General features: G+C 57.9%; 53 protein-coding genes (1 of these 53 only partly in view). 16 read left to right on the top strand and 37 right to left on the bottom strand.

The features are described from left to right. Window positions 1-687: 687 nt before the first annotated feature. From V9G17_15770 to V9G17_15710, 13 genes are all read right to left on the bottom strand, one after another. Window positions 688-1,002 carry a hypothetical protein gene (locus V9G17_15770; GenBank protein ID MEI2754055.1) on the bottom strand — a complete coding sequence of 105 codons (315 nt, stop codon included), beginning with the start codon at window positions 1,000-1,002 and terminating at the stop codon, window positions 688-690. Between the two features lie 67 nt (window positions 1,003-1,069). Further along, complete coding sequence (gene purF, locus V9G17_15765) at window positions 1,070-2,500, bottom strand: amidophosphoribosyltransferase (protein MEI2754054.1); 1,431 nt, start codon at window positions 2,498-2,500, stop codon at window positions 1,070-1,072. Between the two features lie 12 nt (window positions 2,501-2,512). Further along, the gene (gene purL / locus V9G17_15760) at window positions 2,513-4,759 is read right to left on the bottom strand and encodes a phosphoribosylformylglycinamidine synthase subunit PurL (GenBank protein MEI2754053.1); all 2,247 of its coding nucleotides are present in this window, start codon (window positions 4,757-4,759) and stop codon (window positions 2,513-2,515) included. Between the two features lie 68 nt (window positions 4,760-4,827). Then, window positions 4,828-5,550, bottom strand: coding sequence for a phosphoribosylformylglycinamidine synthase subunit PurQ (purQ, locus tag V9G17_15755; protein ID MEI2754052.1), 723 nt, complete (start codon window positions 5,548-5,550; stop codon window positions 4,828-4,830). A gap of 101 nt (window positions 5,551-5,651) precedes the next feature. Next, window positions 5,652-5,891 (bottom strand): phosphoribosylformylglycinamidine synthase subunit PurS, encoded by a 240-nt coding sequence (gene purS, locus V9G17_15750; GenBank protein MEI2754051.1) that lies wholly within the window; start codon window positions 5,889-5,891, stop codon window positions 5,652-5,654. Next, window positions 5,888-6,115 (bottom strand): hypothetical protein, encoded by a 228-nt coding sequence (locus tag V9G17_15745; protein ID MEI2754050.1) that lies wholly within the window; start codon window positions 6,113-6,115, stop codon window positions 5,888-5,890. The genes purS and V9G17_15745 overlap by 4 nt, the downstream gene beginning before the upstream one ends. Window positions 6,116-6,122: 7 nt before the next feature. Beyond that, window positions 6,123-6,836, bottom strand: a complete 714-nt coding sequence (purC, locus tag V9G17_15740; protein MEI2754049.1) for a phosphoribosylaminoimidazolesuccinocarboxamide synthase — start codon at window positions 6,834-6,836, stop codon at window positions 6,123-6,125. Between the two features lie 15 nt (window positions 6,837-6,851). Beyond that, window positions 6,852-7,646, bottom strand: a complete 795-nt coding sequence (locus V9G17_15735; protein MEI2754048.1) for a chlorite dismutase family protein — start codon at window positions 7,644-7,646, stop codon at window positions 6,852-6,854. Continuing rightward, window positions 7,643-8,977: an adenylosuccinate lyase gene (purB, locus tag V9G17_15730; GenBank protein ID MEI2754047.1), complete on the bottom strand. Its 1,335-nt coding sequence runs from the start codon at window positions 8,975-8,977 to the stop codon at window positions 7,643-7,645. Before purB ends, V9G17_15735 begins: the two co-directional genes overlap by 4 nt. A 73-nt stretch (window positions 8,978-9,050) precedes the next feature. Continuing rightward, window positions 9,051-9,524 (bottom strand): transcription antitermination factor NusB, encoded by a 474-nt coding sequence (gene nusB, locus V9G17_15725; protein ID MEI2754046.1) that lies wholly within the window; start codon window positions 9,522-9,524, stop codon window positions 9,051-9,053. A gap of 13 nt (window positions 9,525-9,537) precedes the next feature. After that, the gene (gene ribH / locus V9G17_15720; GenBank protein MEI2754045.1) at window positions 9,538-10,080 is read right to left on the bottom strand and encodes a 6,7-dimethyl-8-ribityllumazine synthase; all 543 of its coding nucleotides are present in this window, start codon (window positions 10,078-10,080) and stop codon (window positions 9,538-9,540) included. 159 nt (window positions 10,081-10,239) lie between these two features. Further along, complete coding sequence (locus V9G17_15715) at window positions 10,240-11,448, bottom strand: bifunctional 3,4-dihydroxy-2-butanone-4-phosphate synthase/GTP cyclohydrolase II (GenBank protein MEI2754044.1); 1,209 nt, start codon at window positions 11,446-11,448, stop codon at window positions 10,240-10,242. Between the two features lie 65 nt (window positions 11,449-11,513). Next, window positions 11,514-12,752, bottom strand: coding sequence for an MFS transporter (locus V9G17_15710; GenBank protein ID MEI2754043.1), 1,239 nt, complete (start codon window positions 12,750-12,752; stop codon window positions 11,514-11,516). A 203-nt stretch (window positions 12,753-12,955) separates the two neighbouring features. On the opposite strand from V9G17_15710, the gene V9G17_15705 reads away from it, so the two are divergent. The 4 genes from V9G17_15705 (at window position 12,956) to groL (ending at window position 17,832) form a co-directional block, all read left to right on the top strand. After that, window positions 12,956-13,978, top strand: a complete 1,023-nt coding sequence (locus V9G17_15705) for an RNA polymerase factor sigma-32 (GenBank protein ID MEI2754042.1) — start codon at window positions 12,956-12,958, stop codon at window positions 13,976-13,978. Continuing rightward, a complete protein-coding gene (locus tag V9G17_15700; GenBank protein MEI2754041.1) occupies window positions 13,959-15,518 on the top strand; it encodes a N,N-dimethylformamidase beta subunit family domain-containing protein in 1,560 nt (519 codons plus the stop codon). Before V9G17_15705 ends, V9G17_15700 begins: the two co-directional genes overlap by 20 nt. Before the next feature lie 311 nt (window positions 15,519-15,829). Further along, window positions 15,830-16,132, top strand: a complete 303-nt coding sequence (locus V9G17_15695; protein ID MEI2754040.1) for a co-chaperone GroES — start codon at window positions 15,830-15,832, stop codon at window positions 16,130-16,132. Between the two features lie 59 nt (window positions 16,133-16,191). Beyond that, entirely contained in the window at window positions 16,192-17,832 is a 1,641-nt protein-coding gene (groL, locus tag V9G17_15690) for a chaperonin GroEL (protein ID MEI2754039.1), read from the top strand. Here groL and V9G17_15685 read toward each other — a convergent pair. After that, window positions 17,829-19,643, bottom strand: coding sequence for a hypothetical protein (locus tag V9G17_15685; GenBank protein ID MEI2754038.1), 1,815 nt, complete (start codon window positions 19,641-19,643; stop codon window positions 17,829-17,831). The two genes, groL and V9G17_15685, sit on opposite strands and share 4 nt — an antisense overlap. Before the next feature lie 70 nt (window positions 19,644-19,713). Between V9G17_15685 and V9G17_15680 the strand changes: the two genes are divergently transcribed. The 11 genes from V9G17_15680 (at window position 19,714) to V9G17_15630 (ending at window position 31,615) form a co-directional block, all read left to right on the top strand. Beyond that, window positions 19,714-21,987 (top strand): hypothetical protein, encoded by a 2,274-nt coding sequence (locus V9G17_15680; GenBank protein MEI2754037.1) that lies wholly within the window; start codon window positions 19,714-19,716, stop codon window positions 21,985-21,987. A gap of 113 nt (window positions 21,988-22,100) precedes the next feature. After that, window positions 22,101-23,201, top strand: coding sequence for a Fic family protein (locus tag V9G17_15675; protein MEI2754036.1), 1,101 nt, complete (start codon window positions 22,101-22,103; stop codon window positions 23,199-23,201). Window positions 23,202-23,249: 48 nt separating this feature from the next. Continuing rightward, window positions 23,250-23,438, top strand: a complete 189-nt coding sequence (locus tag V9G17_15670) for a hypothetical protein (GenBank protein ID MEI2754035.1) — start codon at window positions 23,250-23,252, stop codon at window positions 23,436-23,438. Between the two features lie 154 nt (window positions 23,439-23,592). Beyond that, window positions 23,593-24,621 (top strand): SIR2 family protein, encoded by a 1,029-nt coding sequence (locus V9G17_15665; GenBank protein MEI2754034.1) that lies wholly within the window; start codon window positions 23,593-23,595, stop codon window positions 24,619-24,621. Continuing rightward, a complete protein-coding gene (locus tag V9G17_15660) occupies window positions 24,618-26,405 on the top strand; it encodes an ATP-binding protein (GenBank protein MEI2754033.1) in 1,788 nt (595 codons plus the stop codon). Before V9G17_15665 ends, V9G17_15660 begins: the two co-directional genes overlap by 4 nt. A 90-nt stretch (window positions 26,406-26,495) precedes the next feature. Then, on the top strand, window positions 26,496-27,137 hold the full coding sequence (locus V9G17_15655) for a hypothetical protein (GenBank protein MEI2754032.1): 642 nt from the start codon (window positions 26,496-26,498) through the stop codon (window positions 27,135-27,137). 222 nt (window positions 27,138-27,359) lie between these two features. After that, the gene (locus V9G17_15650) at window positions 27,360-27,683 is read left to right on the top strand and encodes a type II toxin-antitoxin system Phd/YefM family antitoxin (GenBank protein MEI2754031.1); all 324 of its coding nucleotides are present in this window, start codon (window positions 27,360-27,362) and stop codon (window positions 27,681-27,683) included. Next, window positions 27,664-28,095, top strand: coding sequence for a hypothetical protein (locus V9G17_15645; protein ID MEI2754030.1), 432 nt, complete (start codon window positions 27,664-27,666; stop codon window positions 28,093-28,095). Before V9G17_15650 ends, V9G17_15645 begins: the two co-directional genes overlap by 20 nt. 262 nt (window positions 28,096-28,357) lie before the next feature. Next, window positions 28,358-29,464, top strand: a complete 1,107-nt coding sequence (locus V9G17_15640; GenBank protein ID MEI2754029.1) for an FAD-dependent oxidoreductase — start codon at window positions 28,358-28,360, stop codon at window positions 29,462-29,464. Between the two features lie 89 nt (window positions 29,465-29,553). Beyond that, window positions 29,554-30,204: an START domain-containing protein gene (locus V9G17_15635; protein MEI2754028.1), complete on the top strand. Its 651-nt coding sequence runs from the start codon at window positions 29,554-29,556 to the stop codon at window positions 30,202-30,204. 337 nt (window positions 30,205-30,541) lie between these two features. Continuing rightward, entirely contained in the window at window positions 30,542-31,615 is a 1,074-nt protein-coding gene (locus tag V9G17_15630; GenBank protein ID MEI2754027.1) for an alkene reductase, read from the top strand. Window positions 31,616-31,788: 173 nt separating this feature from the next. Here the strand turns inward: V9G17_15630 and V9G17_15625 are convergent, their stop codons facing one another. From V9G17_15625 to V9G17_15570, 12 genes are all read right to left on the bottom strand, one after another. Continuing rightward, on the bottom strand, window positions 31,789-32,958 hold the full coding sequence (locus tag V9G17_15625) for a glycoside hydrolase (protein ID MEI2754026.1): 1,170 nt from the start codon (window positions 32,956-32,958) through the stop codon (window positions 31,789-31,791). 329 nt (window positions 32,959-33,287) lie between these two features. Continuing rightward, entirely contained in the window at window positions 33,288-34,064 is a 777-nt protein-coding gene (locus tag V9G17_15620) for a CBS domain-containing protein (protein ID MEI2754025.1), read from the bottom strand. A 61-nt stretch (window positions 34,065-34,125) separates the two neighbouring features. Then, window positions 34,126-35,733 (bottom strand): ferredoxin--nitrite reductase, encoded by a 1,608-nt coding sequence (locus tag V9G17_15615; protein ID MEI2754024.1) that lies wholly within the window; start codon window positions 35,731-35,733, stop codon window positions 34,126-34,128. Further along, a complete protein-coding gene (locus V9G17_15610; GenBank protein ID MEI2754023.1) occupies window positions 35,733-35,927 on the bottom strand; it encodes a hypothetical protein in 195 nt (64 codons plus the stop codon). The genes V9G17_15615 and V9G17_15610 overlap by 1 nt, the downstream gene beginning before the upstream one ends. A gap of 51 nt (window positions 35,928-35,978) precedes the next feature. Next, a complete protein-coding gene (gene cynS / locus V9G17_15605; GenBank protein MEI2754022.1) occupies window positions 35,979-36,419 on the bottom strand; it encodes a cyanase in 441 nt (146 codons plus the stop codon). 53 nt (window positions 36,420-36,472) lie between these two features. Then, a complete protein-coding gene (locus V9G17_15600) occupies window positions 36,473-37,303 on the bottom strand; it encodes a formate/nitrite transporter family protein (GenBank protein MEI2754021.1) in 831 nt (276 codons plus the stop codon). 316 nt (window positions 37,304-37,619) lie between these two features. Further along, window positions 37,620-39,029, bottom strand: a complete 1,410-nt coding sequence (glnA, locus tag V9G17_15595) for a type I glutamate--ammonia ligase (GenBank protein ID MEI2754020.1) — start codon at window positions 39,027-39,029, stop codon at window positions 37,620-37,622. Window positions 39,030-39,079: 50 nt separating this feature from the next. Then, window positions 39,080-41,722: a [protein-PII] uridylyltransferase gene (gene glnD, locus V9G17_15590; protein ID MEI2754019.1), complete on the bottom strand. Its 2,643-nt coding sequence runs from the start codon at window positions 41,720-41,722 to the stop codon at window positions 39,080-39,082. A 44-nt stretch (window positions 41,723-41,766) separates the two neighbouring features. Beyond that, the gene (locus V9G17_15585) at window positions 41,767-42,105 is read right to left on the bottom strand and encodes a P-II family nitrogen regulator (GenBank protein ID MEI2754018.1); all 339 of its coding nucleotides are present in this window, start codon (window positions 42,103-42,105) and stop codon (window positions 41,767-41,769) included. A gap of 111 nt (window positions 42,106-42,216) precedes the next feature. Further along, entirely contained in the window at window positions 42,217-43,548 is a 1,332-nt protein-coding gene (locus V9G17_15580; protein ID MEI2754017.1) for an ammonium transporter, read from the bottom strand. A 75-nt stretch (window positions 43,549-43,623) separates the two neighbouring features. Further along, window positions 43,624-44,502 (bottom strand): DUF6733 family protein, encoded by an 879-nt coding sequence (locus tag V9G17_15575; GenBank protein ID MEI2754016.1) that lies wholly within the window; start codon window positions 44,500-44,502, stop codon window positions 43,624-43,626. 134 nt (window positions 44,503-44,636) lie between these two features. Next, the gene (locus V9G17_15570) at window positions 44,637-46,409 is read right to left on the bottom strand and encodes an NAD+ synthase (protein MEI2754015.1); all 1,773 of its coding nucleotides are present in this window, start codon (window positions 46,407-46,409) and stop codon (window positions 44,637-44,639) included. 382 nt (window positions 46,410-46,791) lie between these two features. Between V9G17_15570 and V9G17_15565 the strand changes: the two genes are divergently transcribed. Beyond that, complete coding sequence (locus V9G17_15565; protein ID MEI2754014.1) at window positions 46,792-47,655, top strand: hypothetical protein; 864 nt, start codon at window positions 46,792-46,794, stop codon at window positions 47,653-47,655. 89 nt (window positions 47,656-47,744) lie between these two features. Here V9G17_15565 and V9G17_15560 read toward each other — a convergent pair whose 3' ends face one another. The 11 genes from V9G17_15560 to raiA all read right to left on the bottom strand — a co-directional run. Then, on the bottom strand, window positions 47,745-48,122 hold the full coding sequence (locus tag V9G17_15560) for a hypothetical protein (GenBank protein ID MEI2754013.1): 378 nt from the start codon (window positions 48,120-48,122) through the stop codon (window positions 47,745-47,747). A gap of 299 nt (window positions 48,123-48,421) precedes the next feature. Then, window positions 48,422-49,681 (bottom strand): GAF and ANTAR domain-containing protein, encoded by a 1,260-nt coding sequence (locus V9G17_15555; protein ID MEI2754012.1) that lies wholly within the window; start codon window positions 49,679-49,681, stop codon window positions 48,422-48,424. A 7-nt stretch (window positions 49,682-49,688) separates the two neighbouring features. Beyond that, window positions 49,689-50,846 carry a 3-dehydroquinate synthase gene (aroB, locus tag V9G17_15550; GenBank protein ID MEI2754011.1) on the bottom strand — a complete coding sequence of 386 codons (1,158 nt, stop codon included), beginning with the start codon at window positions 50,844-50,846 and terminating at the stop codon, window positions 49,689-49,691. A 269-nt stretch (window positions 50,847-51,115) separates the two neighbouring features. Continuing rightward, window positions 51,116-53,089: a type IV pilus secretin PilQ gene (gene pilQ / locus V9G17_15545; protein MEI2754010.1), complete on the bottom strand. Its 1,974-nt coding sequence runs from the start codon at window positions 53,087-53,089 to the stop codon at window positions 51,116-51,118. After that, window positions 53,086-53,661 (bottom strand): pilus assembly protein PilP, encoded by a 576-nt coding sequence (locus tag V9G17_15540; GenBank protein ID MEI2754009.1) that lies wholly within the window; start codon window positions 53,659-53,661, stop codon window positions 53,086-53,088. The genes pilQ and V9G17_15540 overlap by 4 nt, the downstream gene beginning before the upstream one ends. 80 nt (window positions 53,662-53,741) lie before the next feature. Next, window positions 53,742-54,365 (bottom strand): type 4a pilus biogenesis protein PilO, encoded by a 624-nt coding sequence (gene pilO, locus V9G17_15535; GenBank protein MEI2754008.1) that lies wholly within the window; start codon window positions 54,363-54,365, stop codon window positions 53,742-53,744. A 1-nt stretch (window position 54,366) separates the two neighbouring features. Further along, on the bottom strand, window positions 54,367-54,921 hold the full coding sequence (locus V9G17_15530) for a PilN domain-containing protein (protein MEI2754007.1): 555 nt from the start codon (window positions 54,919-54,921) through the stop codon (window positions 54,367-54,369). Next, complete coding sequence (gene pilM, locus V9G17_15525; GenBank protein MEI2754006.1) at window positions 54,918-56,015, bottom strand: type IV pilus assembly protein PilM; 1,098 nt, start codon at window positions 56,013-56,015, stop codon at window positions 54,918-54,920. Before pilM ends, V9G17_15530 begins: the two co-directional genes overlap by 4 nt. A gap of 13 nt (window positions 56,016-56,028) precedes the next feature. After that, window positions 56,029-56,244, bottom strand: a complete 216-nt coding sequence (locus V9G17_15520; protein ID MEI2754005.1) for a MerR family transcriptional regulator — start codon at window positions 56,242-56,244, stop codon at window positions 56,029-56,031. Window positions 56,245-56,380: 136 nt separating this feature from the next. Next, window positions 56,381-57,247, bottom strand: coding sequence for an RNase adapter RapZ (gene rapZ, locus V9G17_15515; GenBank protein ID MEI2754004.1), 867 nt, complete (start codon window positions 57,245-57,247; stop codon window positions 56,381-56,383). Next, window positions 57,234-57,671, bottom strand: the 3' portion of a protein-coding gene (gene raiA, locus V9G17_15510) for a ribosome-associated translation inhibitor RaiA (GenBank protein MEI2754003.1). It continues 114 nt past the right edge of the window; only the last 438 of its 552 coding nucleotides appear in the window; the start codon falls outside the window, past its right edge; the stop codon is at window positions 57,234-57,236. Before raiA ends, rapZ begins: the two co-directional genes overlap by 14 nt.

Here is a 57,671-nt window from a genome sequence, read left to right as displayed (position 1 = left end):
GTTTCACAAGCGCCGGCTTCACGTACTCAGCTTTCTTCTGTTGATCCATTTGGGCTCACCTCCTTTTCGAATGAAGTAGCTCCGCCTGTTCCAACTGCATGATCAACTCCCAAATATCGTCCTGTGTCTGCTGCGCAGCTACGTCAAACCTGTCACAAACTATGAAGAGAATCTCTTCCAGCGAATGCTCCTCCCTTGCACAAATCCCAGACTGACGACCCGACGACATTGAGCGCGTAATAACGACCGGAGCCCAAGCGGAACTCGTGTTGACGCTCCTTCCGCACGTGAGCTGTGCCAGACATATCGATCCTCCGATTCAGACTATTTGGGGAATGCTCACTGCGCTGAGGCCGCTACCTGTGAGATACGCATGTTGCTGGGCAACCTTCTGCGCCCCTCCCCTGAAACGCCTCCCTTGCCTGAGAGACAACCGCAAAATATCGTCATCACCTCCGTTTCTCTATTCCCAGTGCGATCGGGTCTCACCTCCCTTCGGGGGAGTCGGAGTTCATTCTGCTGTGAAGTAAATAGGGGAACATGGGGCTGAGGCTGAGACAGCGACACGACACACAACGGGTTCATTCGCGCATGGATTCAGAGGAGACTACGCTCAGTCAGGAAGGGTAGGTCCAGTTCACCCTAACGAAACAGGTAATGCACAGGGAGGGGCTGGGAGAAGTGAGATTACTGATGATTCGAAGACGCTGCAGATTGGGGAAAGATAACGGTCACCGTGAACGACTGCCAATAGGAGGAGGGCTCGAGAAATTCACGCCCATCCAGACAATTTCCTTTCGAATGATACGGAAACAATGCGAGCCATCGATCCACATAATAGGCCACATCGGCCATTGCCTGATGATCAAGGGTAACCAAGGAGCCCCCGCCGGATAACCAACCGAGTAATCGCCAGAGACTCGCCAGGCGTGACGCGATGCGGATCCCGAGCACCATAAGTCTCGTAAGAACGATCAGTCGATATTTCCGGACTAGCGCCATGCCAATCAATCTAGCAAGGCATGCACGGAAGTCCAGACGATCCTATGAACCGGCGAAGGAAATGAAGTCAGCGTGGAGCTTCAAAGAGCCCGAGTTGGAGTTCTTCTGCCCGGGTGAAGGAGATAGGGTATTGTTCGGTAAAACAGGCATCACAATACTGCCCCGGTGTGCCGGAAGCCGCCGTCACCATGCCATCCAGACTCAAGTAGGCAAGGCTATCCGCAGTGATGTATTTGCGAATCTCCTCAGTGCTGTGGCTGGACGCGATCAATTCTTTCTTGGTCGGTGTGTCAATACCGTAAAAACAAGGCGAGACGATTGGCGGGGAACTAATCCGCATATGCACTTCTTTAGCTCCCGCATTGCGCAGCATCTTGACGATCTTTCGACTCGTAGTGCCTCGAACCAACGAATCATCAACAACAACAACGCGCTTGCCCTCAAGCACTTCGGGAACGGCATTAAGCTTCACCTTGACACCGAAGTGGCGAATAGATTGCTCCGGCTCGATGAACGTCCGCCCCACGTAATGATTACGGATCAGTCCGGTCTCGAACGGAAACCCTGATCCTTCGGAGTAGCCCAACGCCGCCGGCACTCCTGAATCCGGCACAGGAATCACAATATCAGCATCCACCTGCGATTCTTGCGCCAATTGCCGTCCGAACGCCTTCCGGATGGAATAGACAGCCTTGCCTCCAAAAATTCGGCTATCCGGGCGGGCAAAGTAGACATATTCAAAGACACACATGGCCGGCTTGGTTTGAGCGAATGGCTTAAAGCTCGTGACACCTTGGTGATCCAGGACGACCAACTCTCCCGGCTCGATCTCTCGCACGTATTCGGCGTCCAACAGATCAAACGCGCAACTTTCGGAGGCCACAATCCAAGCGTCACGAAATCGCCCCAGGCACAGGGGACGGAATCCATGAGGATCGCGCGCGGCGACAATGCCCTGATCGGTCATCAACACCACCGAGAACGCGCCGCGAACCTGGGTGAGCGAATCGATCACTCGATCCAACAACGTGTCCGCTCGCGAATGGGCAATGAGGTGGATGATGACTTCCGTATCGGAGGTCGATTGAAAAATGGCCCCATACGCTTCCAACTCGCTGCGAAGCATGGTGGCATTGATCAAATTCCCATTGTGCGCCACAGCCAGGTTGCCGAAGGCAAAGTTGACGCTCAAGGGTTGCACATTCTTGAGGCCGGCTCCACCCGCAGTCGAGTAACGATTGTGACCGATGGCCATCGTCCCGGGCAGACGCGCTAAAGCCTGTTGCGAAAAAATATCGGCGACGTGGCCCTGTCCCTTCTCAACGTAAAATTGCTCGCCGTCGTTGGAGACGATACCGGAGGCTTCCTGTCCGCGATGTTGCAACGCGTAGAGGCCAAGGTAGGCAAGGTTCGCAGCTTCCTTGTGCCCGTAGATGCCGAAGACGGCGCATTCGTCGTGAAATTTATCGGGAGTAATCAAGGGTAATTCTTTGGCCATGACGTCTGTACCCTAGTCCTGACCTAACGCGCGTGGGATGGCGCATCCCCAATGGTCATACAAGGTCGTCAATTCGAGATCAACCGTGCAGCCAACGCCCTGCTGATCGCCATCTACCTGAATCACCAACCGGGTCCCTTCGACAGTACCAATCCTGGTGGCATGAACACCGGCATCCCAGGCCATATTTAAGACCCTCTCGGCCAGCTCCGCTTTCACGGAGAGCACAATCCGCGATTGGCTTTCCCCGAAAAGCACCGCGTCTCGACGAAGACCGTCGAGAGGCAATTGTACCACAGCCCCCAGCTGTTGGGCTGAACCCGAGATACAGCACTCCGTCAAAGCCACTGCCAATCCACCATCGGAACAGTCATGAGCCGACTGCACCAACCCCTCTCGAATGAGCCGAATAGTGCACTGCTGCACAGCCTTTTCGCTGTCCAGATTCAGCAACGGCGGAGAGCCCTGCTCACGATGATGCAACACTTTCAGATATTCCGTTCCACCGAGATCTTCGCGGGTCTGCCCCAGGAGAATGATGGCGTCGCCGGTCTGTTTGAACCACTGCGTTACCGCACGATCGGCCTCTTCGATCAAGCCAACCATTCCGATCATCGGAGTGGGATAAATCGACAGGTCATTCGTCTCATTGTACAAACTCACGTTGCCGCTCACGATGGGCACGTTCAACGCTTCGCAGGCATCCTTGAGCCCTTCAATCGCGAGCACAAACTGCCACATGACTTCAGGACGCTGCGGATTGCCGAAATTCAGGCAATCGGTGACCCCTATCGGCTCCGCTCCCGAACAGGCCAGATTCCGCGCACATTCCGCAATCGCGATTTTGGCGCCTTCGTACGGATTCAGCAGGCAGTAGCGTCCATTGCAATCGACCGACAACGCGAGCGCCTTATTCGTCCCCTTTACCCGCAACACCGCCGCATCCGACCCGGGGCGCACCATCGTGTTCGTTCGCACCATATGGTCATATTGCTCATAGACCCACCGCTTGCTGGCGATGGTGGGTGCATCCAGGAGTGCGAGCAACGCGGCATTGGCGTCTTTGACGTCCGGCAGAGCGTCGTGATTCAGCGCCTGTAACATCTCTTGATACGCAGGCGGCGAACTGGGCCGATCATACCTTGGCCCCTCGTCGGCCAAAGCCTTGGCCGGAATCTCCGCTACCACCTGACCGTTCTCCTTGAGGACGACCTTGCCCGTATCGGTGACGCGGCCGATCACTGCCACATCCAGATCCCACTTCCGGCAGATCTTAATCACCTCGTCTTCGCGACCGGCCTTCACCACCATCAACATCCGCTCCTGCGACTCGGAGAGCATGATCTCGTAGGGCGTCATCCCCGGCTCACGACGCGGCACATCCGCCAACTCCAACTCCACACCCGTGCCTTCTCGCGAGGCCATTTCACAAGCCGAACTCGTCAAACCGGCAGCCCCCATATCTTGAATGCCCACAAGGCAGTCACCGGCCATGAGTTCCAAACAGGCTTCGAGCAACAGTTTTTCCGTAAACGGATCACCCACCTGCACCGTCGGCCGCTTCTGAGCCGCTTGTTCATCGAATGAGTCCGAGGCCATCGTCGCGCCGTGAATTCCGTCACGCCCGGTCTTCGAGCCGAAATAGATCACCGGATTCCCGACGCCCGCCGCCTTGCCCAGAAAAATCTTATCCTTCTTGGCGATTCCCACGCAGAACACATTCACCAAGGGATTCAGGGCATAAATGTCGTTGAAGACAATCTCACCGCCGACGGTCGGCACACCCATACAGTTGCCGTAACCGGCAATTCCCGACACAACCCCCTTAAGCAGATGACGGGTATGCGCATTGTCCAATCCGCCGAATCGCAACGAGTTCAATAACGCAATCGGCCGCGCGCCCATAGTAAAAATATCGCGTAGAATTCCACCCACTCCCGTCGCCGCCCCCTGGTAGGGCTCAATGAACGACGGATGATTGTGGGATTCCATCTTGAACACCGCGCAGAGACCATCCCCGATATCCACTGCGCCGGCATTTTCCCCGGGCCCCTGAACCACGCGCGGCCCCGTCGTCGGCAACTTCTTCAAGTGGATGCGGGAACTCTTGTAGGAACAATGTTCGCTCCACATGGCTGAGAACATGCCCAGCTCAGTCCAGTTCGGTTCCCGTCCCAGAATCTCCAGGATCTTTTTATATTCATCATCGCTCAGCTTATGCTGCTCAAGGATGGCTTTTGTAATGACCAGTGCGTTCATGAAGGACACATTCTCAATCGTATGAGGTTACCGACGATTCCGGTGCCGCTGTTCGCGCGAACCGGCTGTCATACTCCGATCAACTTCGAGTGTAATTCAGGCTTGCCGAACGAACTCAGCATCGACTCAAAGATCAGCCGACCATCTTCATTGCCCAATATCGATTCGGCACTGCGTTCGGGATGCGGCATCATACCCAATACATTTCCGTCGGCATTCATGATTCCGGCGATGTTATCCAGCGAACCGTTCGGGTTCGCATCGGGCGTCACCTTGCCGTCGGCGGTGCAGTAGCGAAAGATCACTTGTGCATTGGCTTTGACACCACCGAGCGTGACCGGGTCGGTGTAGTAGTTGCCGTCGGCGTGCGCGATGGGAATCTTCAGCACCTGGCCGGACTCACATTGATTCGTAAACCGGGTCGCCGCGTTTTCCACCTTCACGTAGACGTCTTTGCAGATAAAATTGAGCGACGTATTGCGCAGCATCACACCCGGTAACAAACCCGCTTCCAGAAGAATTTGAAAGCCGTTGCAAATACCGATGACCAACCCACCCTTATTCGCGAACGACTTCACGGCTCCCATCACCGGAGAAAACCGCGCGATGGCGCCGGTCCGCAAATAATCCCCGTAGGAAAATCCGCCCGGCAACACGATTGCGTCCAGGCCTGCGAGCAGAGTTTCCTTATGCCAGATCATCTCCACGTATTGGCCGAGCACGTCCTTGAAGATATACTGGCAATCGTGATCGCAATTACTGCCGGGAAATACCACCACGCCGATTTTCATAATTCTACCGAGCTTATGGTCTATGGTGAATGGCGTCTACCACGAAACAGGAACGAGGTCTCGGCATCTGCCATCCACTCGAAGCTATAAGCCATTTGCTCCTATCCGAGTTCGTATCGATAATCCTCGATCACCGTATTCGCCAACAACTTCTCGCACATCTGCTTCACCTGGGCGTCGGCCTTGGCCCGGTCGGTTTCGTTCACGTCCAGTTCCATGTACTTGCCTACGCGTACGTTCCCCGCATGCGCAAACCCGAGAGAATCCAGCGCGTGCTCGATCGCCTTCCCCTGCGGATCGAGAATTCCCTGTTTCAGCGTCACATGAATCTTGGCTTTCATTGTACTTTTCCCACTTCTTGCTGTGCCTTCCCCACTCGCTGCACGTATTTTCGAATCCAAAAGATCACGCCGATCGTCCCGAGTCCCGCCAGCGACATCAAGACGAACGCCCAGCGCCAGGGCGACTCCTTCAGGTGATAGGCCATCAATGCCACCGTGGCTGCCCACACCAGAATCGCCGCCACCAGGCCGTAGTTCAAAAATAACTGGAGGAACCGGTGCATGCCGCCCCTATTCGCACACCCGCTTCAACACTTCCTGATACGCCTCTTCGATCTTTCCCAAATCCTTCCGGAACCGGTCCTTATCCATCGACTCTTTGGTCGTCTGGTCCCAGAACCGGCAGGTATCGGGAGAAATTTCGTCGGCGAGGATGAGTCGATTGTGAAACACGCCGAACTCCAGCTTGAAATCGACGAGCATCATCCGTCGCTGTTTAAAAAACGGCAGCAATACCGCATTGATCTTGTGGCCTAACTCCCGCATCTCCCGCAACACAGCCGGAGTCGCCACATTCAATAGGCGAAGGTGATCGTCGTTCACTAACGGATCGCCCAACGCATCGTCCTTGTAATAAAACTCGATGATCGCCGGGTCGATGGCCGCGCCTTCTTCGAGGGCCAGTCGCTTGGCCAGACTCCCCGCGACGACGTTTCGCACCACCACTTCGACCGGGACAATCGTCACCCGCTTGGTCAGCATCTCGCGGTCGCTGATGCGTTCGATGAAGTGCGTCGAGATCCCCTGCTGTTCGAGCAACCGGAACAGCCGCTCGGACACCCTGTTGTTGACCACCCCTTTGTCGACGATGGTCCCGCGCTTCTGCGCATTAAACGCCGTGGCATCATCTTTGAAATACTGCACCACCTGGTCGGACCGGTCAGTCGTAAAGATTTTCTTGGCCTTGCCCTCATAGATCATCGTGCCTGCTGGTTCGACGGTCATGACTCTCTCCTTCGACTACTGTGCGAACTTTTCCAGAATCTCATCCAGCGGGCTCATCGTACCGAGCAGGGTCGGGTGTCCGAAGCGCCGGTTGTGGCGGAACTCCTTCACCTGCTGCAGCGCCCGCACCAGATTCTGAAAATCCTCCAACGTCTCCGTCTCAAAATACGCGATGAAATCGGCGTCATCGAGCCCCGTCGAATGATACAACTTCCGTTTGACTGTCTTCAGATAGGGGAGTGCCGCCTGCATGTGCTCCTGCATCAGAGCGGTCCGTGCCGCCTGGTCCAGCGACCACCATACCGCGTCCTTCTGAATAGGAATCACAATCGCGTAGGGCCTGGCTCCGGATTCGCCGTTTCCCTGGGCCTCCGCCTTCATAGACTCTGTAAAGCCGGGCACATACGTGGGCTTCTTACTCAGACCATGGAGCAACCTGTCCGTGCTGAGATGCCGTCCCAACCGTGTGCCCATGAATGCCGAGAGGAACTGCTGCGTATCCGACAGCGTCCGGGCATGCACGCGAAACATGAGATCGGCATGGTCGGATAACCCCCTGAGCAAATAGGACTCGATCAAGATTTTTCCGGACCATTGCTCGACTAATCCCTTGACCTCCGCCACCGAAATGACACGCGATTCCCCCGGAAGGTCCCACCAGTCATGGTCCATCTGGAACGTCGCAAATGTGCCGTACACCCCGGGGTCGGTCAGGAGCTTCTCGCGATCGCCCGCACCTGCCGGCCACACGGCCGCCAGCATTAGCACACCGGCCAAGAGGCCGATTCGTCCTGCGCGCCATACGTTCATTTCCGCTTCCTCCGTCGTCGAGCCGACGAGGCGACGCTCGCCCCGAACACCCGGCGAAAGACTTGATCCAAATGGCGGAGATAATAGGATGGATCGAAGCAGGCGGTGATTTCGTGCGGTTTCAAGTGGGTCGTGATGAAGGGATCGCGCGCGACCAGCTCCTGAAACCCGACCCCGCCTTTCCAGGCCGTCATCGCATTGCGCTGAACCGCCTCATACGACTCCTTGCGCTGGGCGCCCTTATCGATCAAGGCCAACAGCAGCCGCTGCGAATAGACCAGGCCGCCCGTCAAATCAAGGTTCCGCTGCATCCGCTCGGGATACACAATCAGGTTCTTGATCAGGTCGGTCACGCGGGCCAACATGTAATCAACCAGAATCGTGCTGTCCGGCATGATCACCCGCTCCACCGAGGAGTGGCTGATATCACGCTCATGCCACAGGGCCACGTTCTCCAGTGCGGCCAAGCTATTGCAGCGAACCAAGCGCGCCAGGCCGCACAGATTTTCCGACGCAATCGGATTGCGCTTATGCGGCATCGCCGACGACCCCTTCTGTCCGGCGGAGAAATATTCTTCTGCCTCCAACACTTCCGTCCGCTGCAGGTGGCGAATCTCGGTGGCGATTTTTTCAATAGTCGCAGCCAGCAACGCCAGAGCCGAAACATAGGCCGCATGCCGGTCCCGCTGCACAATCTGGTTCGACACCGGATCCGACGCGAGCCCCATTTGGGCGCACACATACTCTTCGATTTCAGGGCCTTGATGAGCGAACGTGCCCATCGCGCCCGAGAGTTTGCCCACCGCGATATCCTTCCGCGCCGCCTCGAGCCGCGTCCGGTGCCGGCAGGCCTCCTCATACCAAATCGCCAACTTGAAACCGAACGAGACGGGCTCGCCGTGAATGCCATGCGACCGGCCCACCATGACCGTATGACGATGCTCCAACGCGCGGGTCTTCAGTACGGCGATCAGCTCACCGAGATCCTCAAGAATCAGATCCAGCGCTTCGGTCATCTGTACCGCCAGCGACGTGTCGACGATATCGGACGAGGTCAGCCCCATGTGAAGGAAGCGATGCTCCGGCCCGACGGAACTCATGAGCGATTCGAGGAAGGCGATGACATCGTGTTTCGTCACCTTTTCAATCTCGGCAATACGCGCCACATCGATCTTGGCTTTCTTGCGAATCCGGGCGCTCGTCCCGCGCGGAATCTGCCCGCCACGCTCAAACGCCGCGCAGGCCTGCAACTCCACTTCCAGCCAGATTTCATACTTATGCTGAAGGTCCCAGATGGCACTCATCCGCGGACGGGTATATCGATCAATCATCTCTTCCTCGTTGTTCGTCGCTCGTGAAGCGTCGTTCGATCAGGAAATCCGAGAGGCCCCCATGAGCTACGCTTCACGCGTCACCCTTCACGCTGCTGTCGCCACCCACCACAGGCAATTCGGGAAACGCACACTTCCGTTCCAGCCGGGCGTCCGATCTGAGGACCTTATCGAGGATGCCGTTTATGAACTTCGAGGCCTCCTCGTCGCCGAAGCTCTTGGCCAGCTCGATCGCTTCGTTCAACGTCACCTTGGCCGGCACCTCGGGCACATGCAGCAATTCGAAACAGCCCATCCGAAGAATATTGCGGTCGATGATCGGCATCCGGTTGACCTTCCAGTTGGTCGCGAAGCTCCCGATCAGCGTATCCAGTTCCTTCCTGTGATCCCTGACACCGGCGACCAGTCGCTCGGCAAACCCACGCAACTCCTCGGCCAGCGGATACTGAATCCAGAAATCATCCAGCCACGGGCCTGCCTGACCATGAATGTCGTATTGAAAAAGAATCTGTACCGCCCGTTCACGGGCTTGATGTCGAGAGGCCATGGTGCCACGCCGATCAGCGCTTCGACCTCATTGTCGTTCGGGCGGCTCGTCGTGGAGGGATGGCCGACTTGGGCACCTCTCCACTTTCTTCCTTCTTGAGCAGTCGCATCACATTGACCATTTCAATTGCCGTTTTCGCCGCATCGGCGCCACGATTCAACTTGGCCGGATCCGCCCGCTCGATCGCCTGAGCCACCGTATCGGTCGTGAGGACGCCGAAGATGACCGGGAGAGTCGAGTCCATAGAGGCTTGCAGAATCCCCCGGCTGACTTCGGTGCTGATGTATTCGAAATGCGGCGTATCGCCACGGATCACCGCGCCGAGACAGATGACCGCATCGAACCGGCCGGACCGGGCAAGCTGGCGGGCCACCAGGGGGATTTCGAACGCGCCCGGCACCCTCACCACTTCCATCGCGTCATCCGCCACGCCGGCCTTGGTCAGCGTCTTCACACACTCGGTCAGAAGCCGGCTGGTCACAAACTTATTAAATTTGCTCGCTACGATGCCGAACGTCAGCCCCGTTGCGTCTTGAGACCCTTTGCGAAGCTTCATGGAATCAGATCACGAGTCAGCTGTTTCATGGACTGTGTGTGATGAAGAAAGAGGGGGATCATACCTGGAAACGCTCTCAAATGGCTATACGTTTCAGGCCGCCAAGGAACAGATCTTTCCTGCCAGAGTGAGACTCAGAATCGACGCAGGCAGGCGGGGCTAGACTTTCTTGAGCAAGTGTCCGAGCTTGGCTTTTTTCGTGCGGAGGTATTTTTCGTTGTCCGCGCGCGGGGCGATCTCGATCGGTACCCGTTCGACCACCTTCAGACCGTAGCCTTCGATGCCGACGATCTTGCGCGGATTGTTGGTAATCAAGCGAATCCGATGTAGCCCGAGCTGCACGAGAATCTGTGCGCCCACGCCATAGTCGCGCAGATCGGCCTTGAAACCGAGCTGAAGATTCGCTTCGACGGTATCGCTGCCCGAATCCTGCAAGCCATAGGCGCGAATCTTATTCAGCAGGCCAATCCCACGCCCCTCCTGATTGAGATAGAGCAATACGCCTCGACCGTCCTTCTGAATGATCTCCATCGCCCGGTGCAGCTGTTCGCGGCAATCGCAACGCAGCGACCCCAACACATCCGCCGTCAGACAACCGGAATGGACCCGCACCAGCATCGGCGTCTCAGCATCCACGCGTCCCTTCACCAGCGCAATGTGGGTCGCGCCATCGATATCGTTTTCGAAGGCAATCGCCTCGAAATCACCGAAGGTGGTCGGGAGGAGCGCACTCGCGGCACGGCGCACAAACGTCTCACGATGCATGCGGTACTCGATCAATGCCTTGATCGTGACCATTTTTAGCTTGTGCCGCTTGGCAAACTTGGTCAATTCCGGCACCCGAGCCATCGTGCCGTCTTCATTCATAATCTCGCAGATGACGCCGGCCGGGTACAGCCCGGCCAATCGCGCCAGATCGACCGACCCTTCGGTCTGCCCTGCGCGCCGGAGCACGCCGCCGACTTGTGCTTTGAGCGGGAAAATGTGACCGGGGCGCGCAAGATCGGCAGGGCTGCAGCGGGGATCGATCGCGACATGAATCGTCGTCGCACGATCGGCCGCCGAAATCCCGGTGGTGATCCCTTTTCGGGCATCGATGGAGACCGTGAACGCCGTCCCGAACGTGGCCGTGTTCTCCGCGGCCTGCGGCGACAACTGCAACTCCTCCACCCGCTCAGGGGTCAATGCCAAGCAGATCAAGCCTCGCGCATGTTTGGCCATAAAGTTGACGGCCTGCGGCGTCACCTTGCCGGCCGCCATGACGAGATCGCCCTCGTTTTCGCGATCTTCGTCATCGACGAGGATGACGAACTTCCCCTTCTTAATGTCCTTAATCGCGTCTTCGATCGAATTAAACGGTGTCGCCATAGTCCCTCGATTGTGCAGGCCGACCGGCTTCGGTGGCCCAGCTAACTCTTTTCAATCCATACCTGTCAACGTGAAAAACCATCGGGGACCGGAGCCTGCGCAACGGCCTGGGGGCGCCACCGCAGGGCCGGGGCCACCGTCATCGCGGCGGCAGCGCTCACGACCGCCAATCCCACAAACCCAAACACAAACGTGCCCGTGCTTTCCCGCAGCAGCCCGAAGCCGATCGGCACCAGGAACCCGCCGATCCCACCAGCGGCACCGACCAAGCCGGACGCCAGACCGATATCCTTCGGAAACCACTCGGAAACGATTTGGAAAATCACCCCGTTCCCGAACCCCATCACCGCAATCGTTCCCACCAACAATCCCATGGCCCAGGGTAACGCCGGAAGCGATCCCGCCAACGCCGTGATCAACGCGAGCGCAACAAACACCCCGACCAGCACCGGCAACCCGCCCCATCGATCCGCGACATATCCGCCGACCGGACGAATCAGGCTGCCCGTGAATCCGCAGAGCGCGGCAATGGAACCGCCGACAATCGGGTCGCTGCCGTAATGATCGTGCAGCAACACCGGCAGAAAACTCGTGAGCCCGACAAATCCACCGAACGTGACGCCATAAACGAGACAGAGCCAATACACTGACGGCACCCGCGCCATCTCCCAGGCTGCGTGCCACCAGATCCCACGCCCTGCCTCATGTGCAAGCTCGCGCGGTACCACGGTGAGAAAAAGACCGCTCGTGATCAGAATGGGAACGGCCATGATCCCGCACGCCCAGTGCCACCCCAGCAGCGCCTCCCATCGCGGAGCCAACAGAAGGACGAGCACCGTCCCGATATTCCCGGAGGCCACCAACCCCAGGACTAGGCCTTGATGAGGTGCAGAATAGGCGCGGCTGGCCACGGGCATCGCGACGGCAAAACTCGCGCCGCCGGCACCGAGCAGGAGCGCGATACCGAGGAGTTCCGCATAACTCCGCCCTCCGAACGCAGCCCAGAGGACGGCAACCAGTTGCAGTCCCAACACCAGCAGACCCGTCTGCTTCGCCCCGTACCAATCACAGGCCCAGCCGGCGGCAATGCGCAGCACCGCGCCACCCAGTAACGGCAGAGCTACCAGGACGCTCTGTTGGGTCGTGGTCAGCCCGAGTTCCTGGCCGATCGCCACTGCTAATGCGCCGATGAGCAGCCATACCATGAAACTCACCGTGAGATGCAACCAGGCGCCGACCAGGGTCGGCCAATGCCCGCTTCGCAGAGCCACGCCTATGGTGGTGCCACTCGTGAACGATTTCATCCCTTACCACCCGTGCCGGGAGAATCCGGTTGGTTTTTCAACATCACCCACGCACTATACGAGGCCAGATTTCAGAGACGCAAGAGACGCGGGCACGTGCCGTGCAGAACACGTTATTGCTCCACGCCCGACATCTGGTATAGTCAGCCCTACCCTGGACGCTTTGCGAGAAGGTCAAGGCAAGGCCCACGGTTTCGACCTCTATGACACAGCGCAAACAGACGCACGATTCAGACGCTGCCGCGGAACTGGACGAACACATCGACGCCATTGAACCCGAGGCCCTTGAGCCGACGGACGACGAGGTGACGGAAGAACATGACGCGGCGGACCACCAGCCGTCGAAAGAGCCGCAGGAAGCCCCGCTTTCAACCTCACTGGTCCCGGTCACCACCCTCCAGCAATACCTGACTGAAATCCGGCGGTATCCCTACCTCAGCAAAGAAGAAGAGCTCCGGCTCTTCGAGGAATATCAGCTCCGGGGCAGTCGTGATGCGGCCATGAAGCTCATCCTGGCCAACCTGCGGGTGTCCGTCTCCATCGCGTCTGAGTATCTCCACACCGGCGCCGACCACATGGATTTGATTCAGGAAGGGAACGTCGGCCTGCTCCAGGCGATCAAGAAGTTCGACCCGACGAAAAACGTCCGCTTTTATGCCTACGCCGCCTGGTGGGCAAGAGCCTATATTCTCCGGTACCTGCTGAACACCTACCGATTGATTAAAGTCGGCACCACGCAGGACCAGCGGAAGCTCTTCTACAACCTGAAGAAAGAAAAAGCCAAGCTCGAACGCGAAGGCTTCGCGCCGGACAGCAAACTTCTGGCCGATCGCCTGAACGTACGCGAACGCGATGTCATCGAGATGGATCAGCGGCTGGGCAACTGGGAGCTCTCCCTCGACCAACCCATCGGCCAAGAATCCGACGGCACCTTGATGGATGTGCTGCCCGGGCATGAACAGCCGGCTGACGAACGACTGGCCGATACGCAGCTCAAAGCACTGTTTCGCCGGAAGCTGGCCGAATTCACGCAGACGCTCGATGAACGAGAAGAAGACATCCTGCGCAACCGTATTCTCTCTGAAACGCCGCTGACCCTGGAAGACATGGGCGCCAAATACGGCATCACGAAAGAACGTACGAGGCAGTTAGAAGCGCGGATCATCAAACGGCTGCGTGACTTCATCAAGAAGGATGTGAAGGATTTTGACCGTCTTCGGATGTAAGACGGGGCGATTCTTCATGGTCGCCTTCGCCGGCTTCCTCCTGGCAGCTATCGGCGAAACCTCTTCGCCTCCCGCCTCGGACGCCGCCTCTCCTATCTCCCAGGAAAATGCCAGGCCGGGCGATGCCGACTGGGTGCTCACCGATCCTGCCGACCATGAAGTCGAAGGGTATGCCTCCGCTACGAGCATCCAACGCGGCGAGAGTCTGCATCTCTACATCCACAGCACCGACTCGCGTGTCACGGTCGCCATCTATCGCATGGGCTGGTACGGAGGCAGTGGCGCCCGGTTGGTCCAGGACGGCATTTCGTTGCCGGGAGTTCGACAACCGATGCCGATCGCGGATCCGGTGACCGGACTGATCGAATGCCAATGGCAGGTCTCGTACACACTGAGCACGGCAACAGACGATCCTCGTGAATGGCTGAGTGGCGTCTATCTGGCCAAGTTGACCGGCACAAGCAGCGGCAAACAGAGCTACATCCTCTTTGTCCTCAGAGAAGACGACCGCCCAGCCGACCTGCTCTTTCAATCCAGCGTCACGACCTTCCAGGCCTATAACAACTGGGGCGGCAAATCGACCTATCCCTCGAACAGCCGGGACGAGCAATGGGCGCGGAAAGTGTCCTTCAATCGTCCCTATGCCGCCAGCCAACATCCCAGGGGCGGCAGCGGCACGGGAGCGGGAGAGTTCCTGACCGCCATGTCCATCCACCCGACCCGCTCCCTCTCGACCGCCGGCTGGGAATACAACCTGGTGCGTTGGTTGGAGCGGAATGGGTATGACGTCACCTATAGCACCGATATCGACACCCATAGCCGCGCGGATTTCTGGAAAGGGCGCAAGGCTTGGCTGTCGGTCGGTCACGATGAATACTGGTCACACGACATGCGACGTCATGTGGAAGGGGCTCGTGATCAGGGAGTCGGGCTCGGGTTTTTTTCGGCCAATACCTGTTACTGGCAGATCCGGCTCGAACCCAGCACCATCACCGGGGAACCGAACCGGACCATGGTGTCCTATAAAGAGGTTGCCCTGGCGGAAGACCCCTATGCTCTGGACGGGGATCCCTCCAACGACCATCTGATCACCGTTCAATGGCGCGACCAGCCGGTCAACCGACCGGAACATCTGCTGCTCGGCGTGATGTTTGAGACCGTCCCGGTGGAAGGAGACCTCGTCATCACCCAGCCAGCGCATCCCCTGTTCAACGGTGTGTCATTGCCTTCCGACCATCGCTTGCCCGGTTTACTGGGATACGAAATCGACCGGGCGTTCCCCCAAGGACCGGTCGGGCTGGAGATTCTGGCCCATTCTCCCTACCCACGGGACGGACAGGTCGTGTATGGCGATATGTCCCTCTACCAAGCCTCAAGCGGGGCCCACGTATTCGCGACAGGCACCATCCAATGGAGCTGGGGGCTCGACGACTACAATGCGCCGGCGCTGCGAACCGCCCGCACCAGTGAGGCCGCCCAGCAGATCACTCGCAATGTCTTAGAGTTGCTGACTCGAACGTCTCTTTCAACCACCCGATAACCAAGCCATGCCCTCCCCCGCGAACCTCACTTCAGCCGTTCCCGTCTCCTTGCGACGAACATTTCCCCAATACAGCCGGAAGACTCAGAAAGCGTGCGCTGGAGAATCAATAGGTTAGGCGCCATTATCCCATTGCATCACAGCGTAGAATAATTTTATAGTTCATCCATTGACTTGCCTCTTGCTAGCGCTATCTATGTCTCGGGTTTACTGCAGGTAGCCCTTGCGGTAACACGTCAAAGCTGATTTACCAGCTTTCACACAACTGTACATTAGGGCCTCGACGCTCATTACCAGAAGGAGGATTGGGTATGGCTACGGAAGCGAAAGACAAGAAGTCCACGGCTGCAAAGAATTTTCAGCCGCTTGGTGACCGTTTGTTCGTCACCTACACTGAGGAAATGGAACGGACCTCCGGCGGGATCTATGTCCCTGACTCTGCGAAGGAAAAGCCGCAGCGGGGTATTGTGCAAGCCATCGGCAAGAAGGTCGAGAACGTCAAGGTCGGCGACCAAGTGTTGTTCGACAAGTATTCCGGCAGCAAGCTTCGGATCGAAGACGAAGAGTGCCTCATCCTCAAGGAAGAAGACATCCTCGGTATCTTCACCAACTAATTCTGCTTGACCCCCAAACACCTGAACAACGACTACTAGACGATTAACGGAGGACGATTATGGCAAAGCAACTACTGTATAGCGAAGCGGCACGGGCGGCCATCCTGCGCGGGGTGAACCAGCTCGCCGATGCCGTCAAGGCGACGCTCGGCCCCAAGGGCCGAAACGCAATTTTGGATAAGAAGTTCGGCGCCCCGACCATCACCAAGGACGGCGTGACGGTGGCGAAGGAAGTCGAACTCAAGAACCCGTACGAAAACATGGGCGCCCAGCTGGTTCGCGAAGTTGCGAGCAAGACGAGCGATACGGCCGGCGACGGAACCACCACCGCCACCGTGTTGGCCCAGGCGATCTACCGGGAAGGCGTCAAGAACATCACTGCCGGTGCCAACCCGATGGAAATCCAGCGGGGCATCAACAAGGCCGTGGAAGTTGTGATCAGCGAGCTGAAGAAGCTCAGCAAGCCCTGCCAGAACAAGACCGAGATCTCCCAAGTCGGCACCATTTCCGCCAACAACGACAAGACCATCGGCGACCTCATCGCGGAAGCGATGGAGAAAGTCGGCAAGGATGGCGTGATCACGGTCGAAGAAGCCAAGTCAATGACTACGTCCCTGGACGTCGTCGAGGGCATGCAGTTCGATCGCGGTTACATCTCCCCCTACTTCGTGACCAACGCCGAGCGGATGGAAGCCGTCATGGACGAGCCGCTCATCCTGATCAACGAGAAGAAGGTCAGCAGCATGAAGGACCTCCTCCCGGTCCTCGAGCAGGTTGCCAAGCTCGGCAAGCCGCTCATCATCATTGCTGAAGAAGTCGAAGGCGAAGCGCTCGCCACCTTGGTGGTCAACAAGCTCCGCGGCACCCTCAATGTGTCGGCGGTGAAGGCCCCGGGCTTCGGCGATCGCCGCAAGGCCATGCTGGAGGACATCGCGATCCTGACCGGCGGCCAGGTCATTTCTGAAGATCTCGGATTGAAGCTCGAGAACGTCAAGCTGACGGATCTCGGTCGCGCCAAGCGCGTCACGATCGACAAGGACAACACCACGATCGTCGAAGGTCATGGCGATCCCAAGAAGATCGACGGCCGCGTGAAGCAGATCAAGGCCCAGATCGAAGAGACCACCTCGGATTACGATCGCGAGAAGCTGCAGGAGCGGCTGGCGAAGATCGTCGGCGGTGTGGCGGTCATCAACGTCGGTGCAGCCACCGAGACCGAAATGAAGGAAAAGAAAGCACGCGTGGAAGACGCCTTGCACGCCACCAAGGCAGCCGTCGAGGAAGGCATCGTTCCCGGCGGAGGCACGGCCTATCTGCGCTGCCTCAAGGGATTGGATGCCCTCAAGGATCTGCCCCTGGAGCAGAAAGTCGGCGTGGACATCGTCAAGCGGGCGCTCGAAGAGCCGGTCCGTCAGATCGCAGCCAACGCAGGAGCCGAAGGCTCTGTGGTGGTCGGCCGGGTCCGCGAGGACAAGAACCCGAATGGCGGGTACAACGCCGCGACCGACGAATACGTGGACATGATCAAGTTGGGCATCATCGATCCGACGAAGGTGTCGCGTTGTGCCTTGCAGAACGCCGCCAGCGTCGCGGGCTTGATGCTCACGACCGAAGTCATGATCACGGAATTGCCGGAAGAGAAGAAAGAAGCTGCCGGTGGCCATGCTGGTCACAACCACGGCATGGAAGGTATGTACTAAGGTTTCCGTTTCTTCTTCGCTGTCGAAGACCGGTCCGGCGGTGGCCCCGCCGGGCCGGTCTCTTTTTCGAGCCGAGACGTGCTGCGGCGGGAGTGGCCTTCCGCCGCAGCCACCACGGCGGCAAAGAGGCCAGAAGTCTCCGGGTGGTAAAAGAGCGACCGGAACGTCTGATGCACAATCGCCGTATGCCGTTGCCGATCCGCGAGAAACCTGGCCAGCGCCTCCTCACGCGACTCCGCATGATACCCCATCCGAATCGCACAACGTTGTAGCTCCTCATCGCTGTCAGGCAGTGCATGAGTTTGCAAATCGTGCATCATCTGTAGCTTGTGTTCGACATCCCGCAAGAACCAGTAGGCGTCAGTCAGCCGACGTTGATCGTCCGCCTCCAGGAACCGGTGTTGGCAAAACCGATGGAGAGCCCCCACCGTTCTGCGATCCAGAATCGTGGGAACCGCCTTACCAATGAGCACCTGAATCGTTTGAACGAGGAACTCCAGTTCCCGAATCCCGCCCGTGCCCAACTTCACATTTCGATGCTGATGTCCGCGCCCCGCGATCTTTTCATCGATCATCTCTTTGACTGAACGGACATCGTGGATAATCGCCAACGCCCGCTCCCTCGAGAGGGGCTGGAGATCAGGCTGAAACACAAATCCTTCGACCATCTGTACGAACGCCTGCCCGACCGCAGGAGAACCGGCGATGGGCCAGGCCTTCAGCAACGCTAACCGCTCCCACACCTGACCACGCTGGGCATAGTACTTCTCGTAGGCCTCGACCGATCGTGCGAGCTGGCCCACCGAACCCTCTGCGCGCAGCCGCAGATCGACGCGAAACACCGCGCCTTCGCGCGTCTGTTCGGCCAGAGCCTTCGTGAGTGAACGCGCCAGCAGCTCGAAATACTCTTCATTCGAAAGGCCATGACTGTTCAGTTGGCGCCCGCCCTTCCCCTTCCTGGTCTCACCATCGGCAGACGCATAGATGTAAATCAGATCCACATCGGAGCTGTAATTCAACTCCTGCGCACCGAGCTTGCCCATCCCAATGACCACGAATTCCGTCTCCACCCAGGTGCCGTCCGCTTGTCGATGCATCGGCGTCCCATGCACAGACTTAAGATCCTGATCGACGATTTCGTAAGCCCCATGAATAAGAACCGAGGCGAGATCGGACAAGGAGCCGGTCGTCTCTTCAACCGTGGCCAGATGAAGGAGATCACGCACGCCGATACGCAGCATTTCCCGGCGACGGACCCGTCGCAGCACATCCAGTTTCAATTCCATCGCCTTCAGCGAGCCCAGGCTCTGATGAAGGGCCGTCACCATCCCCTCCCGGGTCGGCGCCGTCGTCAACACATCTTCTTCCGCCAGCCAATACACGAGCATGGGGTCGCGAATGAGCGCGAAGGCGAGGGAATCGCTGTTGCCGAAAATCGTACAGAGCAGCCCCAACATCTTCGGGGAGGCTTGCAGATACTGTAGGAGAGAGGAGCGATTGACACTACCGGAAAGCAGGCGCTCCCAATGATTGAGCGCCTGATCAGGATCAGCTGTGCGCGCAATCTCCGCCAACAGTCCGGGCAGAATGGCAGCCAGGATCCGGCGCGTATGAGGATCGCCCGCCATACTTTGGATGTTGGTATCCGCCTCGGCCGCCTGTGTGATCCCGTAGGGGCTCAGAATCTTGCCTACCTGCTCAGGCTCCAGGCCGGACGCCACCAGCAAGGGAGCCGGATCGGGAAAGACTCGAGAGGAAACGGAATCATGGCGCGGAGCAGGAGGATCGTGCGGTGGCGAACGTCTGGTCATGGCACCGCATTATACTGGCGCAATTCTTCCGGCACAACGAGCGCACCTTCAGGTATACTCCACGAGAATCATGCCGCACGCGAATGCAGACCGCGATCAGATCCTCACAACCCTGGCTCCGCTCTGTCAGGGCATCGACCGCGACATCCTGCAAGACTTCGTCACACGGATGGACCCGGATTATTTCTCTGCCTTTCCACCGAAGACACTCGCCTCGCACGTCAAGCAGGCCGCCGCGCTCACGCCGGACCACCCCTGTAACGTGTCGATCGACGCCGCCGCTGGGGGCCACTTCAACATTACCATCGTGGCCTACGATTACTTCTCCGAATTCGCCACGATCTGCGGCCTGCTCTCCGCCTTCGAACTGAATATTGAAGAAGGGCAGATCTACACGTTCGTCGAAGAATCCGCACCGGCTGTCGCGCGCACGTCTTGGAGCGACGGCCCCCGCACCCGCCCGAAAGGCCGCCCAGGCCTCAGCCGGAAAAAGATCGTGGATGTCTTTCGCGTCGAACCGGTACGCGGCGCGTCGTTCGGACCGAAAGATCGCCAACGGCTTATCGCCGAATTGACCGCCATGATTGCGCTGCTGGATGCGAACCAGTTCGACGAAGCGCGCCAGGCGGTGAATCGGCAACTCGTCGAGTATCTCGGCCAACGCCGTAGCTCGTTCAGCGGGCTGCTCCACACCGTCCAGATATCCTTCGACAACAGCCAGTCTCCGACCGATACGGTCATGGACATCCAGTCGGACGACACACCGGCGTTTCTCTATGCCTTTGCCAACGCATTGGCCATGCGCAACATCTACATCGCCAAAGCGCAATTCGCCATCGAGGCCGGTAAGCTGCACGATCGCTTCTACGTCCGCAATCGCTACGGCCAGAAACTCACCGATCCCGTCGATCAGCAGCACTTGCGCCTGACGGCAGTCCTCATCAAACAATTTACCCATGCATTGACCTGGGCTCCAGACCCAGCCAAAGCCCTGGAAGCCTTCGATCAATTTCTTGACCTCACGGTGCAGGACACGAAGGGCAAGGAGCAGAAACAGGCGCTCGCGTTTCTCAGCGACAAGAAAACCTTCCCCATCTTGGCTCGGCTGCTCGGCACCAGTGACTTTTTGTGGGAAGATTTCTTGCGCCGCCAGCATGGCAATCTCCTGCCGTTGCTGCAGCACTATCGCGATGCCCCGCTCATCAAGCCGCAAGCAGCGCTTCGGAAAGAACTCGACCGGGTGATGGCGAAGGCGAAAACCGAGGCGGCACGCAAGGAAGCGTTAAACCGATTCAAAGACCAAGAACTCTTCCGTATCGACATGAAACATATGGCCGACTCGGCCAGCCTTGCCGATTTCTCGGAAGCCCTGACTGAACTGGCCGAAGTCATCGTCGCCCGAAGCCTGAAGGACTGCCAGGCCAAGCTGGAAAAACAATATGGAGCCCCGCGCCTGGCCAATAAAAAACCCTGCCCCTTCACCATCCTGGGCCAGGGAAAGTTCGGCGGCCGCGAGCTTGGGTATGCCTCCGACATCGAAGTGCTCTTCGTCTACGGCGGCGTGGGGCGCACCAGCGGAAAACAAGGCATCGAAAACAGCGAGTACTTCGAACGGCTGGCGCAAGAACTCCTGCAAGGTATCGAAGCGAAGCAGGAAGGAATCTTCCACCTCGATATCCGCCTTCGCCCCCATGGCGGCAAAGGCTCCCTCACCAATCCGCTTGAAGAAATCGCCAACTACTATAGCCCCAGCGGCTTGGCCGCGCCCTTCGAACGCCAAGCCATGATCAAACTGCGATTCGTCGCCGGAGACGCGGCCCTGGGCAAACAGGTTGAAGCGCACCGGGACCGGTATGTCTACAGCGGCGAGCCTTGGGACCTCGCGACGGCACTCGATCTCAGGCGGCAGCAATTGAAACAGCTCGTTGAGCCCGGCACCGTGAACGTCAAACATAGCGCCGGCGGCCTCGTCGATATCGAATACGCGGTGCAATATCTCCAGGTCATGCACGGCCATCAATACAAGATCCTGCACACACCCAACACCATGCAGGCCCTCGCGGGATTGATTGATCGCGGCATCGTCCCCAGTCAGGATGCCGACCACTTGCGGAAAGCCTATCTCTTCATCCGCATGCTGATCGACGGGCTCCGCATGGTACGCGGCAACGCGAAAGACCTCGTGCTCCCCCCGCCGGACTCCGACGAATTTATCTTCCTCGCCCGCCGCGTCGGCTACACCACCGACGACTGGGAAGCAGGGGCCAGACATCTGCAGACGGATATCGAACAGCACATGAAGCTGACGAAAAAGTTCTTCGAGAGGACGTTCGGGGCGTTGTGACGTACGCCTTAGGCCTATCCCCAATTCCCCCCTCTGACTCGTGAGCCGAATACGACCGTCATTCGGCTCACAAATCATTACATTATGAGCCGAATGCGTGTATCATCCGGCTCATGCCCTACAATTGGCAGCAACCAGACTGGCCTGAGTTTCGATACGACCTCTCGGGAATCGAGGAGGGTCTGTTCAAGCTTGCCGAAAAATCAGGTCGGGCCAGCGGGCTCCTCAAGGGGCTGACGGCCGACGCGCAGATGGAGGCGACCATTGAAATGATGGTGGTCGAAGCGATCAAGACCTCCGCGATTGAAGGAGAACTGCTGAGCCGGAAAGATGTCATGTCATCGATCCGGAAGAATCTTGGAATAGAGGCCGGCCATCCCACCGGAGACAAGCGCGCTCAGGGCACCGCCGCGCTGATGCTCGCGGTCCGCAACAGTTTTCCCGCCCCCCTCTCGGAAGAGACGCTCTTCGAATGGCACCGCCTGATAATGACCGGACACCGGCATGTCGCTGCCGGGCAATGGCGAACCCATGCCGAACCGATGCAGGTCGTCTCCGGCGCAGTCGGCCATGAGCGGGTGCATTTCGAAGCACCGCCTTCATCGCGCATTCCGGAAGAGATGGCGCGGTTTATCCGATGGTTCAACGACACGGCGCCGGATGGGCCGAAAGCCATGCGCAAGGCCGCCGTGCGCTCGGCCCTCGTCCACATCTATTTCGAATCGATCCATCCCTTTGAGGACGGCAACGGCCGGATCGGAAGAGCCTTGTCCGAAAAAGTGTTCTCGCAAGGACTCGGACAGCACGCCTTGCTCAGCCTGTCGCGAGCCATTGAAGCCAGGCGTCGCGACTATTACGACGCGCTGAAAGAAGGCCAGCAGTCGAACGACGTCACCTCGTGGGTGGCCTGGTTCGTCAACATCGCGCTTGAGGCGCAAATCCAGGCGGAGGAACAGATCGAGTTCACACTGAAGAAAACCAAACTGTTCGACCTCTGGAAAGATGAGCTCAATGAACGTCAGTTGCAGATTCTTCGCCGCATGTTGGAGGAAGGGCCGGCCGGCTTCGAAGGCGGCATGAGCGCCAAGAAATACATGACCATCACCGGCACATCGAAAGCCACAGCTACGCGCGATTTGCAGGATCTCGCAGATAAGGACGTGTTCGTTCCCACAGGTGGCGGCCGGAGCACGCACTACAAGGTCAACCTGTAGTACCATTCTGGCCAACCTGCTTTTGCACGTGACGTTCAAGGGTGAAGAATGGTACGCGGCAATGTAAAGGACCTCGTGCTCTCCACGCCGGACTCTGACGAATTCATCTTCCTCGCCCGCCGCGTTGGCTACAGCACCGCCGACTGGGAAGCAGGGGCAAGGCATTTGCAGACGAATATTGAGCAGCACATGAAGCTGACGAAAGAGTTTTTTGAACGGACGTTCGGAGTGCTATAGATACTCCACCTCGGTTGTAAAGCTAGCGTTCCAACACTCGGAAGGACAGCACACTGCATTGCTCAATCAATTTTCGGCCAGATTATAAATTAGGGGCAAATGTCCACGTAGGTTGGATGTTGCTAATGAGACAGTTTCATCATTGAGTACAAAGATGGACTACGACGCTCTGGTCAAATTCGTGCAGGAACACTTCACCGATGGCCTCTCCTTGGTAATCGGGGCTGGCCTATCCGCCGCTGAAGGCATTCCTGGAATGCCAGCACTTGCAACCTATCTCATCAATGAATCGAGCCTACTTACGGGAACCAACGCGGCTCTGTGGAAGATGATAAAGGTTGTCCTGGATGCTGGCGAAGGACTGGAAGCAGCGCTACTCAAATATCCACCATCCGACACGCTTGAGATCTGGATCACAAAAAAGACGTGCGATCTATTGATACCGGAAGAACGAAAAGTCATGAGCACTGTGCTCCGAAATGAGCGCACACTTCGTCTGACTACATTCCTGGACAGAGTACTTAAGCCGACAACTGGCTTGCCGATTCTGACCCCCAACTACGACCGGCTTATCGAAGTTGCCTGTGAGATGGCAGGATTTCATGTGGATACCACAGCGATCGGCCACTACGCAGGCGCGTTCGACCATGCTCGAAGTTGCATGGCGTCATGCAGGGGCATAACGACACGTGCCAAGACAACAGTCCTCGATCACTTCCCTCGTGCGATTGTGCTGAAACCGCATGGGAGCTTTGACTGGTATCAATCCGGCAGTGAGGCTCGTCGATGTAGCTTTGACCTAGACATGGAACGCCTCATTATTACTCCAGGCCTCAACAAGTATCGGGCTGGCTACAACTCACCATTCGACAAGCATCGCGATTTGGCTAACGACTACATCAAGAAGGCTGGTCGGCTGCTAGTGGTAGGGTATGGATTCAACGACGATCATCTGCAAACTCACCTTGTGAAACGAATCCAAGATGGCACGCCCACGCTAATTATGAACAGATCGGTAAGCCCGAAGGTCAAGAAGCTGGCGGAAGAATCACCACGCTGCGTTTGTCTCTCACAATCGCCCACATCGCCCGGAGTCACGGTAATGACAAACTCACACCAGTTCGAACACACAGGACACGATTTGTGGGATCTCGGCGTTCTGGCAAAGGAGTTGCTAGCATGACTGATACGCCTATTCTGACATTCGATGCACCGAGCAAGCTCGGCAAGGTCGTGTCCGTAGACACGAGCCGCGTGCTTATTGCAGTGGAAAACGCTGCACTCTTGCCACGCGCCTCGGTCGGGAGCCTCGTCGGAATTCAGGGGACGACCGCTCAGGAGTTCCTGATCGGCATGACAGAGCGAGTGACCCGGCAGCTACGCGAGGAAACCGCACATCCTGACCCGATGGCACCCACGACGCTTGCAGTGGAGGTCGTGCCAGACGACGCACTCCGGGTTGTCTTACTCGGCACCTACCGCACCATTGAAGGAACCATCCGCAATCGGTTCAAGCGGGGTGCAGATTCGTTTCCTCAAATCGATCGCGATTGTTTTCTGATCGACGGCGGCAACCTTCAGCGATTCATGGGGTTGCTAGGTAAGGATTTGGATGAAAAACAGCGCCTCGAACTCGGCCACTTCGTCATTGACAACTCAGCCGCCGCGATTGCTAATGGCGATCGCTTCTTCCAAAGACACGCGGCAATCCTCGGAAGTACTGGTTCAGGTAAGAGTTGCGCGGTGTCATTGATCTTGGAGCGTGCACACGCTCGCAAGCATGCGAACATCATCGTGTTCGACATGCACAGCGAATATTCCTCGCTCGCAGACCCACCAGTTCAAAAGAACGGCACCAAGCCAATCTCTATAGCCTCCGCGTTCAAGATTGCAGGTCCAGGTGACCTCGCAAAACCATCTGAAAACGTTCTCTTCCTCCCGTACTGGCTCTTGAACCGCGAAGAGATGCTTTCGATGATCTTGGACCGTAGCGATCAGAACGCGCCCAATCAAGCATCGCGCTTCACCTTGCATGTCCGCGACCTTAAAGAATCTACGCTCAACGCTGAGGGAAAAGCGGATGTAAAGGCAACTTTTACCGTGGACTCGCCAATTCCATATAAGCTGAACGAGCTTATTCAACGACTTGAACAAGACAATACGACAAAAGGAGTCGGCAAAACCGGGCCGGTGAAGGGTGAGTGGGAGGATCGTTTAACGAGATTTATTTCTCGCCTATCCGCCAAAGCTGAAGATCGCCGCTACGGCTTTATGTTCAAGCCACCAGAATTAGCACTCAAGTACAGCTGGCTTGCGAAGCAAATCGCAAAACTGCTTGCTCCTGGCGAGGGACAGCATGGCATAAAAGTTGTGGACTTTTCCGAAGTGCCATCGGACGTGCTCCCCGTCGTCACGGGTGTATTCGCACGATTGCTCTACGATGTCCAATTCTGGATTCAACCGGAAAAGCGGACGCCGTTTGTCTTCGTGTGTGACGAAGCTCATCTGTACTTGCCTATCCGTGAGGATGCGGACGCAGTCGAGAAGCAGGCGCTTTATTCATTCGAGCGAATCGCCAAAGAAGGCAGAAAATACGGTGTCTCCCTATTAGTCGTGAGCCAGCGCCCCTCGGACGTGAGCCGAACCATCCTTAGCCAGTGCAATAATTTCCTCATCCTGCGATTGACCAACGATCAGGACCAGAATGTCGTACGCCGTCTTATGCCTGATTCACTAGCGGGCGTCCTTGACGGCTTGCCACTGCTCGACACAGGGGAAGCCCTGTTACTAGGCGATGCGATCCTTCTTCCCGCCAGGATAAAGTTAAAATTCCCTACTATCGAGCCACTGAGTCAGACAAGAAACTTCTGGCAGGAATGGGGAGAGAAGGCTCCCGATTCTGCAGCAGTTACGGCAGCAGTTGAAACGCTGAGACGGCAATCTCGCACTACTGAGAAAAGCTCATGAAATCTGAGGAAAGATAAAGGTTCCATAGTTTTCTTCCCTCAGGGCCTTTGTTACAGCGCACCGAGTCGGTGCAGATAACGAGGTAAGACGATGAAGAACAAGATACCAGGTTGGCCAGCTCTGTGGCGAATTGGCAATAGTAAGGCGACGAAGAGCTCTGGCCTGTGGCTGATTCTGATACCAATCGCTGCCAAGTCGATCAGCCAGATACAAGAGTTAGAGGAGAAGTTCGCCGGGTCGACAGATCTACAGCTCGCCCTTGTCCTCGCCCTACCGTTCAGATGGAAACTGCTCTACGCGAGCGCGGTGTTCATATTCGCCGCGACCCTGCTCTACCATCTCTACTGTCCTAGCGCAAACAAGTGCGAGAATTACTCCGCGTTCACTTCACAAGGCAAGGTCGGACGAAGTATTGTTGGGATGCTGCAACTAATTCTGCGAGATGAACAAGGGTATCGGCATCTCTGCAATAAAGGAGACGTCTTGGTAACCTTTCTTCGAGACTATATGCATTTAAATCCAGACGGGAAGACCATCCAGGAGATGTGGAAGATCCTCGAAGAAACGCCCATCGCCGCAGGCAAAGAAAATGAGGCATTTTGGTACGTCTGGCACTTCGCAGAACGGACGAAACCCATAAGCCGCTGTATAATCTTCCTGTTTTACATTCTTGGGTTCATCTGTCTTCTTATTGTCTTCCTCCAAGGGATGTGCTGGGTCCTGCAAGCCTAACTTCGGGCGGAACAAAAGGGCGGGAGTCTTTTCTAACTGCTCGGCACGAGGAACTCACCACTAACTTAGCGGCCTGGCATTCGACAACCTGCCTCGTACGCCTGACATTCACCCTCCCCCGCTCACGTCGCACAGCGGCCACTGGCCTGTCCATTTGACGACACCGTGCCTGTCCTGTATTTAACTGTTCATAATTTTATTCGCTCATACACAAGGTCAACTATGGCAAAAACATTGTCGTTGTCAGAGGTCAAGACCCGACTACCAGAACTCGTGGCTGGAGTGCAGGAACGCGAGGAGAAAGTCATCGTCACGAAGAAGGGCCGTCTGGCTGCCATTTTGATGAATGTCGATGAATATACCCTCCTCAAAGAAACCCTGGATGTCCTGAGCGATCCCGGACTCAGGAGCCAGATTGCCAAGAGCCGGGCTTTTTACAAAACGAAACGCAAAGGGCTCTCGTTTGAAGACCTGTTCGACGAGCCTTTGACGCCCGTCAAAAAACGGCGCACGACGAAATCTTCTTCTGTCCGGGCATCCCTCTAGCCCCCGCTGCCTTGCCTCTCTCAGCCTCTGCCCTTTAGGATGGCGCGGGGAACAGCCTGACCGTCCATCCACCGAGGGATTCGCATGGAAGCAAGTTTGGCTCACCCGATGGCAGACGAACCAGACAGGATGGCACGAGCGAGCCGTCAACCCGCTGCTGACCGCACACTTTCCTTCGCTGAACGTGCCTCCGGGCGGTCGTATCTTTGTGCCGCTCTGCGGGAAGTCGCTCGATCTCGGCTTGCTCTTGCCTCACGGCTATGCGGTCGCCGGGGCGGAACTCAGTGAAGACGACCTCCACCGCCATTACAGCGGCAACTACCCCCTCAAGCTGTTGGCCCCTCTTGAAGTCCCCGGCGGACTCAAAGGCAAGTACCCGGCAACGGAACATATCTGGCGGTTAACTAAGTAGGAGAGGTGGAAACAACGGAGGCGAGAATCTTTTCTGATTGCTCGGCGTGATGAATTCACCACTCACCTGGTACGTGGCATTCGATAGCCTCCCGCTTGCACTTTCTGGATTTTACGCCCTTCGCCATTGACACGCTTCATCTAGGAACGTAGCCTGAGCCCATTTCGCCTCCGCCTTCACAAAGACGTTGTCACGCATCTGATACCGCGAGTGAGCGCACTTCCTGATATTCGAATCTCCCCGCAGGAATGAAGAGAAGATCATGAAACACACGATCCGAACAACGGTTGCCATTGTCGGAGGCGGTCTTGCGGGCCTATACGCCGCACGGCGGCTTCATGCGCTTGGCATAAGCTTCCAACTGTTGGAGGCCCGTGAACGGCTTGGCGGTCGCATTCTCTCAGCCAACGACCAGGGCCAGTCTTCGAACGACGGGTTCGACCTTGGCCCTTCATGGTTCTGGCCGGAGATGCAGCGCGGCATGGCGGCTCTCGTTGAGGAGCTGGGACTTGCGACCTTTCCCCAACAGAGCGAAGGAGAGGTGATCGTTGAAAGGACGTCTCGTGAGGAGCCGAAGCGCTATCAGGGAATACCGCAAGCCCCTCCATCAATGCGTGTGGCTGGCGGAACCGGGGCGTTAATTACAGCCCTTTCTGAGAAGCTCCCCCCGGAAGCCTTACACCTCAGCATGCGAGTGACCCATGCGACACTCAGCCACTCCGATGTTCTTTTAACGATCATAGCCCGCGACGGGGCTGAACACGAAGTCGTAGCGGAGCACGTGATCTTCGCGCTTCCCCCACGCCTACTCGCCTCATCGGTTGCCTTTATGCCGGATATCGACGCTGCCACCGCCATTCGCTGGCGCGACACAGCCACATGGATGGCGCCCCATGCAAAGTTCTTCGCGCTCTACCAACATCCCTTTTGGCGCGAAGCCGGGTTGTCCGGAACGGCTCAAAGTCAGGTCGGCCCGCTTATCGAAATACATGATGCCACCACCGCCTCGGGCACGCCGGCCCTCTTTGGATTTCTTGGCGTAGGTGCGGATCAGCGAGCCGCCATAGGAGAAGACGCGCTCACTCGTGCGTGTATTAAACAGCTGGCGCGACTCTTTGGACCGGAAGCCGGCCAGCCTCGCGCCACACTCCTCAAGGACTGGGCCGCAGATCCTCTCACAGCGACAGCAGACGACCGTTCACCGAGCGGGCACCCCGAACCCGCACAAGCGCCCTGGGTGACTGGTGCCTGGAAAGGCCGTATGTTTCTTGCCGGCAGCGAAACCAGTACAACGGCACCTGGCTACCTGGCCGGAGCCATTGCCGCAGCCGAACAAGCTGTCGCTGAACTACACGGCAGTAGAGAATAATTGGAGACAGGTTATTTATTAATGAAGTTCTACCCCGCAGTGCCCGTCACACTGCGTCCGTCTGAACGACAAGTAAGCGCAGTACACATATGGTGAATGGTCTACTGACAACACTTCTCGCCGTCGTGATGAGTCTTGCTCTGCCTGCGCTGATCTGTGCGGGATCAGCACCAGATGACACGGGATGGGAATTTGTCACCGACCACGACGGCATCGCCGTGTATGCCCGTTCCTCGACCGACTCGCCGGTGAGGGAAGTGCGCGCGACAACGGAGATCGCGGCGGCACCCGAGCGGGTGTTTGCGGTCCTGCTCGACTCGGACCGATTTGTGGAATTCATGCCCTACATCGTCGAAGTCCGGACCATCGCACGGGACAGTCCCTCAATCTGGTATCTCTACCAACGCATTGCCCCGCCGTTGGTGAGCGACCGCGACTACACGTTACGGCAGCAGCGTGAGGACGATCCACTGCAGGGACGGTACGAACTCCGGTGGGAAACGGCGAACGAGCAGGGCCCGGCAGCGCGCGACGGAGTGGTGCGGATCGAGATCTGCACAGGTGCCTATGTACTTGAACGTGTAGATGGAGGGGCGGGCACCAGGCTGACCTACCGCCTCCACACCGACCCAGGCGGCATGCTACCGAAATGGCTTGCCAACCGAGCCAATATCGACAGCGTCCCTGCGTTACTGCAAGCGGTCAAACGGCGAGCGGTGGACCCGAACTACCACCGCTAGCGACGCATCCCTTCCTGGGAACATTCTCCCGACGTAGACCAGGGGCCAAGCAACAGGGACATTCTAAATTTCGTAGCGTGGAACTCTGGCTCAGAGCGGACGTCGCCGGATGAGCAGGAATCCATCGAGGGGCCGCTGAGTGAGATGGAACGCGAAAATTGATCATGGCTGCGAGGAAATGTTCGAAGACCGCCGCTGTACACAGGAGGGGAAGCGGATGAACGATAACTCCACCCGGCGTCGCCCCATGCAGGTCAATCTGCGACCTTGACTCCCCCACCATCTCGCTTATAAGTTCTCTCATCCACAAGCTATCTCTTACGCCAAAGGAACACCGATGACCACATTGTTGACTCCGCTACAGGCCGGAGACATCCGCTTACCCAACCGTATCGTCATGTCACCTCTCACGCGAGCAAGGGCCGGGACCACGCACATTCCCAACGACATGATGGTGGACTACTACTCCCAACGAGCCTCAAGCGGCCTCATCATGACGGAATGCACCATGGTCGATGCCCATGCCTGCGCCTTTATCGGTGAAGGCGGCATTTACAGCCCCGCACACGTAGCCGGCTGGAAACGTGTGACGGACGCCGTGCATGCCAAGGGCGGCAGGATCGTGATGCAGATCTGGCACCCCGGACGTGCCGCGCACTCGCTGCTGAACGAAGGTGAGCAACCGGTCTCCAGCAGCGCGAAAGCGATTCGCAATGAGGTAACCCATACCCTGGAGGGCGCCAAACCCTACGAAGTCCCCCGCCCGCTCCGCACGGAGGAGATCCCTCGCTATGTGGACATGTTCCGGCTCGCCGCGAAGAACGCGCAATTAGCCGGTTTCGACGGGGTGCAACTCCACGGCGCTCACGGTTATTTGATCGACAACTTTCTCCGCGACGGCGTGAATGAACGTACGGATGCTTATGGGGGTTCTATTTCGAAGCGTGCCCGGTTTCTACTCGAAGTCACCGATGCCGCCATCAGCGTCTGGGGCGCCGGGAGGGTGGCGGTGCGGATCTCGCCCCTAGTCCCGTTTAATGATATGGCCGACAGCCAGCCCGAAGCGCTGGTGACCTATGTCGCACAGGAATTGAACCAGCGACGGATCGCGTTCCTGGAAATGCGGCATGAGAACCACACCTTGCCGCAAGAGCAGGCGATTCTGGCAATCGCCCGTCGGCATTTCCAGGGTGCATTGATGAGCAACGGGAGTTACACACGCGAGAGCGGCGAATCGACGGTGGCGGGCGGAGCAGCCGATGCCATCGTGTACGGTCGTCCGTACATTGCCAACCCGGACCTCGTCGAGCGCTTCGCGAAACAGGCCCTGCTCAATCAGGTCAACTACGATCGACTCTACGGAGGCGGGCCTGACGGCTACAGCGACTATCCGGCCTTGGCCGCAGGATGATTCCCTTGAAACCTGCAGGTCGAACCGATGGTTCGCCGCCGCGCAGGGCACCACGGCGGGCGGGCACTTGAAGGGCACAGGCGATGGTTCCCTGTCCGACCACCGGATCGAACCGTCCCTGGCTCTCTCTCCCGGCGCCTGACGAGCCCTCACAAGGGTGCACCCGCCACCGCCTACTCCATGCACGATGCGTAGGCCTTCGGGCAGGTCGAATCAAGCCCACGGGCCGGGCCGCCGGCCGCAGGCAATCCATTCATCAGCTCCAGGACCTTGGGATAGTGCTTCGGAGCACGTGTCCAGAAGATGTAGTTGGCTCTCAACTGGTCTCGCGCAAATGCCAGCAACTCGGGAATCGTGGGCACGCGCCCTTGTCCATCGTGCCGTGTATTGTCGTAATTCGACTGCATCACCGACGGCGTCAGCGGTACGATTCCCGACAGCGGCGCATACAAATGATAGACCCCTTTGGGCTTATGCGGATAATCGAAGTTCAAACCAGGGTCGTCAATGAACACATCCGGTCCGCCCAATCCCGTCCCGATCGTCCGCATCTGGCCGACGAACGAGGGCAGAATATTTCGCGGGTAGTTCACAAATTGGTAGGTCATCGTGTTCGGGAATGCTGCACGCATCTGCCGCTGCACACTGAGCAGATTGTCGTAAAACCTCACGACCTCCTGGCTGGACACCGCCACGAGCGGTTCGCCCATGGCGGATTCCGACAGGCCGATGCCTTCGAACTGTGCATGGCCGTTGAAACGCTTCCCCAACTCACGGATGAGTGCCACCAGGCGATCATGAACCCCCGAATTCCAGAGCTTCAGATTGTTGCCGCGCGGCACATCCTTGCCATAACTGCCGAACGGGAACGCGCCCCCCTCGTATGGCGCTGTCGCCATGTATGATGGCACCGGCAAAATGTGGGGGGTAAAGGATTTCAGTTCCAGCAGCACAACCAGCTGCTTCTTCTGCGGCACCAATTCTGCCAGCACCTGCTCGATCGCCGTAAAGTCATATCGGCCTTCCTCAGGTTCCAGTTCAGGCCAGCCATAACGCACCTGCAGCCCGCGCAAGGCAGGTGTCGCCCTCAGCTCACTGTAGACGAGCGCCATGATTTTGGGGTTCTTGCGCATGAAACTCATCGGCGCATAATAATGGCCGGGATGCCATTTGACTGCGCTGGAAACCGACACATCTGCGGCACCACTCGATTCTGACCATCCGCCCGTACTCGCCATGACGCCGAACAGCGCAACCGCAAGGCTCATGGCGGCGCCATGCCGTCGAACAATCGTTCCGATTCCGGAACGGCACTTCCTGGCTTGCTGCCCGCCATCGTTCATCTTGCCTCCCTCAATCAATCCGCTCACGCCCCCCGGAACGGCACTCGCTTGAGTAACCTTCGAGGAGGAGTAATTCCAACGGCAAGGCTTCGAGGTAGTGAAAGTACGGCAGGCCTGTGACTGTCACAGGGCCGACCGAGATCAGCAGACGTGTTGCGCGTCCGTTACCAGCCTGCAGATGAGTGAGTGACGGCAGGAGGGCCATGCAGAAGGCTTTGTGTCGCCGCCGGCGGCGAGATCGCGGCGGACGCAGAGGCGACACGTACCCTTACAGTACGGTGAGCCTCCGCGTGACCGCCATGCAACGGATGACGACCTCCAGGAGACGGCTACAACTCGAGCATTTTCTGGTACGCCCGTAGCAGATCGCCTACCGACAGCACTCCGATGATCGTCCCGTCTTCCGTAACCGGCAGGTGCCGAATGCCATCTTTCTTCATCAGCCGCAAGGCTTCCTTCACGGGTTCGCTGTCTTCGATCGTGACCACCGCCTTGCTCATGCAAGACATGACGGTCGTCGTGTTCGGATCCAACCCCTTGGCCACCGCCTTCCGGCTCAGATCCGTATCGGTAATGATGCCGATGTACCTGGACCCGTCGTCGACCAGCAGTGATCCGATGCGCCATTTCTGCAGCAGCCGGCCGGCCTCCTTGATCGAGGCGCCTTTGTGCACGCTTCGAACCTCCGACGACATGAACTCCCCCACCGTGCGCCCATCGATCCGTTCTCCAAGCGTGCGCCGCCAATCACGGCCTACCCGGGCGCTCTTCTTGAGTTCAAGCTGCGCGAGGCAACTCTCCAGCACCTGTTTCCGCTGATGCAGGCTTTCGCGATCGAGGTTGTGCGTTCCCGCTTCCTGCGCCTCCTCCGGCAGGATCGCGGCCTCTCCGAGCTTGGCGTACTGATACGCCTCCAGTTCCTCCGAGGCCCCCCCGAACGCTTCGCTCAGGATCTCCTCGGCCTGCTCGTCAAACCCTTCCAGTGATGCATTCCCCTTCCGTCGCGACAAAAACGGCTGGAACGCTCCCAACGTCTCCCGAATCTCTTCAATATGCCGGCTGAGTAGATCCGCCGGTTCCTGGCTCGATTTCACTCTCTTGGCCATGCTGCCTCCTTGTTGAGCCAAGAGAATAGCTCAAGTACGGTATCGGCTCAAGTTTCAAAGATCAGGCTGAAAACGGTTGCGGCGTGAGACCGGACAGAGTCCCGGACGCTTCGCTACCCGACCCCGCAGGCTTCGCAACCCCCGCGGCTTTGGGCGTCACCTTGCCGCGCACACGATGCATTTTATCGCGCGTATGGTAGGGCATCAGGGTCTCCAGCACCGCAGGAAGCCTGTCGCAAGGCACATCCTCCATGATCTTCGTCGCCGGCTTCGGATCAGGCCCCGACCGGCCACCGACAAAAATATCCACCGCATCCACGACCTTGCCGCCGACTCTGGCCTTTTTTCCAAGAAGCCCGATGTCCGCCACGAGGTGATTGCCGCAGCCGGCCGGACAACCGGACCAATGCAAGGTGATGGGCTTGAGATTGTCGCCCAACTTGCGTTCCAACACCCGCGCCGTTTCGACAGCCCGAGTTTTGGTTTCAATGACGGCTAGATTGCAGTAGTCGCTCCCCACGCAACTCACTAGTCCCTTGTAGAGAGCGGACGGGTTGTAGGCGAATTGCTTCACTAGAGGCTCCTCCGCCACTTCACCCACCAACCGGTCGCTGATATGGGGGATCACGAAGGCTTGCGCCGGCGAGAGACGGACCTCTCCGTTGCCATACCGAGTCGCCAAGGCGGCCATGTTCCGGAGATCAGCCGCCTTCACCCGACCGACCAACACCTTCAGCCCGACATAGTTCATGCCCCGTTGTTTTTGACGGAAGATGCCGATGTGGTCGCGCTCCACCGCCCCCCTCGCATCCACCCCTGCCGTGGAGAGCGTTCTTCCGACCAGCCGTTCGACTTCCTGCCGTACTCGCGCTTCACCCCAGGCCTCCACGAGAAAGGCGAGACGCGCTTGGGTGCGATTCTCACGCGGACCATGGTCACGATAAATGTGCAGCAAGGCCCGGCACACCTCGAGGGCTTCCGCCGGATTCACGAACATGTCCAACGAACCGGCAATCCGATAGCCGCCTGATCCCAACTTACCCCCGACCAGCACGTTGTACCCGTAACACTTATCATGTCCCAGATCGTGATAGGCCGGGACCAGCGCGATGTCTTGGGTTTCCGTATGGAGGCAATTGTCCGGGCAACCGGTGACCGCGATATTGCACTTGCGCGGCAGATTCGTATAGGCCGGATTCCCCAGTATTTCTTGATTGATGGCACGCACGATGTCCGTCCCATCGACCAGTTCGTTGGGATTCAGGCCTGCCACGGGACAGGTCATGATGTTCCGTACCGTGTCCATTCCCGTTTGCATCGACGTCAGGCCCGCCTCCTCCAGCTTACTGAACACCGTCGGCACATGCTCAATCGTCAGATGCCGGAGTTGGACTTGTTGCCTGGTGGTGACATCGACCACCCCGTTGCCGTATTGCAGCGCGATATCGGCCAACGTGTCGAGTTGTGCCGACGTGGTTTGCCCGCCCGGCATGCGTACCCGCAACATGAAGTGGCCCGGCGTCGGATTTCGCAAAAACAACCCGTACCACTTCAACCGTTGAATATCGTCTTCCGGAATAGCCTCCCATCCCGCTTGCGCATAGTGCGCGATCATGTCGCGCACCGTCAGCCCGTCTCGCTCCGACTTAATTACCTCGATCTTGTTCATCACCTGCCTCCCAATGCGACGGAATAGTCCGGTCCGGATTTCCTCAACACCACCGCTCCTGCCCGACTCAACTGATCCACGACCAGCAACACCTGTGACACGCTCAAACCGGACAGGGCCATCAGTTGCTCGAATGTCTGGGGAGCCTGTCGCTCCAGCACCGTCAGTACGGCAGTTTCAGCATTCGTGCTCATGATGTCCTCCCTTCGGTTGAGCGCCGTCCGCGCATCAGAGACCGGTTCTTCTTAAAACGTCTTGTACTCGAGCCACTTGCCGTTCAATGTGATTTTGCATCGAGCCTCGCCCTGACTGCCGGTGACCTTTTCCATATCCAACGTAAAGTCGATGGCGCTCATGATCCCGTCACCGAACATTTCATTCGCCATCTCCCGCATCGAATCGCCATAGACCCCGATGACTTCCAACAGGCGATACTTAAACGGATCCGTCGCATTCGGAAAATCGGCCCGGACGGGAAACGCGCTCAGGGAACTGACTTGTTCTTTATCCAAATCCAGCAGCTTGCCCACTTTGCCCGCGTCCTTCGGCGACAGACGGTGATTTCCGTTCAAGGCTGCGGCTACGAACGTCGGATTCTTCCCCACCGTCTTCGCTACTTCTGCGATCGTGACCTTCTTCTTCAACCGTTGTGCCTTGATCGCCTTGCGTACTGCTGCTTTTTCCATTGTGATCTCCCTTTAGTGATTCGCCCGTGAATACACTCCCGCACCGTGACTTATTACGATCCTGCTACCACCGACACCACCGGTTGAGCCACCGGGGCCGCCGTCGCTTCACTCACGCGATAGGGACTCACCATCCAATAGAGCCCCCCGACAAATAACCCGCCGCCCACCAGGTTCCCCAACACGACAAACAGCTGGTTGTACCAAAAGGCCCCCCAAGTCACCGCCGAGTCATGCGGCAGAAACAACGCCATGCCCAACAACGATTGATTGGCGATGCTATGCTCGAACCCGGTGCCGATGAAGGCGAACAGGCACCAGAAGATCAGGAGAATCTTCGCCGTATCGTTGCTCGTTCGCCCCGTCATCCAGACCGCCAGACAGATCAGCCAGTTGCAGAGAATGCCCCGCACGAACAGCTCCCAGGCAGGCAACGACATTTTTAGCGCAGCCACGCGCTCGATCAGTTCCGTCGTCGGGCCTTTGGCGAACACGCCCGATTGGACAATGAGCCAGGCCAACCCCAACGAGCCCGCCAGATTGCCGAGCCAGGACCAGGCATTGAGTTGCATGACTTGCGCCCAAGTGAGACTTCTGGTCAGGCCACCGATGGTACCGATGAGGTTATTGCCGGTGAACAACTCCGACCCCGCGAAGATCACGAGTGTCAACGCAATCCCGAACGACACTCCCATCACGAGTTTGACGACCGGAGATCCGGCCGCCGCCAACGGTCCCCCCACACTGAAGATCAACGCAATTCCAAACCCGAGATAGATCCCGGCTAAGGCCGAGAGGATGAGATATCCACCTGGTGACCGTTCGAAATACGACCACTTCTTTACTGCCACCCCTGCGATCCGCTCGTGATCCGCTGTATGCATGAGGCTCTCCCTTCGGTGGTCGCTGTGTCCGCACAACTCAAAAAAAAAGACGCCCTCATCCCATAATCGGGAAGAGGACGCCATTGTCCTGCGCGGCAAGGTTCGTACAACCTCGCCTGGTGCTGTCTGTCGACTTCAGTGTCGACGGCAATAAAAAAGGCGCCCGCCACTCTTGGAAGAATGACGGACGCCTTTGTCCGTGTACCGTATGTAGGGCTGGGATCACATCAGGCGTCGTTGCCTGTTCTCACCCAACCTTTGCATGTATACCATCGCCCCATGGACTCGTCAAGCCCTCTCAACGAGAAAACTCTGGCTACACGTCATAATACAGGAAGAACTCATACGGGTGCGGCCGTAACCGCATCGTGTCCACTTCCTTGGTCCGCTTATACCCGATCCAGGCCTCAATGAGGTCCTCGCTGAACACCCCGCCCTTGAGCAGGAACTGATGATCCTTCTCCAGGTGGTTGAGGGCCTCATCCAGGCTCCCCGGCATCGTGCGAATCTTCGCCGCTTCCTTGGCCTCGAGATCGTACAGATCCTTCTCAGCCGGCTCTCCCGGGTTGATCTTGTTCTCGATCCCGTCCAATCCGGCCATCAGCATGGCCGAAAACGCCAGATAAGGATTGGCCGCTGGATCCGGGAAGCGCACTTCGATCCGCTTCGCCTTCGGGCTTGGAGAATACATGGGAATCCGAATACCAGCCGACCGGTTCCGGCTCGAATAGGCCAGCAACACCGGGGCTTCAAAGCCGGGCGTCAACCGCTTATAGGAGTTCGTCGAGGGGTTGGTGAAGGCCGCCAGGGCCGGAGCATGCTTCAAGATGCCGCCGATGTAATGCAGGCACATCTGCGACACGCCGGCATATTCTTTTCCGGCAAACAACGGCTTCCCTTCCTTCCAGATGCTCTGGTGGGTGTGCATGCCCGATCCGTTATCGCCGAAAATCGGCTTCGGCATGAAGGTCACCGTCTTGCCGTGCCGCCGCGCCACGTTCTTGACGATGTACTTGAACATCATCATCTTGTCCGCGGTTCTCAGCAGGCTATCAAAACGGATATCGATTTCCGCCTGGCCTGCCGTGGCCACTTCGTGGTGATGTTTCTCAGTAGCGATGCCCGCCTTTTCCATTTCGAGAATCATTTCCGTGCGGATGTCCTGCTGCGTGTCGGTCGGCGGAACCGGGAAGTACCCTTCCTTCTGTCGGATCTTGCCGCCCAGGTTCACGCCCTCCTGCCCCATGTTCCACACGCCCTCGTCGGAATCAATGTGGTAGTAGGCGCTGTGGTTCGTCTGGTCGTACCGCGCATGATCGAAGATGAAAAACTCGGCTTCCGGCCCCCAGTAGGAGGTGTCGCCGATCTTGGTGCTCTGGAGATATTTCTCCGCCTTCTGGGCGATGTATCGCGGATCGCGATCGTACATTTCACGCGTGATCGGATCGACGACATTGCCGATGAGGCTCAATGTGGGCACCGAACAAAACGGATCCATGCAGGCGGTTGCCGGGTCCGGCACGAGCAGCATGTCGCTGTTGTTGATGGCTCGCCAGCCGCGAATCGACGACCCGTCGAGCCCGGAGCCGTCCTTGAACAGGCCTTCCGTCAGTTCACTCATGGGAATCGTAAAATGCTGCCAGGTGCCGATCAGGTCCACAAACTTCATGTCCACGACCTGGACCTTATTCTTCTTTGCAAAATCTAACACCTCACGAACGTTCATCCCCTCCTCCTTTCAACCGCCGATAAAATAACCGCCCCACACACTGTCACTTACGCCGCATGAGCCCCGAGAAACTGCTCGATTTCAGTGAGAATCGACGCCCGAATCGATTCCAGCCGACCGGCCTCCTCCACTTTCTTCCCATCTATCCCCGTCACATAAAACACGTCGGCTACCTGATCGAGCCGGGTGGAAATCCGGGACGCATGCACCGACAACCCCAGCTGAAAAATCGCGTTCGTGATAATGTACAACAATCCCTGCCGATCATCCGCAAAAACATCCAGAATGGTAAAGCGATCGGACGTTTCATTGTCGATCCGCACTTCCGCCGGCTGCCGGTGTGCTGGTAAGGACCGCCCCATGTTCAGCCTGGCTCCGCGACGCATCATCGACTCAATAGCCTGACGCCCCGTCAGCACCTCCGTGATTGTGCCGGCAATCGATTCGCGGCGCTCAACAGGCGGAGCCCCCTGATAGTCCGGATCGGCCACCTGGAAGGTATCGACCACCACGCCGTCTTTTCGCGTGACGATCTGGGCATCCAGAATCTGCAATCCGCCCGCGGCCATGACGCCGGCGATCTTCGAAAACAGACCCGGAATCAGATCGTCGTACGCAATGACGGCATATTCGCAGGTTCCCAACGGGGCATTAAACTCCGTCTCCACCACCACGCCCCCGGCTTGTAACCGACGAATGGCCCCAAGATGCGCGGCAATACGCCTGGGACTGGTCCCATAGACGTATCGGAGCGGGAACTGTTCCAGTTCAGACCGGATCCATCCCTTGTCGGACGGGAGATCCCGATCGGCCTCCGGCTGTGACGCCACGTCGTCGGCAATACGCGCCAGGCGCTGCGGTTCATCCGCCGTCTCACGCTCGCCGGACACCTCCTGCATGGCCCGCAGGTATAACTCGATCAACAGCGACTCTTTCCACTTGGTTAGAACATCCGGGCCGACTGCGGCGATATCTGCGGCCGTCAGGGCCAACAACTTGCGCAACACTTCCGGCGTGCCCACTTCGCGCGCAAACGGCAGCAACACTTTGTCATCGTAGGGATCGCGACGGAAGGCGGTATGGGCCATCAGCAAATGGCGATGGACCAGCATGACCAACGTCAGCGAGTCTCGCTCATCAAACCCCAATCGGGCGGCCGTTTCTTCCGCCAACCGTTTGCCAACTTCGCTGTGGTCTTCCTCGTGCCCCTTCCCCAGATCGTGGAGCAACAACGCCAGATGCAGCAAATCCTTCCGCTTGATCTCCCGGTAGACTTCACCGAGCACACCGGGATGCTCGGCCAAGGCTTCGGCCTTCGCCACGGCCAGCAGGCTATGCTCATCGACCGTGTACTTGTGGTACTGGTTGAATTGCATCAGCCCGCGCACGCGCGAAAAGGCCGGTACCAATTTCTCCAGGAGATGCGCGCGGTGCATCGCCTCCAGTGCCCGCGCCGTACCGGGCCCCGCCAGAATCGACAGGAACGTACGACCGGTCTCGGGTGTATGAAATTGCTCGACCGAAAGCGTCTCTGCCTGACGATGAATGTCTTCGAGGAGCGACGGGTCGATCGTCAAACGACGCGACCTCGCCAAATCGAAGAGCTTCAGCAGCGAGGCGGGTTGCGCCAGAACCTGAGATCGCAACTCGACCGGCACGGTCAGCGCCTCGCCATCGAGCACAAAGTACCGATCGATCCGGGGAGACGGCAACCATCGAACCACCCGCTGCCACAAGGAGCGCCGGCGACAACGCTCGACAAATCGCATCAATGCCGCATGCAGCCCCATCGTGTGCCGATAGTATTGCTGCATAAACTGTTCGACGGCGAGTAAATGCGGCCGGTCGGCGAAGCCCAGATGTGTGGCCAACCAGACCTGTTCGTCGAACGTAAGAATTTCCTGCGCCATACCGCCCCGGCTATGGAGAAACGAGCGGACGCGCAGCAAAAACTCCCTTGCCTCCTTAATCGCCCGATAGTCGGCTTGCGAGAGAATCCCGCGATCCGATAGCTCACGAATCGTGGCGGCCTGGAAGCGCGCAGCCCCGATCCATTGCAGTAGATGGAGGTCTCGCAATCCGCCTTTGCTTTTTTTGACGTTTGGCTCCAGAAGATAGACCGTTTCACCGAACTTCTGATACTCGCGCTGCCGCTCGGCCACCTTCTGCTCGAGGTAGGTGTCGAACCCGTGCGACGCGACTTTTCGAACGTATCGCGCATGAAACTGCTGGAACAGATCCGCGCTCCCTGCGAGGAAACGGGCCTCCATCATCGACGTTCGGACCGTCAGATCGGCGAGCCCCAAATCCACGCAGTCTTGAATAGTCCGCACGCTATGGCCGACCTGGAACCCGCTGTCCCATAGCGGATGGAGCACCTGCTTCACCAGCTCGGGGATCACCTTCGCGGCGTCAGGGTGAAACAGAAACATGAGGTCGATATCGGAGCAGGGCGCCAATTCCCGCCGGCCATACCCACCGATCGCCACCAGGCAACAATGTTGGAATCCTGCCGTCGTGAGCGACTCGCCGCCGGTGCGCGCCGCAGTCCGGTAACGGCCGATGATGACTCCATCGACCATGTCCGTGGTCGCCGTAACCACCTCGTCGCCCGAAGCGCCCGCAAGCAGCCGCTGCTGAATGGCCTGCCGCTGCTCAGCCAACAACTGGGACACCGACGCGGGAGCCACGTCCTGCTCCGTATGAGAATCCGCTTTCACAGCGTGCGACATACCTAGAGAGCGCTTTCCCCCGTCTCGCCCGTACGAATCCTGACGGCAGCGGTGAGGTCCCGCACAAAGATTTTTCCGTCGCCGATGCTGCCGGTTTTGGCGGCACGCGTAATCGTTTCGAGCACACGCTGCACCTGACCGTCGTTCACCGCGACCTCGATCTTCACCTTCGGCACAAACTCGATCGTGTACTCCTGCCCCCGATAGGTCTCTTTATGCCCCTTCTGGCGGCCAAATCCCTTGACCTCCGTGACCGTCATACCCTGAATGCCGATCTCCAGCAGGGCGTCCTTCACTTCATCGAGCTTGAACGGTTTAACGATGGCTTCGATTAATTTCATCCTTGCCTCCAGGGAGTAGCTCTCAGCCGTCAGCGGTCAGCTCTCAGGCGAGGAAAGAGTCCTGACAATCTTGCTGACGACTGATGGCCGATTGCGCTGAGCTGGCTTCACTCATGAATACGCCCGCTCGTTATGTTGGCTCAAATCCAAACCGGTCGCTTCTTCCTCAGACGACACCCGTAGCCCGGTCAGAGAATCCACCAGCTTGAGGATGAGAAACGTGCCGATGATCGTGAACGTCATCGTGACAACCACAACCAAGAGTTGGATGCCGAGGAGGCTGGGGTTACCGAAAAACAATCCATCGGCACCTCCGGCATTGACCGCTTTACTGGCGAAAAGTCCGGTGGCCAGAATTCCGATCACCCCTCCGACTCCATGGATCCCCACGACGTCAAGCGAGTCATCATAGCCGAATCGCCCCTTCCAGACAATCGCGGCATAACAGGTCATGCCGGCGACCAAACCAATGGCAATGGCCGACATGGGACCGATATATCCCGCCGCCGGGGTCACGGTCGCGAGTCCCGCCACCGCGCCGCTGGCCATCCCAAGCACCGTGGGCTTGCCGCGATGTGCCCATTCAACCACACACCAGGCGATGGCGCCCATCGCCGCCGCAGCATGCGTCGCGAGAATGGCCGACACTGCCACCCCGTTGGCGCCGAGCGCGCTGCCACCATTAAATCCAAACCAGCCGAACCAGAGGAACCCGGTCCCAAGTAACGTCATCGGCAGATTGTGAGGCGCCATATAATCCGTTCCATATCCTCGACGCTTGCCTAGCACAATCGCGCAGATCAGAGCCGCTGCCCCTGAGCTGATATGAATGACGGCGCCACCGGCAAAATCCAACGCCCCCAACTTGGCCAACCATCCGCCCCCCCAGATCCAATGCGCCAGCGGCACATACACCAAGATCGACCACAGGGCGGCAAACAGCACGACCGACGTAAAGCGCTTCCGCTCGGCAAACGCACCCGTGATCAACGCCGGTGCAATGGCGGCGAACATCAATTGGAACAACATGAAGGCCTGGTGAGGAATCGTCGGGCCGTAGACCGGATGCGGTTCGCTACCGACCCCACTGAGCCCGACCCAGTCCAATCCACCGATCAGACCGCCATGATCCGGCCCGAACGCCAGGCTATATCCGAACAGGATCCACAGCAGACTCACTACGCTCAGAATCATGACGCTTTGCATGATCGTGCCGAGCACGTTTTTGGTGCGCACCAGACCGCCATAAAACAGCGCGAGGCCGGGCATGAGCATCGCCAGCACGAATGCTGAGGACACCAGAACCCACGCCGTATCTCCGGTATCGACTTTAAGTGGCGCTTGCTCGGCCCAGGCCGGCCCACTGCCCATTCCTAAAAGCAGGAATAGGCCCCCGACTATGCCCACGACGATCGTTTTCCGCTGTGCCGATGCCTTCACCATGTTCCTCCTTCGGCTATGCCGCTTGCCAAGAGGCCTCCCCCTTCACTCTGCAAAGGAGGAGGCCCAGGCAAGAGCCTAAAACGTCTTCGTGAACTTCAATTTATAAAAATCTTGATTGTCTGTCAGGTCTTTGCCCGCCGTGAACCGGAAGGCCATATTTCCAGGCAATTTCATTTCAACATAGGGTCCGAGCCAGCGATAGTAATCTTGAGCCGCTCCCGGCGCGCTACTGTCACGCGTCGTCAACAAATGCTCATAGTGTGCCCCGACCGACCACATGCTGTTCACCCGTACACCAGCGTTCGCCCAGTAATGCAGGAAATCCCACGTGCCCCGGCCACCGGTCTGACTCGTACCCAAGCAATTCGTACCCACCAACCCGTTGCACCCGGTCGCCCCACCGCCCCCGTCTCCGCCTTCGCTCCGGATGGCCTTGTAGTAGCCCATGTAGAACTCACCTTCGAAGCGATCGTCTATGTAATTCGCAATGATGGTGGGAACAGCGCCTTCAAAGGCGGTGGTTCGTTCGTTGACACTGCCGCCCCCGTTGGGAAAGAACCCGCCGCGGGAGGATAACAGACTGCCGTGCACAAACCCGATCATGGGCGTGATGGACAAGCGCTTTTCCAGAAAGGTAAAGTTCAGACCCACATCCGTCTCAAGCCACGGCGCGTTGTCGTGCACCCCCACACCGCTGATCTGGGTCCAATACGTAAAGCTGAACGCCAGGGCAATGTTGTCGGTCAATCCATAGGTCCCGTAGATTGACGGATTGAACCCGAAGAAACTGTCGGCTTGCATCGCCATGGTCACCGACACAGGATGTTTGGTCGTGTCCATCAAATCGTCTGTTGTCCCGGCTTGTGCCGTGCCGAGCCCCCCGCCTCCGAGCCCTGCCAACAATGCCAGCCCCAACACCCATGTCCGTGCCTTTCGGCCAACCAACATACTCATGACGCCTCCAATGAGAGAAGAAGTGAAAGTGCCCGCTCACAGCCCCTCCTCGTGCTGGGTCTGTGAGTCCGTCTCTCTGGCGCCGTTGCCAGTGGTGATGACCGACGTCGTTGTCGATCCTGCTGCTGCCTGTACTACCGGTACCCGTTGGTGATCGGCATGCGCCGATCCTTCCCGAACGCTCGATGCGTAATCTTGATCCCCAGCGGCGCTTGTCGCCGCTTGTATTCACTGCGATCCACCAGCGCGATCACCCGTGCGACCGTCTCCCGATCGAATCCCATCGCGGCAATATCCTCCAAGGCGCGGTCTTCCTCGACGTAGGCCTTGAGAATCGGATCGAGGATGGCGTAGGGGGGCAAACTATCTTCATCTTTTTGATCGGGGCGTAACTCCGCGGTCGGAGCCCGCTCAAGAACACGCTTCGGAATTACCGGGGCCGGCCCGACTTGATTGCGCATGTGCGACAGCTCGTAGACCATGGTCTTCGGCACATCCTTAATCACCGCAAACCCGCCGGCCATATCGCCATACAACGTCGCGTATCCGACACTCATCTCGCTCTTATTTCCGGTGGTCAGCACCAGATGACCGAACTTGTTCGAATAGGCCATCAGCAGGTTGCCCCTGATTCGAGCCTGCAGATTTTCTTCGGTCGTGTCCGGGCGTCGTCCCTCAAAGGATCGACTGAGGGCACGCACATACGTCTTGAACATCGTGGTGATAGGGATGGTATCGACCTGAATGTGCAACCGGCGAGCCATGTCCGCGACATCCTCGCGGCTGGCCCGCGACGTATAGGGCGAGGGCATAAACACCCCCAGCACATTCTCCGCCCCCACGGCGTCGACGGCGATGACCGCGGTGATGGCCGAGTCCACCCCGCCGCTTAATCCGATGACGACACGCTTAAACCCGTTCTTGCGAACGTAATCCTGTACCCCGAGGACCAAGGCGCGATAGGCCTCATCCAACCGACCCAACGGAGGCTCCAGACCCGGAACCACGACCGACTTCGACGTCCTTCTCACAGGCAGACGCACATCGACCCGGTCGATGAGAGCCGCCACGCGCGGCGACAGAGGGGCCTTTCGTCCCTGAGCCATGCGCGCCCGCCCGACAGCCGCGACATCGAGATCCGCCACGATGAGATCCTGCTCAAACGCCTTCCCCCGCGCGACGATCTCGCCCGCCTGGTCCACAATCATGCTGCAGCCGTCGAAGACCAACTCGTCCTGCCCGCCGACTGTGTTGGTATATGTCACGATCACGCGATTCTCACGGCCTCTGGTGGCCAGCACCTGTTCGCGCAGTCGCCCCTTCCCGACATGGAACGGCGATGCGTTGATATTGACGATGACCTCGGCACCCGCCGCAGCCTGTGCACGGGTGGGCCCGTCAGAAAACCAGATGTCTTCGCAAATGTTCACCCCGATCGTGGTACCGTTCAAAACCAACAACGGCAGGCGAGAACCGGGGTGAAAGTACCGGCTCTCATCGAACACGCCGTAGTTCGGCAAATGACGTTTGCGGTAGGTGGCGAGAATCCGTCCGTCAGACACCAGCGACGCCTCGTTATACAACGCCTGTCGATCGGTCGACGGAAATGACGGAGCATCCGACTCGGACACCGAGGCCGCCCCCTGACCGACGGACCCGACGACAACGACCACGCCACGCGCAGCCGCCGCGACCGCCTTCAACGCGCGACGGGTGTCTGCGATGAAGCGGGGCTTGAACAGCAGATCCTCCGGCGGGTACCCGGTGATAGCGAGTTCGGGGAAGACGACAAGATCGGCCTTTGCCCGTCGTGCGTCCTTGATCCAGGCTTGGATCGAGCGCGTGTTCCCGACGATATCCCCGACGGTCGGGTTCATCTGGGCCATGGCAATTCGAAGCGAACGCATACAAAAGACTCTCGGCAATCAGCAGTCAGCGTATCTGCGAACCATCAGATCTTCGACAACCGGCACTAATGGCTGATCGCTGTGTGCCGACGGCTACCATCAGATAAAAAAAAACGCCCTCTGACCCCATGCTGTGGATCGGAGGACGTCATTGTCCGGTTCGGCTATGTCGTTCTGAACGCAGTGCCCGTCGGAGACGCCATTGTCCCCGAAAATCATTCGGAGTGTATACCACCGGCTAAGACGGGCTGTCAACCATTTGCCCCTCCTTTTTCTAAGGAAAATCAGGCGGCTCACTCGGCCGGCTATGATAGAATGCCGCCGCATGCAGAGGACGCGCACACCAATCCGCAGCCGACCAGAACGACGTCCGATCTCCCCCATGTGGGTCATCGGGGCACTCCTCTCCTGGCTATTCCTCTCTGCCTGCAACGGCACCAGCCACCTCGTACGGATCGGCGACGGGCCGTTGGGTGCCGTCTCCCTTGAGCGCTTAGACACTAGGGGGACCACCGCACGGTATAGTGGCCCATCGGGGAGCTTCCAAGCGTCGCATCCTGCCGAGATTCAGTCAGCTCAGGTCACGCTCCTCCTCTCCGGACTTCACATCTCCGGCATCGAACGCGCAACACCGACAGATGGCGTCACCGGCTATCCGCTCTTCTCCCATGACGAGGTAGTGTTCCTCGCCCCGTTCATCAGCAAGGCCCTTGCGGAGGCCGAGCAGAATCAACGCGTCAAGTTTTCCGTGAAGGACGATGGGGTTATCACGGATGGAACCCTATACGTGTACCGCAACCTATTCCGAGTATCCCTCTCACATTACCGGACCAAACCAGGCCAAACCGATGGCCAACTCGCGTCCTACACACTCGCCTTTCGGCCAGGAGAAGCCGTGGTACACACCGACACCCCGCAATCCTGGATGATCATCGAGCCGGACCAACCACGGATCGCCGTCTCGATGAATGCCCTGAAGCAACTGCCGCCGCCAACCGCGGCCCAGACGGCGGAGCCGATCGCGGCTGGAACGGCATCGAAAACATTGCCTACTCCAATGCCCGACCAGAGTCGCCTCCAACAGGAGCTGCAAGCGACGAAAGATCTGGTTGTGAAACAGGCGGAAGAGCTGCAGCGAGTGAAAGCGGAGCTGGACTCCGTGCGGCATCAGCTGGCAGATAAAGAACTCGCCGCTCCCAAGGCGAAACCGAAGGTCATGCCTCGCAAGCCAGCTCCGTTCCCATAACGTTCGTGTCCTCAACCAGGGACCACTCACCCGTCACGGAGCGGAAATCGGAGGCGACACGCACCGCTCCCACCCCATGAGCACAGGCGTCAGCGTAGCTCCGGCTGCGCCAGCACTTCCTTGGCATCATACACGTCATCCGCGCCGACCGGCTTCTTGCCCTTATACATCGTCACGGTCATCGACGTGCGCCGTGAGAGTGCCAGCACATCGGCCCGCTGCGCCAGGCGGAAGAAATCGTAGCCCTCGCGCAACGTCAATTCCGCGCAGCGTCGCCGCAGGTAGACATCGAGTTGCTCCTGCGAGGTAAATGAGCTCACGCGATATTCAACACGGTAGACGTTCTCTGTGAGCTGTTCGACCTCACCCCGGTCAGCCCCGACCAACGGAGTGTATTGCCTGATGCCACAGGCACTTGTCACAAGGACCAGCAGAAGAACTATGGCCGCTCGTTGTCTCCTCGCCATCCCAACCTCCGCTATTCACAGACGGGCTCGAACATGCGCTGCTACGTTCATTACTGTGTGGATGTTCAGCGGCATCCGTTAACTGTGGCACTGAGCCGTCAGGAGGGGCACACGTCGATTCCACCGCCGGAGCCCTCCAAGCGGGTACCGCCCACGAAACAGAATGGGGAGACCGAAGACACGCAGAGCGGGAAGTCTTGCGGAAAACACGATTCGCGGTCGCCCCCGGCACCGCGAAAATCGATCCAAGTGCCAGGGCCTGCGCCCTCTCCACTGGCCGAAACGTTGCCCAGCGGGGATTACCCCCTGCCCTTATCAGCCCGCTCTTCGATTTCACCAGCGAGGAGAATGGCTTCGGCAATCTCTCGCATGGACTTGCGGAGATCCATACTTTGCCGCTGAATCAACTTGAACGCCTCATCTTCGGAGAGACGTTTCGACCGCATGAGATACCCCTTGGCCCGATCGAGTAGCTTGCGGACTTGCAGGGCTTCCTGCATCTCGAACGATTTCTCCACCAACGTCGTGTGCTCAATGGAAATCGCGGCCTGATTGGCAATCGCCTGCATCAGCTTTACATCCTCCGCTGTGAAGGTATGCGGCTTCGAGGTATACGTATTGATCACCCCGATCGCCTTCTCCCGCACCAGCATCGGCACGCACAAGAGTGAGCAGAGGCCTTCCTTTGCGGCCATATCCGGATACATATAAGACCGTTCTTTGGTGACATCCGGAACGATGATCGGCCGACGATCCTGAACAGCACGCCCGCTAATGCTTTGTCCGACCTTCACGTTGGGCTTACGCCGATACTGCTCACTCAGACTCTGGGTCGCCGCAATCCGAAGTTCGCCGGTCGTCTGCTCCAACAGAATGATGGAGCAAATCTTCGATCCCATCATTTGGGCCGTCATGGTGACAATCAATTGCAGCACATCCTCGATCAATCGATTCGAGGACACGGTTTCCGAAACCTGAGACAGCGTATCCAGCTGCAGTGCCTTGCGCGTCATCTGATCGTACAGACGAGCGTTCTCAATGGCGCCCCCAACCTGCGTGGCAATGGTCGAAAGCAGGGCCAATTCGTCGGGCCGGTAGCGGCGCGACCGCTTATGTTGCACATTGATCACGCCGACGACTTCCTGCTTGGTCGTGATCGGCACGGAGACGAAGGCCTGGTAACGGTCTTCCGGAAGGTTGTGAAAAAACTTAAAGCGGGTATCATCGCTGGCGCTGTTGGGAATGACGACACGTGTCCGCTCCCGCGCGACCCACCCGGTGATGCCCTCGCCCATCCCGATGGTAATCCGTCCGATCAGCTTCGGATGGGGATTCTTGGAGGCTCGCAGGATGAGCTCGTCCCGGTTATCAGACAACAAATACAACAAACAGGCATCGGCTTTGGTCACTTCCACGACCATATCCACGATGTGCCGCAGCACGGCCTCCAAGTCGAGCGTGTTGCTGATCGACTCGCTGATGCGATGAAGAACATCCACCTCCCGAGTCTTTTCCCGTAGGGCTTGTTCGACTTGAATCAACGTTCGTTTCGCCGCCATTCCGCTCCTACCGGCCCTGTCTCATAGGCGTTTCCCTCTTTCGCTTGCCGGATTCCCGCGCACGCACATCCTGAAACCAGTCGCGAGTCCGGCTCTTCTCCAGCGGGATGATTTGTACTGCCCCGATCCGCTCCGGCACCACGCAATAAATCGTGCCGGCGGACACTTTCTTATCCTGTTGCATGGCGGCCCACAACGCATTGAACGCCACCTTTGGCAGCCGATCCGGCAATCCGGCTGCTTTCACCAGGGCACGCAATCGCGCAACCACCTCTTCTCCACAATAGCCCAGGTGCCGGGCCAGGTCGGCCTCATAGACCATACCGACCGCAACCGCCTCCCCGTGAATGAATCCCCGGTAGCCGCCGAGGGATTCCAGCGCATGCCCAATCGTATGACCGAAGTTCAAAATCCGCCGTCGATCGGCTTCTCGCTCATCCTCCGAGACCACCTGTGCTTTGATCTCACAGGACCGCTTCACAATGTGGGCAACCGTATCGTCCGTCAAATGATTGATCGCTTCGATATGCCGTTCCAGGTAATCGAAGAAGGCCGCGTCCGCGATCACGCCGTATTTGATGACCTCTGCCAAACCGGCTTTCCATTCGCGCGGAGGCAGAGTCGCCAACATCGCAGGGTCGATGAACACTGCGCGCGGCTGGTTGAAGGCCCCGACCAAATTCTTCCCCTTGGGGTGATCGACACCTGTCTTGCCGCCGACGCTTGAATCGACCTGCGCTACCAAACTCGTCGGGACCTGTACGAACGGGATACCACGCTGATAGATCGCGGCGGCAAACCCGGTGATGTCGCCGATGACACCGCCCCCCAGGGCCAGCAATGTCGAGGAACGCTCAAATCTGGCCGCCACGAGGGCATCCATCACCGTCCCGATGGAGCGAAGGGTTTTCGTTCGCTCTCCGGCGGGCAGCACGATGGACACGACCGTATACCCGGCCGCCTTGAGCCGGCGAGTCACCTGGGGGAGATAGTGCTTGGCAAGATTGCGATCAGTCACAATCCCTACCTTGCCTGCACACTTGAGACGCGTCAGCTCCTCGCCGAGATCCTGCAACAGATCACGTCGTATGACGATGGAGTAACTTCGCGCCCCGAGTTCGACATGAATAGAGGAGGAAGGCTTATTGGTCCGAGACGCTGGCATCAGATATCACACCCATGAGGAGACAGGATCAAGTAACGCGACCGCAAAGGCGGCACGGCTCACAGAACGAGGCACGAGCATACGCCTCCACCGGACACCTTGCGGTGTTGATGGAAACTGAATCGTACACGCGATCGCTAAAGGGGGGAGAAACCCGGAAGGAGCGCCATCAAGGACGGGGAAAAGACACGTTCCACGGGATTCGCCCCCATTGAGATAGCGTACCATCTTCAATGGGGGCGATTATTAACGTGCCTGGCTAGGACCTGTCAAGTTGTCGAGTGCACGATCGTCGGCGTCAGGAAAATCAACAGTTCCTGCTTGGAGACGTTTTCGGTTTTGTTCTTGAACAGCCAACCCAAGACCGGGATACGAGACAGATAGGGAATACCGGCCACATTATTCGACTGAGTATCGACGAACACACCGCCGATGACCATGGTTTCCCCATCGCGCACCAGCACCTGGGTCGTCGCTTCACGACGATCGATGCTCGGGCCGGCCGGGTTGCTCCGGGCGCCGACGGCGTTCCGCGTGGCTCGCACCTTCATGAGAATCTGCTTACCGATCTCTTTCGGGTCACGGGAAGTAATTTGCGGCGTCACGTTCAGCTCCAGGTTCGCATCCACGAACGTCGTCTGCGTGCCCTGCAAGGACGTGGTCTGGAACGGGATGGATTCACCTTGGGCAATCTTGGCGTCCCGCTTATCCAGCGTCGTGATCTTTGGCGCCGCAATCACCTTGGTCAAACCCAGCAATTCACCGGCTGACAACCGCACATCCAACATCGCCCCATTGGTCTTTCCGATCGAGAACCCGGCACCCGGCACCGACGGCAATCCGGGGTTCGCCGGCAAGTTGATCAAGAAGTCCGAAACTTGGGAGCCGAATGCCCCTGTGGTTCCGGTCTTGAAGGCGGACGTGCCACTCGCGCTTCCCAACTGATTGACGTTCTGAATACCCCACTGCACACCCAGCGATCGGGTATACGTTGTATCCGCTTGAACGATGCGTGCCTCAATCTGCACCTGCGGCACTTCGAGATCGACGCCGTCCAGCAATTGTCGCAAAACATCCAGCTTCGATTCCGTATCGCTGATGATGAGGGCATTACTCGCGGCGCTCACATTCATGGTTCCGCGCGGACTCAAATTTTGGCGCAGCGACGTCTGCACTTCCATTGCGTTCAGATTGCGGATATAGAATACCCGCGTGACGATGGGCTCGGCTTTCGACTTGGAGTCCTTCGCGCGGGCCTCTTCGTCCTGCTGTTTGGCGATATTTTGCAGAGTATCTACCCATACGATATTGCCCTGTCGGATCATTCCCAGCGCATTCATTTTCAGCAGCATTTCCAGCGCCTGATCCCACGGCACGTTCGCCAACTTCATGGTGACTTTGTTTTTGACGCCTTCTCCAACCACGATATTGAAACCGCTGACTTCCGCAATCAACCGCAACACATTGCTGATATCGGCTTGCTGGAAATCCAGGGAAATACGCCGACCGATAAATCGTGACGGGCCACTCACCACCTCATTCAGCTCCGGCTTCTTCTCCTCCGCCTGCACCGTTTCAGTCGTCAACTGGACGGGGTGAATATGCAACCGAGCTTGGGAGGGCTTGTGCGCCACCAACATGGGATGCATTGTCGGGCGCGTTACCGCCAGGCTGACACTGCGTTCCATCACGGGCTCCGCCACCGAGACTGAATCGTCTCCAGCAGGCTGGGCGTCAATCGCAGCAATCACCGCCTTGGGCTCCAGTGTGAGCGTCAGTCGACCATCGGTCGATTCGATGGAGTGCTCCACGGCTTGCGTCAAATCAAGGACCAGTCGCAGCTTATCAGGGTGATAACCGAACCGGACTTTCGATAACAGTGGATGCCCAACCATCAGCTTCGATTGGCGGCCGTCCGACTGTACCTGCGGCATATCGATGACCATTCGATGCGTCCCGATCATCTTCACCGTGTGCGCCAGAACACCGTTACCGAGCAGAACCAGCGTCATCCGATTCCCATCCCGCTTCACTTCCACCTTTGTCAGCATGGTGGCAGCGTGGCCGACGACACCGGCCTGCTCCGATGACAATCCAGAGGCCACGGCATTCTGGTCAACAGCCTGCGTGAATCCGGCCAACCCGGTTGTTTCGCCCGACGCCGCATATCCGGCTAGCCCTAACACTCCGGCCAACACGGTGACACTCAGCACTGGATAGACACCAACCTGTGTGTGTTTCATTCTATACCCTCTTTCGGGTGCAGAAGCTTGACGTATTCTCGCTCCTGCTTGTTCCCGTACACATCTGTGAACCGCTCTTGAACGATAATGCCTCGTTCAGTGATTGAACTGACCACACCATTGTTGGGCCCAATCCGTGTACCACGGCGAATGCTATACCCTTTGCCGTCCGGCGTCTGAACCATGGCCATATATCCGTAGTTGCCCCACAGCACCCCGATCAAACTTAGCTCGGTGAGGCCGACACGTTGTAGCGGAGGCAGATTGGCATCCGGCTCAGCCTGCTGACCGAGTTGCAGCATCGGCAAAAATGGGTCACGGCGACCGGAGGGGTCATAGGAGACCCCCGAAAACTCAAGCGACAACGAATCGCCGGATTGTGCGACGGAGGCCTCGGGACGAGGGGCAGGGGCTTCCATAACTGGCGCGGCCTTCGCGCCCTCAGGCAAGGGCATGACCTTCAACGAGTCGGCAGGTCGCATGGAGGCGACTTGACGCAAGTGTGGATGGGATGTTGCCTCGACGACCTGAACCGCGCCGCCCCCCACTAACACAACCGCTCCCATGGTCATCGACCGCATCCATCTACTCGACCAGATTCGTGTATTCACGGTGCTTCCCCTCACGTTGGGCATACGCTGGGCTCCATTCTTCACTTAGGCTTCGCCGCAGGAACCGGCGCAGTGGCTTTCTTCTCTCCCGGGGCGGCGTAGGCCACCAGATCGAACACCGTTTGTGTGACCACTCGTCCTTGATCGATACGCGCTGCACCGATTCGCACATCCTGCACGGTGACGATGCGGGACAACTTGCTGATTCGGTCGAAAAAGATCGCGGCAGTATGATATCCGCCGGCCACTTCGACGTTGATCGGCATCCGGATGAACAACTTCGAAGGATCCTCAGATTGTGTGCCGGGCTTCCAAAGCCGAACATCCAACCCCAACCGTAACCCAAGATCGGACACCTGCTTCAGCAACATGACCGCTTCTTCTTCCGGAGGAAGTCGTTCCTTCTTCGCGGCCAGTTCAATTTCCAACTGCTTATTCGCCGCGACCAGTTCGTCCAGATGCTTCACCTTGAGCGTCAAATTCTGGATCTCCGTATCCAATTGGGCCACCTGACCCTGCACCGCTTCCAGCTCTATTGTCTTGGGATCGACCACGTAGAAATAAAACCCCACCAGAATCGCCGCGACCAACAATCCAAGCAACGCGACCTTTTGGCCCGTCGGAATGCTGCGGAGGCCGTCTAAGCTGATTGCATTCAGACTCATGTTAGCCTTTCATCGACAGGTCGAGTTTGAATTGATAGGTGTTCATTTTGTTGTCGAGTCCTGCGCGGCTCTCCATCAATTTAATGGTGCCGAATTGATCAGTTCGACGGAGATTGTTCACAAATTCGACCACATCATCGTTGGTCAACGCGCGACCTTCGAGCTCGACGCTGTTGCCTTTCAGATTCAGGCGCACCAGCCAGACCTTCAACGGATTCAGGCTTTGACTGACATGGTCCAGCACTTTCACCGGGCCGGTCCGGCTTTTCTCCAACTGATCGATGATGCGGTTCTTGGCTTCGAGCTGCTTCTTCTTTTCCTCAAAATCTTGTACCGCTTTGACTTGCTCTTTCAGCTGAGCGACCTGCTTATCCTTGACCTGCTTCTCGCTCTGCTTGGCCTGGATCTCGTCATCGAGCGAGGCGGCATAGAACCAGCACGCCGTCAACGTGATCAGCAGCACGCCGACACCCAGCAGCGCCTCAGCACGGACATCCCACTGTGGTTTGGCTTTTCTGGACCGGGGTCCAGTCGCCAGCAAGTTGATTCTAATCATCGGTCCCCCACCGTCCGAAGTGCGAGGCCTACGCCCACCGCCGCAAGCGGACCCATCTCTGCCAACTGCTCGGGATCGACATCGCACTGTGAGGTGTCGATCTCATTAAAGGGATTCGCGATTTCCACCTCGACATGCATACGATCGCGAAGCTGTTGAGCCAATCCCTTGACCTTAGCTCCCCCACCGAACAGCAACACCCGCGCGATGTCATGATCCGAAGAGGTCGTCCTGAAATAATCGATCGTGCGGGCAATCTCCGACGCCACTTCCGCATTGACACTTTCCATCACCGACGCCAGCGTGGGATCTTCGTCGCGGTCGCTCTTCTTGAGTTGCTCGGCCTCCTCGAAGGACACACCCATTTCCCGCTGCACGGCCTCGGAATATCGGTTTCCACCCAAAGGAATATCGCGCGTGAACAGGGACACTCCCCCACCCACAATATTCACATTCATCACGCTGGCCCCGATGTTGACCAAAATCGTGGTGTCCTCTTGCGAGGCGGGGGAAGTCACGCCGTACATGTTCTCCACGGCAAATGCGTCGACGTCCATCACGACGGGAGTCAAGCCCGCTGCCTTGACCAGTTCTGTCAATTCATTGATCTTGTCCTTCTTCGCTGCGACGAGCACGATCGACATTTCACTCTGCTCGTCTGGACTCTCCGACGGGGGCAAGACGTGAAAGTCGAGATTGACTTCATTGATATCAAAAGGAATGTATTGCTCGGCCGACAGCTTCACTTGCGCCTCAAGCTCCTCATCAGGCATCGGCGGCAGGGAAATCTTCTTCACGATCACGGCATGACCCGAAATAGAAATAGCCACCTGCTTGAGCTTGACGTTCTTCTCAGCCAACAATTCCTTAATCGCCGAGACAACCCGGCCTTCGTCCATCACCGTACCGTCGACGATTACCTCAGGCTCCAACTCCTTGATGCCGAACTTCTGCAAGGTATAGTGCCCTCGATGCTCCTTGATCTGTACGAGTTTAATGCTGCTCGACCCGATATCCAGGCCTAGGAGCTGTCGCTGCGGGGAAAACATCGACAGAAATTCCATGTCCACCAGATTTTTCAATGAAGCCAGCATGCTCATGCCCTCTCTACGCAACCTCTTGATTCCCACCACCCATCACGCGCCTGATTTGCTCTATATTTTCGGCCGTATAGAGACGCCAATTGCGCCAATCGCGTGGGGGACTGGTGATCAGGCCCTCCCGCTCCCAGCGGAACAACGTCGCGCGCGAGATGTCGAACATCTCGCAGACCTCGTTGGTCTTGTACAATTGTTTCTTGGGAACGTCGCCGGCTTTCTTCACAAACTGCCTCAAATGCCTCTATTCATCACATGTTTCGGGCTCACGAAATTAAGTATAGTTGATATAGTCCACCTGTCAAGAAAACGGACGCATGACGGGATCACGAAAGGAGAAACGGCGAAACAGTGCTCAGGAACTAGGATTTTTGTAGGTCGCGGTGGGTGATAGACACGTCGTACCCCAAGGCGGCAAATTGCTCCCGGAGACGTATGGCCATGGTCACAGACCGATGGCGCCCCCCGGTACAACCGATGCCGATACTGAGGTAGCTTCGCTGATCCCGCTCGTAGAGCGGGATCAGGAAGGCAAACATTCCTTGCAGATGTTCGAGAAATTGACCGGCTGTGGGGTCCCCGAATACGTACTGTTGTACTCGGGCATCCTCACCGCTCAAGGCTTTGAGCTCCGGCACGAAGAAGGGATTTCGAATGAAGCGCACATCAAACAGCAGATCGATGTCATAGGGTACGCCGAACTTGTACCCGAATGTGACCAGGGAAATGGTCATGCGGCGTGCGACCGTTTCCTGACGAAACTGCCGGATCAGCAACTCGCGCAGCTCATGCACGGTAATGTTGGAGGTGTCGATGACCCGATCGGCATGCTTTCGCAATTCGCTCAAACGTTCGCGCTCGAACCGCACACCTTCCACGACCGGCATATGGGGCAACAACGGATGCGGGCGACGACTTTCTGAAAATCGGCGCACCAACACATCCTCGCGGGCTTCCAGAAAGACGAGTTGCAAGACATGTCCCTGCGCCTTCAGCTCGCCTAAGACCTTTGCCAGGTCCCCGAAGAATACTCGCTCACGAATGTCGATCCCCAGAGCAACATTCTTAATCTCACCGCCTTGTTGATGACACAATTCCACAAAGGTCGGAAGGAGGGCCGGAGGAAGATTATCGACGCAGAAATAGCCCGCGTCTTCAAAAGCTTTCAAGGCGTGGCTCTTTCCGGATCCGGAAAGGCCACTGATCACGACAAGATTAAGCGCGGCCATGAGCAGTGCGGGAGCGGTCGCTCGCAGGATCGATCAGCGCCACTCGTCCGTTCGGCAATCGTTGAAGCACCTGAACCGTGCCGGACAACGCGTTCAGAAACACCAGCACCGCGAGTTTTGCAGCATTAAGCGCCTCGACCGCCTCCTCAACCGTCAGCACTTCAAGGGTCGGCCGAACGACCTCCACCTCATTGCGTGCAGCCCGCGCAGCCTTCCGTACCACGGTGCGCTCACGCGGCTGATCACCGAATTTGTGATTCACTTTGCGCTCTTTCAGTTTGCGCAACTGCGCACCAAGCTTATCCACCACCTCGTCGATCGACGCGTACATCTCTTCGGTCGAGGTCTTTGCTTGCAAGCGTCGGCCCTGCACGACACCGACGACTTCGGCAACATGATGAAATTTTTCCAGACTCAACAGAAT

The sequence above is a fragment of the Nitrospira sp. genome, assembly GCA_037045225.1.
In the GTDB taxonomy this organism is placed as follows: domain Bacteria; phylum Nitrospirota; class Nitrospiria; order Nitrospirales; family Nitrospiraceae; genus Nitrospira_A.
This window is presented reverse-complemented; position numbering and strand designations above follow the sequence as displayed.

Bases quoted from the DNA above. Each gene is read 5' to 3' on its own strand.
- V9G17_15695 (MEI2754040.1), top strand. From the start codon at position 15,830: ATGGCTACGGAAGCGAAAGACAAGAAGTCCACGGCTGCAAAGAATTTT.
- V9G17_15675 (MEI2754036.1), top strand. From the start codon at position 22,101: ATGCCCTACAATTGGCAGCAACCAGACTGGCCTGAGTTTCGATACGAC.
- V9G17_15585 (MEI2754018.1), bottom strand. From the start codon at position 42,105: ATGAAATTAATCGAAGCCATCGTTAAACCGTTCAAGCTCGATGAAGTG.
- purF (MEI2754054.1), bottom strand. From the start codon at position 2,500: ATGGCCAAAGAATTACCCTTGATTACTCCCGATAAATTTCACGACGAA.
- V9G17_15575 (MEI2754016.1), bottom strand. From the start codon at position 44,502: ATGAGTATGTTGGTTGGCCGAAAGGCACGGACATGGGTGTTGGGGCTG.
- V9G17_15570 (MEI2754015.1), bottom strand. From the start codon at position 46,409: ATGCGTTCGCTTCGAATTGCCATGGCCCAGATGAACCCGACCGTCGGG.
- pilQ (MEI2754010.1), bottom strand. From the start codon at position 53,089: ATGAAACACACACAGGTTGGTGTCTATCCAGTGCTGAGTGTCACCGTG.
- V9G17_15615 (MEI2754024.1), bottom strand. From the start codon at position 35,733: ATGAACAAGATCGAGGTAATTAAGTCGGAGCGAGACGGGCTGACGGTG.
- V9G17_15640 (MEI2754029.1), top strand. From the start codon at position 28,358: ATGAAACACACGATCCGAACAACGGTTGCCATTGTCGGAGGCGGTCTT.
- V9G17_15635 (MEI2754028.1), top strand. From the start codon at position 29,554: ATGGTGAATGGTCTACTGACAACACTTCTCGCCGTCGTGATGAGTCTT.
- V9G17_15565 (MEI2754014.1), top strand. From the start codon at position 46,792: ATGTGGGTCATCGGGGCACTCCTCTCCTGGCTATTCCTCTCTGCCTGC.
- V9G17_15685 (MEI2754038.1), bottom strand. From the start codon at position 19,643: ATGACCAGACGTTCGCCACCGCACGATCCTCCTGCTCCGCGCCATGAT.
- V9G17_15670 (MEI2754035.1), top strand. From the start codon at position 23,250: ATGGTACGCGGCAATGTAAAGGACCTCGTGCTCTCCACGCCGGACTCT.
- V9G17_15650 (MEI2754031.1), top strand. From the start codon at position 27,360: ATGGCAAAAACATTGTCGTTGTCAGAGGTCAAGACCCGACTACCAGAA.
- V9G17_15630 (MEI2754027.1), top strand. From the start codon at position 30,542: ATGACCACATTGTTGACTCCGCTACAGGCCGGAGACATCCGCTTACCC.
- V9G17_15625 (MEI2754026.1), bottom strand. From the start codon at position 32,958: ATGAACGATGGCGGGCAGCAAGCCAGGAAGTGCCGTTCCGGAATCGGA.
- purC (MEI2754049.1), bottom strand. From the start codon at position 6,836: ATGACCGTCGAACCAGCAGGCACGATGATCTATGAGGGCAAGGCCAAG.
- pilM (MEI2754006.1), bottom strand. From the start codon at position 56,015: ATGCTGGCTTCATTGAAAAATCTGGTGGACATGGAATTTCTGTCGATG.
- V9G17_15680 (MEI2754037.1), top strand. From the start codon at position 19,714: ATGCCGCACGCGAATGCAGACCGCGATCAGATCCTCACAACCCTGGCT.
- V9G17_15715 (MEI2754044.1), bottom strand. From the start codon at position 11,448: ATGGCGACACCGTTTAATTCGATCGAAGACGCGATTAAGGACATTAAG.
- V9G17_15555 (MEI2754012.1), bottom strand. From the start codon at position 49,681: ATGGCGGCGAAACGAACGTTGATTCAAGTCGAACAAGCCCTACGGGAA.
- V9G17_15580 (MEI2754017.1), bottom strand. From the start codon at position 43,548: ATGGTGAAGGCATCGGCACAGCGGAAAACGATCGTCGTGGGCATAGTC.
- aroB (MEI2754011.1), bottom strand. From the start codon at position 50,846: ATGCCAGCGTCTCGGACCAATAAGCCTTCCTCCTCTATTCATGTCGAA.
- pilO (MEI2754008.1), bottom strand. From the start codon at position 54,365: ATGAGTCTGAATGCAATCAGCTTAGACGGCCTCCGCAGCATTCCGACG.
- purQ (MEI2754052.1), bottom strand. From the start codon at position 5,550: ATGAAAATCGGCGTGGTGGTATTTCCCGGCAGTAATTGCGATCACGAT.
- purL (MEI2754053.1), bottom strand. From the start codon at position 4,759: ATGAACGCACTGGTCATTACAAAAGCCATCCTTGAGCAGCATAAGCTG.
- V9G17_15660 (MEI2754033.1), top strand. From the start codon at position 24,618: ATGACTGATACGCCTATTCTGACATTCGATGCACCGAGCAAGCTCGGC.
- V9G17_15745 (MEI2754050.1), bottom strand. From the start codon at position 6,115: ATGCACCGGTTCCTCCAGTTATTTTTGAACTACGGCCTGGTGGCGGCG.
- V9G17_15710 (MEI2754043.1), bottom strand. From the start codon at position 12,752: ATGAAATCGTTCACGAGTGGCACCACCATAGGCGTGGCTCTGCGAAGC.
- nusB (MEI2754046.1), bottom strand. From the start codon at position 9,524: ATGGCCTCTCGACATCAAGCCCGTGAACGGGCGGTACAGATTCTTTTT.
- V9G17_15705 (MEI2754042.1), top strand. From the start codon at position 12,956: ATGACACAGCGCAAACAGACGCACGATTCAGACGCTGCCGCGGAACTG.
- V9G17_15665 (MEI2754034.1), top strand. From the start codon at position 23,593: ATGGACTACGACGCTCTGGTCAAATTCGTGCAGGAACACTTCACCGAT.
- purS (MEI2754051.1), bottom strand. From the start codon at position 5,891: ATGAAAGCCAAGATTCATGTGACGCTGAAACAGGGAATTCTCGATCCG.
- rapZ (MEI2754004.1), bottom strand. From the start codon at position 57,247: ATGGCCGCGCTTAATCTTGTCGTGATCAGTGGCCTTTCCGGATCCGGA.
- purB (MEI2754047.1), bottom strand. From the start codon at position 8,977: ATGATTGATCGATATACCCGTCCGCGGATGAGTGCCATCTGGGACCTT.
- groL (MEI2754039.1), top strand. From the start codon at position 16,192: ATGGCAAAGCAACTACTGTATAGCGAAGCGGCACGGGCGGCCATCCTG.
- ribH (MEI2754045.1), bottom strand. From the start codon at position 10,080: ATGAAGCTTCGCAAAGGGTCTCAAGACGCAACGGGGCTGACGTTCGGC.
- V9G17_15530 (MEI2754007.1), bottom strand. From the start codon at position 54,921: ATGATTAGAATCAACTTGCTGGCGACTGGACCCCGGTCCAGAAAAGCC.
- V9G17_15735 (MEI2754048.1), bottom strand. From the start codon at position 7,646: ATGAACGTATGGCGCGCAGGACGAATCGGCCTCTTGGCCGGTGTGCTA.
- glnA (MEI2754020.1), bottom strand. From the start codon at position 39,029: ATGAACGTTCGTGAGGTGTTAGATTTTGCAAAGAAGAATAAGGTCCAG.
- V9G17_15560 (MEI2754013.1), bottom strand. From the start codon at position 48,122: ATGGCGAGGAGACAACGAGCGGCCATAGTTCTTCTGCTGGTCCTTGTG.
- V9G17_15620 (MEI2754025.1), bottom strand. From the start codon at position 34,064: ATGGCCAAGAGAGTGAAATCGAGCCAGGAACCGGCGGATCTACTCAGC.
- V9G17_15610 (MEI2754023.1), bottom strand. From the start codon at position 35,927: ATGAGCACGAATGCTGAAACTGCCGTACTGACGGTGCTGGAGCGACAG.
- V9G17_15770 (MEI2754055.1), bottom strand. From the start codon at position 1,002: ATGGCGCTAGTCCGGAAATATCGACTGATCGTTCTTACGAGACTTATG.
- V9G17_15655 (MEI2754032.1), top strand. From the start codon at position 26,496: ATGAAGAACAAGATACCAGGTTGGCCAGCTCTGTGGCGAATTGGCAAT.
- cynS (MEI2754022.1), bottom strand. From the start codon at position 36,419: ATGGAAAAAGCAGCAGTACGCAAGGCGATCAAGGCACAACGGTTGAAG.
- V9G17_15540 (MEI2754009.1), bottom strand. From the start codon at position 53,661: ATGACCATGGGAGCGGTTGTGTTAGTGGGGGGCGGCGCGGTTCAGGTC.
- V9G17_15600 (MEI2754021.1), bottom strand. From the start codon at position 37,303: ATGCATACAGCGGATCACGAGCGGATCGCAGGGGTGGCAGTAAAGAAG.